Raw genomic sequence first — 57,671 nt, 5'->3', positions numbered from 1 at the left:
CGACTCGTCGGTTGGTATTCGCTCATGATTGCACGCAGCCGAACGGGGTGCCGACAATTGATGGATTTGTGCCACTCCGGCAATGCAATTGCGTCCGGGACGGAAAAGCGTGCCGGCCGATACCGCAGACAAAAGGCGAATGCCGTTGCGGGAACAATTCCCGCAACGGCATTCGGAGGTGGTGCTGGCCGGGCCTGTCAGGCGCCGCGGCGCTTCGCCTTGATCAGATCGAGGCGTTCCTGCAGCAGGACCTCGAGTTCTTCGACGGAGCGGCGTTCGAGCAGCATGTCCCAGTGCGTGCGCGGCGGCTTGACCTTCTTCGGCTCGGGTGCCGCGCCCTCGACGAGGGTGCCTTCCAGCCCGTTCTTGCACATCCAGGTGCCGGGGATCTCGGCTTCGTCGGCGAACGGAACATCGAACTCTTCGCCGTTGTCGCAGCGATAGCGCGCGATCCGCCGCGGCGCCAGATCGTGGTCACGGTCGGTTTCGTAGCTCACCGCGCCGAGCCGGCTGCCTCGCAGTACACGATCTGCCATGGTGGTGTCCTCTCTTGTGTGCTCCACCCGCTGGTGGGTCCGCCTTGCAGGCGGGCGCCCACGCGGGATCAACGTTCACCTCATGTCAACGTCGACGGGGCCGATTCCGTTCCCGCGGCCCGCCTCGAGGCCGGATACACCACATTACCGGCCGCCTCCACAGCGTCGGTAAAGTGTCCGGACATGACCGACCGCACCCGTCCGCCGGGCAGCTGCCTGTGGTGCGGACGCCCGGTCCCGGAGATCGGGACGGGCCGGCGCCGCCGGTACTGCCGGCAGTCGTGCCGGCAACGCGCGTACGAGCAACGCAACACCACCCGCGAGGCGGGGCTGCCCGAGGACGCGGTGGTACTCACCGCCGCCGAGGTGGAATCGCTGGCGGACCGCGCCTATCTGGTGCGCTGCGCCGCCGAAGATGTCGCCACTGCGGTCGCCGAGGGCGCCGACGTGGCGGAACTGGGCCGGTTGTGTACCGATCTGGTGTCCCTCGCCCGGGACGCCGAGCGGATCCGCTGACCGAACCCGCCCGGCCGGGCGTCAGGCGAAGAACCCGCCCATCGTGAACACCACCTGGCAGAACGCACCATTGGTGTAGTTGATCGAACCGAACAGCGCCGCCAGCACGGGGCCGGTGCCGGTGTTGACCGTCTTCGACAGTTGCGGCACCCCGCCGGCCTTGTCGTCGAGGGTCTCGATGCCGCCGCGGAAGGTCTCCATGTTGAGCCAGACGAATTTGAGGTCGGCGGCCGCAGGGGTGACGGGGATGGTCGGTGCCACGAAGATCTTGAGCTGCCCGATCTGCACGTCCGGGTTCACGTTGGGGCCCGGTTGCACCCAGCCGGTGGTCATGGCGTACGGCACGAGGCCGCCACCGCAGCCGGGTCCGAGGGTGGGGGCGGGCTGCATGAACGGCTGCGGAGTGTTGCGCGGCGGCGGCGCGAACAGCGCCGACCCCGTTCCGGCGCCCAGCATGTCGTCCACGGCGCGAAGGGCGTCCGGGTCGGGTGCGGCAGCGGCCCGCAGCTGGTCGAGGGGCAGGCCCGGCGGAGCGGGCTCGGCGGCGGCCTGCGCGGGCAGGGCGACGGCCAGTGCGGTGGCGAACAGGGCGCCGAGAATACGAACGGTCCGGCGACGCGGCATCTGAGGCTCCTTCGGGTCGGCTGTGAGAAGTCGTGCGGGAAGGCGGCGAGCAGCGTGATCCGCGGGCGACGGGGCCCGGGCACACGGTGAGGCGGGAGTGCGTGACGCGGACGTGCGCGGCAGCGGGAAACCTTCTGACGCGTACGGGGGTACCAAAACCTGAGGATAGGGATTCACCCCTCCGCTCCGGGGGATTTCGCTGATATCTCCGAGCATTCGGGACATTTACCCCACACCGGAAGATCAGGTGCGCCGCCGGCACGCTTCCGGGACATTTCGCGTAATTGTTGTGACAGGGTCGAGGAAATGTTCGGTAAAGAATTCCGCGCACATCCAAGATCGAATTTCGATATCCGATGTATTTCCGGCTACCTCTGACCGAATGCGGGCAATCCCGCGCCATTCTGGTCTAACTTGGGGGAGTGCTCCCGGTTACACCCGGGAACACGACACGGGGGCCGGTCTCGGCGAGAGAAGTTCGACGAGCATCGGCCCCGACGCGATGTCGGGGGCGCGCCGTTTACGCCAACATCGCTCTCGGAGGGGACATGTCGTTGCGACAGCGTCGTCTGCAGCTACCACCCGATGCTTTTCCGCTTTCGTCCGCACAACGCTCGATCTGGTTTGCGCAGCAACTCGCACCCGAGGTGCCGATCTGCATCGCCCAGTACGTCGATCTGCCCGGAGAACTCGACATCGACCGGGTACGGCAGGCCGGGTACGTCGCGGGCGGCGAGTTCCAGTCCGCCTGCCTCCGGGTCGTGGAGGTCGACGGCGAGCCGTACCAGTACGTCGACCCGGCCTTGGCAGCGAAACCGATCGAACTGGTCGATTTCCGTGCCGACCCGGACCCGCTCGACGCCGCGCACCGGTGGATGACGGCGGACTACTCCCGTCCGGTCGACCTCGCGCACGACCCGCTGATGAACATGACGCTGCTGCGGGTCGGCGATGCCCGCTATCTCTGGTACGGCCGGATCCATCACGTCGCACTCGACGGCTACGCGGCGATGACCATGGTCAACCGCATCGCCGCGCTCTACACCGCGGCCGTCGAAGGACGCGATCCCGAACCGTCGCGCGCCGCCGACCTGCGCACCCTCTACGACTGGGACCGCGACTACCGGGCTTCCTCCCGGTACGCCTCCGACCGGGACTACTGGATGGAGCGCGTCGCCGGCCTCGAGGACGGCTCGTCGCTGGCCACCCGCACCGGACCGCTCGCCCCGGTGTCGTTGCTGTCGAGCATCCCGTTGCCCGACGACCTGGTGACTGCCCTGACCGCCGTCGACGAGGACGCCGGATCGTCGTCCACCGCCGCGGTGGTCGCCGCGTTCGGGTGCTACCTGGCGCGGATGACCGGCACCGACGATGTGGTGGTGAACCTGCCGGTCTCCGCCCGCACCACCGCCTCGGCCCGCCGGTCGGGCGGCATGCTCGTCAACACCGCACCGCTGCACCTGCACATCGACCCGGACGACACCCGCACCGCGCTGGTGCGGCGCGTGCAGCTGGAACTGACCGGGGCGCTGCGGCACCAGCGGTGCAGCATCGAGGACATCCGCCGGGAATCCGGCACCACCGCCCCGCACGCCTACGCCGGTCCCACCATCAACGTGATGCTCTTCCGGCAGGAGATCCTGCTCGGCGACCTGCGCGGCGAATTCCACATCATGACGTCCGGACCGGTCGAGGACCTGCTCGTCAACATCTACCAAAGTGGCACCCCAGCTACGACTTTCATCGATTTCCGAGGTAATCCGCACCGGTACGACGACCCGGAGTTGCGCGCGCACCATCGCCGGTTCGTGGGACTGCTCACCGCATTCCTGCAGGCCGACGGCGACGCTCCCGTCGCCGGGATCGACCCGGAGACTGCAGCGATCGGTGTCCAGCGTGCGCGCGCCGCCGAGGCCGCCACCTATTGGCAGGCCGTCCTCGCCGACGCTCCCGACCACCTCGCCTTGCCGCGGCCCGCAGCCGCCGGCCCGGACTCCGCAACTGCAGATACGCCGGTTGCCGAGTTCGACACCGATCTGCCCGTCGCACCCGGCACCGCACAGTTGCTCCGGGACCACGCCGCCGACCCGGAGTCCGTGCTGGTCGCCGCGACGTCGGTGGTCACCTCGGTGCTCACCGGCAGCCGGGACACCCTCGTGGGCGCCCCGGCCGACACCGCCGTGTTGCCCTTGCGCAGCGACGTCGACCCCACCGTGCCGTTCGAGCAGTACCTGGACCGGATACGCGGGCTCGCCCGCGACGCCGCCACCCACGCCGACGTCGACCCCGCGGTGCTCACCGGCGCGGCCGTCCCCGTGGCCGTCGGCCTCACCGACTCGTCCGCAACACTCCCGCAGCCCGGCACCACCGCGCTGACGTTGCACCTCACCGCCGGCAACGACGGGGCGCACGTCCACGTCCGGTACCGGCCCGAGGCAGTGGACGAGGACACCGCCCGAGGGTTCGTCACCCGCCTGGCCCGCGTGCTCGATACCGCCGCCACCGCCCCCGCGACCCCGCTCGGTGCTCTTCCCGTCGTCGGCGACGACGAACTCGACGGCTTCCTGCCCGCACGTGGCCGGCCGGCGACCTCCCCGCAGACGCTGCCGGAGATCCTGACCGGCGTCGCGGCGATCGTGCCCGACTCGGTGGCGCTGACCTGCGGAGACCATGCACTGACCTACCGGGAACTCGACGAGTGGTCCAACCGGGTCGCGAGAATGCTCGTCGCGGCCGGCGCCGGCCCCGAGCGATACGTCGCGCTGGGAATCGGCCGATCCCTCGAATCCGTCGCCGCGATCTGGGCGGTCGCGAAATCCGGTGCGGCGTTCGTACCGATCGACCCTGCCTATCCCCGCGACCGGATCGAGTACATGCTCGGCGATTCCGGCTCCGTCCTCGGGTTGACGACACGGGCGCACCGCGACGCGCTGCCCGACGACGTGGACTGGCTCGTCCTCGACGACCCGGCGGTGCGCACCCGCATCGCGGGCACCGACGCGACCGCACTGACCGACATCGACCGCCGGGCGCCTCTGCGCACCGGCCATCCCGCCTACCTGATCTACACCTCCGGCTCCACCGGCCGCCCCAAAGGAGTCGTGGTCCCGCACCACGGCCTGGCAAATCTGTCGGTGACACTGCACTCGCGGCTCGCCCCCGAGCCCACGGCCCGCGTCTCGCACTTCTCGTCACCGAGCTTCGACGCCTCGATCTTCGAATACATGACCGCGTTCGCCATCGGCGCGACCCTGGTGGTGATCCCCGCCCACGTGTACGGCGGCGACGAACTGGCCCGGTTGCTGCGCGACGAGCGGATCACCCATGCCTTCTCCACGCCGGCCGCACTCGCCTCCGTCGACCCGGCCGGGATCGGCTGTCAGGCGATCACCGTCGCGGGCGAGGCCTGCCCTCCGGAACTGGCGGCCCGGTGGGCTCCCGGACGGCGCATGTTCAACGCCTACGGCCCCACCGAAACCACCATCGTCGTCAACGTCACCGACCCGCTCGTCCCCGGCGAACCGATCACCATCGGCACGCCCGTGTGCGGCGTCGACGAGGTGATCCTCGACGCGCGGCTACGCCCGGTCCCCACCGGGGTGACCGGCGAACTCTACGTCGGCGGACCCGGCGTGACCCGCGGTTACCACCGCAACCCGGGACTGACCGCAACCCGGTTCGTCGCCGACCCGCACGGACCCGCAGGCAGTCGCATGTACCGCACCGGCGACGTGGTGCGATGGCGGCCCACCCCCGACGGCGCCCCCACCGCCGAATACCTGGGGCGCTCCGATTTCCAGGTCAAGATCCGCGGGTTCCGCATCGAACTCGGCGAAATCGACACCGCCCTCACCGACCATCCCGACATCGCGTTCGCCGCCACCCTCGGCCGCACCGGTCCGTCCGGCGATACCGTCCTGGTGTCCTACGCGCTGCCCGAACCCGGCCGCACCGTGGACCACGACACGCTCCTCGAGCACCTGGCGCGCCGCCTGCCCGCCCACATGGTGCCGGCCGCGCTCGTCGAACTCGACGAGATCCCACTCACCGCGGTCGGCAAACTCGACCGCCGCGCCCTGCCGGAACCGGTGTTCGGGACCGCCGGCCCGGCCGGCACGGCACCGGCGACGGCCACCGAGGAGACCATCACACAGGTGTTCGCCGACCAACTCGGCGTATCCGGCATCGGCGTCCACGACAGCTTTTTCGACCTCGGCGGCAACTCGCTGATCGCCACCCGGGTGATCTCACGGCTCAACGACGCACTCGGCGCCGACCTGGGAGTGCGGACACTGTTCGAGGCGCCCACCGCGCACACCCTGGCCGCACAGATCGGCGAGGCCCCCACCGACCGCATCCCGCTGATCGCCGGGCCGCGCCCGGACCGGGTCCCGGTCTCGGCCGCGCAGCAGCGGCTGTGGTTCGTCAACCAACTCGACCCCGGCTCCGCGGCCTACAACATCCCGGTGGCATTGCACCTGGCAGGCCCGCTCGACACCGCGGCGCTCACCGCCGCCGTCACCGACCTGCTCGACCGGCACGAAACGCTGCGCACGGTCTTTCCCGCCACCCCCGACGGGCCGATCCAGCGGGTCGTGCCCACCGGCGACCTCGGGCCGGACCTGACCGCCGTCCCGATCGACGCCGCCGACCTCGACGCCGCCGTCGCCGAATTCACCACCGCCGGTTTCGATGTCACCACCGACCTGCCGGTGCGGGTCCGCCTGTTCACCACCGCCGACGACGAGCACGTACTGGCGGTGGTCGTGCACCACATCGCCGCGGACGGCGCGTCGATGGCGCCGCTGGCCCGTGATCTGGTCTCCGCCTACGCCGCCCGCATCCACGGCGCCGCACCGGCGTGGACACCGCTGCCCGTCCAGTACGCCGACTACACCCTGTGGTTCGACCGGCTGCTCGGCGACCCCGCCGATCCGCAGTCACGGGCCGCGACGCAACTCGACTACTGGCGCGACCGGCTCGCCGGTGCCCCGGACCTGACGGCCCTGCCCACCGACCGGCCCCGCCCACCGCGGCAATCCTTCCGCGGCGACACCGTCCGCTTCGACCTCGACCCGCAGCTGTACCGCGCGGTCGACACGCTGGCCCGCACCGCCGGAGCGACCCCGTTCATGGTCGTGCACGCCGCCCTCGCGGTGCTGGTGGCGCGCCTCTCGGGCAGCGACGACATCACCATCGGCACCCCGGTCTCCGGTCGCGGGGACCCCGCGCTCGACGACCTGGTGGGCATGTTCGTCAACACCGTCGCCCTGCGCAGCACCATCCGCGGCGATCGCGCATTCGGCGACCTGCTCACCGCCGTCCGCGACGACGACCTCGACGCGTTCGCGCACGCCGACCTGCCGTTTGACCGGCTCGCCGACACCCTCGCCGGCGCCCGCTCGGAGGCGTACTCACCTCTGGTGCAGGTGATGCTGGCCTTCCAGAACAACGAGACCGCGCACCTCGCGTTGCAGGACCTGACCATCGACATCGCCGAAATCGACACGGCCACCACAAAATACGATCTGCATCTGCTCCTGAGCGATGTTCCCGGCGACGACGGCACTCCCGTCACCCTCGCCGGAGCCCTGTCGTACGCGACCGATCTGTTCGACCATGACACCGCCGTCGCCTTCGGCGACAGCTTCGTGCGGTTGCTCGCCGCGCTCGTCGCCGCACCTGCCACCCCCGTCGGCGACGTCGATCTGCTCACCCCCGCCGAGCGCACTCGCATCCTGCACGACTGGAACGCCACCACCGCGCCGCGCAGCGACGCGACACTCGGCGACCTGTTCGCCGCACAGGCCGCCGCGACCCCGCACGCCCCGGCCGTCACGGCGGACGGCCACACCCTCGACTACGCCGACTTCGACGCGGCCGCCAACCGCCTCGCCCATGTGCTCCTCGACGCCGGCGCCGGACCCGAACAGGTGGTCGCGCTCGCCGTACCCCGCTCGCTGGACCTGCTCGTCGGCATGTACGCCATCGTCAAGACCGGTGCCGCCTACCTGCCGCTCGACCCCGAGCACCCGCCCGAGCGGCTGCGCTACGTCCTCGACACCGCGCACCCGGTGACGGTACTGACCCGCGAACGCGACCGCCTCACCCTGCCGCCCGGCACCCCCGTCCTGGACTTGGACACCCTCGACACCACGAGCGCACCCGCGACCGCACCCACGGTCGAGCACCGGCCCGGCCCGACCGGCGACACCCTCGCCTACGTGCTGTTCACCTCCGGTTCGACCGGCCGGCCCAAAGGTGTCGCGGTCGCGCACGACGCCATCGTCAACCGGCTGCGCTGGATGCAGCACACGTACCCGTTGACCGCCGCCGACACCGTCGTCCAGAAAACCCCCGCCACGTTCGACGTGTCGGTGTGGGAGTTCTTCTGGCCGCTGCAGGTCGGGGCGCATCTCGTCCTCGCCGAACCCGGTGGCCACCGCGACCCCGCCTACCTGCTGCAACTGATCGACGAACAACAGGTCACCGTCGCGCATTTCGTCCCGTCGATGCTCGAAGTGTTCGTCGACGCCGTCACCGCCGGACGCGGCCGGTCGCTGCGGCTGCTGTTCGCCTCCGGGGAAGCGCTGCCCGCGACCACCGCCGCCGCGACCCGCGAGGCGCTGCCCGGCGCCGCGCTGCACAACCTGTACGGGCCGACCGAAGCCGCCGTGGACGTCACCGCGTGGCCCACCGGCCCCGCCGACACCGGTGCGGTACCCATCGGCACCCCGGTGTGGAACACCCGCACCTACGTGCTCGACGCGCGCCTGCATCCCGTCCCCCCGGGAGCGGCCGGGGAACTGTATCTCGCCGGCATCCAGCTCGCCCGCGGTTACCTCGACCGTCCCGCACCCACCGCGGAACGGTTCGTGCCCGACCCGTACGGACCCGCCGGCAGCCGCATGTACCGCACCGGCGACCTCGCCACCTGGCGCCGCGACGGTGCCCTGATGTACCTGGGCCGCACCGACTTCCAGGTCAAGGTACGCGGCCTGCGCATCGAACTCGGCGAAGTCGAACAGGTGCTGCGCAGCCACCCCGATGTCGCGCAGGCCGTCGTGGTCGTCTACCGGCGCGAGGACGACCAACTCGCCGGATATGTCGTGCCGCGACCCGACCGCGCCGTCGACACCGCGGCCCTGACCGCGTTCGCCGCCGCCCGCCTGCCGGGCTACATGGTGCCCGCCGCGCTGACGGTGCTCGACCGGCTCCCCGTCGGCCCCAACGGCAAACTCGACCGCCGCGCGCTGCCCGAACCGGCACGCACCGGAGCCACCGCCCTGTACCGGCCCCCGCGCACCCCGCACGAAGAACTCGTCGCCGCGGCGTTCGCGGACCTGCTCGGCAGCCCGACCGTCGGCGCGGACGACAACTTCCTCGACCTGGGCGGCACCTCGCTGCTCGCGATGCGCCTGGCCGCCCGGCTCGCCGCGACCCTCGATACCGACGTCGGGATCCGGGACCTGTTCGACCATCCCACCGTCGCCGACCTCGCCGCGCACCTGAGCGCCCCCGACCGCGCCGCCGCCACCCGGCCCGCGCCGGTCGCCGGCCCCCGGCCCGACCCGATCCCGCTGTCCCCGGCGCAGCAGCGCATCTGGTTCATCAACCAGTTCGACACCAGCTCACCGGCCTACAACATCGCTGTCGCCCTCCGGTTGTCCGGGGACCTCGACCTCACCGCGCTGCGGCACGCCGTGAGTGACGTCGTCGCCCGGCACGAATCCCTGCGCACCCGTTACCCGTTCACCGACGCCGGTCCCGTGCAGGTGGTGGTGCCCGCCGCCGCGGCCCCACCCGAATTCGCGGTGGTGCCCCTCGACGGCACCCCCGACGCCGCGGACCCCGACGCGCAGATCGCCCGCATCGTGGGCGCCGGATTCGACGTGGCCACCGAAATCCCCACCCGCATCCGGGTACTGGCCGTCTCCGAAACCGAACACATCCTGGTGCTGGTCGTGCACCACGTCACCGCCGACGGGTTCTCGATGGGCCCCCTGGCCCGCGACATCATGACCGCGTACACCGCCCGCCGCGCCGGGCAGCCACCGCAGTGGGCCCCGCTGCCCGTGCACTACGCCGACTACACCCTGTGGCAGCACCGCATCCTCGGCGACGAGAACGACCCCACCTCGGTCGCCGCCCGGCAACTCCAGTTCTGGCGCACCACCCTCGACGACACCCCGGAACTGCTCGAACTGCCCCTGGACCGGCCACGCCCCGTGCAGCAGAGCCTGCGCGGCGCCCAGGTGCCGTTCACCGTCGACGCGGCCACCCACCGGCAGCTGGTGGCGGTGGCCCGCCGCCACGACGCCTCGGTGTTCATGGTCGTGCACGCCGCGCTCACGGTGCTGCTCGCGCGGCTCGCCGCCACCACCGACGTCGTCGTCGGCACCCCCGTCGCCGGACGTGGCCACCGCAACCTCGACGACCTCGTCGGGATGTTCGTCAACACCGTCGTGCTGCGCAGCCACGTCGACGAAACCGACACGTTCGCCGACCTGCTCGGCCATCTCCGGGACGCCGACCTCGCCGCCTTCGGGCACGCGGACGTCCCGTTCGAGCGCCTCGTCGAAGTCCTCGACCCGCCCCGGTCCACGGCGTATTCACCGCTGTTCCAGGTGCTGCTCGAGTTCCAGGACACCGAGCGGCCCGACGTCCGGTTGCCGGGGCTGACCGCCTCGGTGCTGGACCTGCAACCGGGACTGTCGCACTTCGACCTGCAGTTGTCGATCGCCGAAACCGCCGACGAGAACGGACCCGCCGGGATCCGCGCCGCGTTCACCTACGCCACCGACCTGTTCGACGAGACCACCGTGGCGTCGTTCGCCGACCGGTTCGTGCGGATCGTCGAGACCATCGGCACCACTCCCACCGTGCCGGTCGGCAACATCGACATCGTCACCGGACGTGAACTCGCCGCGCTGGCACCCGCCCGCGGCCTGCCGCCGGTCTCCCCCCAGTCGTGGCCGGAACTGCTGTCGTCGATCGCGGCCATCGTGCCGGACGCGGTCGCCCTGTCGTTCCGGGGCCGCGAGGTGACCTACGGCGAACTCGACGAGTGGTCCACGCGCGTCGCGCGGCTGCTCATCGACTCCGGCATCGGACCGGAATCGGTGGTGGCCCTCGGGTTGTCGCGTTCGGTCGAGTCGGCGGCCGTGGTGTGGGCGGTGACCAAGACCGGTGCGGCGTTCGTCCCCGTCGACCCCGCGTACCCACCCGACCGCATCGCCTACATGCTCGCGGACTGTTCCGCTGCCATCGGCATCACCACCACCGACCATGCCGCCGCGCTGCCCGACACGGTGCCGTGGCTGATCCTCGACGATCCGGGCGTGCGCCGCCGCATCGAGGAGACCTCCGATGCGCCCGTGACCGACCTCGACCGCACCGCGCCGCTGCATCTCGACCACCCGGCCTATCTGATCTACACCTCCGGATCGACCGGCCGGCCCAAGGGCGTGGTGGTCACCCACAGGGGCATGGCCAACCTGCACGCCGAGGTGCGCAGCCACTTCACGCTCACCCACACCGCCCGTGTCTCGCACCTGGCGTCCCCGAGCTTCGACGCCTCGATCTTCGAGTTCACCAAGGCGTTCTGCGCCGGCGCCACCTTGGTGATCGTGCCGCCGGACGTGTACGGCGGCGACGAACTGGCCCGGTTGCTGCGCGAGGAACGGGTCACCCACGCCTTCGTCACACCCACCGCCCTCGCCTCGCTCGACCCGGCGGGCCTGGACACCTTGCAGGTGCTCGTCGTCGCGGGGGAGGCGTGCCCCCCGGACCTCGTGACCCGGTGGGCGCCGGGCCGGCAGATGTTCAACGGGTACGGTCCGTCCGAAGCGACCATCGAAACCAGCGTCAGCGCGCCCCTGCAACCCGGGTACACCGTCACCGTCGGCGGCCCCGCCATCGGCTTCCACCAGGTGGTGCTCGACGACCGGCTGCGGCCCGTCCCGACCGGGGTGGCCGGCGAACTGTACATCGCGGGTGCCGGTGTGGCGCGCGGCTACCATCACCGCCCCGACCTGACCGCCGCCCGGTTCGTCGCCGACCCGTACGGCGCGCCGGGGGAGCGGATGTACCGCACCGGCGACATCGTGCGGTGGCGCTCCGACGGCACCGTCGAATATCTCGGCCGCTCCGACTTCCAGGTCAAGGTGCGCGGGTTCCGCATCGAACTCGGCGAGATCGACGCGGCACTGACCGCCCACCCCGAGGTGGTGTTCGCCCACACCCTCGGGCACACCGCACCGAGCGGCGACACCGTACTGGTGTCCTATGTGCTGCCCGAACCGGCCGCCGACCCGGACCCGCACACCCTGCGCACCCATCTCGCCGCGTCCCTCCCGGCGCACATGGTGCCCGCCACCGTCGTGGTGCTCGACGAGATTCCGCTGACCCCGGTCGGGAAGCTCGATCGGCGCGCCCTGCCCGTCCCCGACCTCGCCGCCACCGGCGGCGACTACCGGGCGCCCACCTCCGACGTCGAACGGGTCCTCGCCGGGATCGTCGCCGAGGTCCTCGGCCACCCGCGCGTCTCCGTCGACGACAACTTCTTCGATCTCGGCGGCAACTCGTTGATCGCGACGCGTGTCGTGGCCCGCATCAACACCGCGCTCGGTACCGACGCCGGGGTGCGCGCGCTGTTCGAGGCACCCACGGTGCGGGCGCTGGCGGTGCGTGTCCTCGACGACCACGGGGGCCACGGGCGGGTGCCGCTCACCGCCGGGCCGCGTCCGGAGCGCCTTCCGCTGTCCCCGGCGCAGCAACGGATGTGGTTCGTCAACCAGTTCGACACCGACTCCGCCGCGTACAACATTCCGCTCGCGATCCGGTTGACCGGCCGCCTGGATCTGCCCGCCCTGATCGCCGCCGTGGGCGACGTCCTGGACCGGCACGAGATCCTGCGCACCTGGTATCCGGAAGACGAGCACGGCCCCCATCAGGTGGTCACCGACACCGGCCGGGTTCTCGCCGACCCCACCCCGGTGCCGATCACCGCCGCCGATCTGCCCGGCGCGCTGCTCGAGTTCGTCTCCGCCGGCTTCGATGTCGCCTCGGCCGTGCCGGTGCGGGTGCGACTGCTGCGCGTACTCCCCGACGAGCCGGACACCGATTCCGGCACCGAACACCCCGGCACCGACCACTCCGACGTGCACGTCCTCGCCGTGGTGGTGCACCACATCGCCGCGGACGGGGCATCGATGGCGCCGCTGGCCCGTGACCTGATGGGGGCCTACCTGGACCGGACCCGCGGCTCCGCGCCGTCCGCCGCGCCGCTGACCGTGCAATACGCCGACTATGCGCTCTGGCAGCAGGCACTGCTCGGCGACCCCACCGACCCCGAGTCCCTGGCCACCACCCAACTCCGCTACTGGCGCGAGACCCTCGCCGACCTCCCCGAACTGCTGCCCCTGCCCACCGACCGGCCCCGACCGGCGCACCGCACCTTCCACGGCGACATCGTGCGGTTCACCCTCGACGCGGACCTGCACCGCCGGATCTCCGCGCTCGCCGCCGCCCACAGCGCCACCGTGTTCATGACCGTGCACGCCGCGCTCGCAGTGCTGCTGGCCCGGTTGTCGGGCACCGACGACATCGCCGTCGGCACCCCCGTCGCCGGCCGCGGACACCGCGCCCTCGACGACCTCGTCGGCATGTTCGTCGACACCGTGGTGCTGCGCACCCCCGTCTCCGGGGGACTGTCGTTCTCCGACCACCTCGACCGCACCCGGGAAATCGACCTGTCCGCGTTCGGGCACACCGAACTGCCCTTCGAAAAACTCGTCGACGCGCTCGCCCCCACCCGAGCCACCGACCATTCCCCCCTGTTCCAGGTGGTCCTCGAATTCCAGAACAACGAGCGCGCCCACCTCGACCTGCCCGAACTGACCGTCGACGCACTCGACACCGACCTGCCCGTCGCGAAATTCGACCTGCAACTGTCCCTGCAGGAAGAGCCGGACGCGTCGGGAATGTCCGGCGGATTCACCTACGCCACCGACCTGTTCGACGCCGACACCGTCGCCGACTTCGCGGACCGGTTCGTGCGGCTGCTCGACGCGGTCACCACCGACCCGCAACGACCCGTCGGCGACGTGGACCTGCTCGCCCCCGGCGAACATCCCCGCCGCGCCGACGCACTACGCGTCCCCGGCACCGACACCCTGCTCGACCTGTTCCGCCGCGGCGCCGACCGTGATCCCGACGCCGTCGCCGTCACCGCCGCGGACGGCGACCTCACCTACCGGGACCTCGACGCGCGGGTGCACCGGCTGGCGCGGCTGCTGCTCGGCCACGGCGCCGGGCCGGGCACCCTCGTCGCCGTCGCGCTGCCCCGCACCTCCGATCTCGTCGTCGCGCTCCTCGCGGTGCTCGACACCGGGGCCGGCTACCTGCCCGTCGACGTCACCTTCCCGGCCGAGCGGCTCGCCCACATCTACCGCGACGCGCAACCGGTGTGCACCGTCACCACGGGCGATCACGCCGGGTCGCTGCCGGACACGCCCGTACCGGCGATCCACCTCGACAGCCCGGAGGTGCACGCGGAACTCGCCGCGCTGCCCGGTACCGCCCTGACCGACGCCGACCGGCACGGCCCGCTGCATCCCGAATCGACCGCGTACGTCATCTACACCTCCGGCTCGACCGGCCGGCCCAAAGGCGTTGTCGTGCCGCACCGCACCGTCGTCACGCTGCTCGACGACACGCGGGAGATGTTCGGATTCGATCACCGCGACGTGTGGACGATGTTCCACTCCTACGCCTTCGACTTCTCGGTCTGGGAACTGTGGGGCGCCCTGGCCCACGGCGGCCGGCTCGTCGTGGTCGACTACCACACCGCCCGCGCGCCCCAGGACTTCCTGGAATTGCTTCGCCGCGAGCAGGTCACCGTCCTCAACCAGACCCCCACGGCGTTCTATCAGCTCATCGAAGCCGACCGCGCCGCCGGCGGTGCGCCCCTGCCGCTGCGCCGGGTGATCTTCGGTGGTGAGGCCCTCGACCTGGCGCAACTCGAACGGTGGTACCGCCGGTACGGCGACACCGCCCCGACGCTGGTGAACATGTACGGCATCACCGAAACCACCGTGCACGTCACCGCCCTGGCTCTGGACCGGCACCGCGCCGCCACCGCCACCGCCAGCCTCATCGGCGATCCGCTGCCCGCACTGCGGTTGCATCTGCTCGACGCCCGGCTGCACCCGGTGGCGCCCGGCGTGGCGGGAGAACTGTACGTGTCGGGGGAGCAGTTGAGCCACGGCTACCTCGGGCGTCCCGACCTGACAGCGTCCCGGTTCGTCGCCGACCCGTACGGTCCGCCCGGGGCGCGGCTGTACCGCACCGGCGACCGCGCCCGCCGTACCCGCGACGGTGACCTCGAGTACTTGGGGCGCAGCGACTTCCAGGTGCAACTGCGCGGGTTCCGCATCGAACTCGGCGAAATCGAAACGGTGCTGCTGCGCTGCCCCGGCGTCGCCCGCGCCATCGCGGTCGTGCACACCGACGACCGGTCCGGCACCGACCGGATCGTCGGCTACGTCGTCCCCGAAACCGGCACCGACCTCGACGTGACCGCCACCCTCGACCGCGCCGCGGCCGATCTGGCCGCCTACATGCTGCCCGCCACCCTCGTCGTCCTCGACTCGCTGCCGGTCACCGCCACCGGAAAACTCGACCGGCGGGCGCTGCCCGCGCCCGACTTCGCGGACCGCACCAGTTCCGGCCGCGCACCCACCGACGGCGTCGAACGGACCCTCGTCGATCTGTTCGCGCAGGTCCTCGGACTCGACACCGTCGGGGTGGACGATTCGTTCTTCGCCCTCGGCGGCGACTCGATCATGTCCATCCAACTGGTCTCCCGCGCCAAAGCTCTCGGCCTCGACCTCACGCCGCGCGCCGTGTTCGAGCACAAGAGCCCCGCCGGTCTCGCCGCGGTCGCCGGCACCACCGACGCCCCCGCGGTGCTCCCCGAACTGCCCGGCGGGGGAGTCGGCGCGCTGCCGCTACCCCCGATCGTGCACTGGATGCTCGACCGCGGCGGCCACTTCGACCGGTACTCCCAGGCGGTGCTGTTGCGCCTGCCCACCGGACTCGACGACGCCACCCTCACCGCGGTCGTCGACGCCGTGCTCGACCGGCACGACATGCTGCGGGCCCGCCTGGCCCCCGACCCGGCCTCACCCGCCGGATACGGCCTGCACGTCGACCCCCCCGGCACCGTCACCGCCGGCACCGTCGTCCACCGGGTCCCGGTGACCAGCGCCGCCGACACCGACGACTTCTTCGCCCTCGCCGCCACCGAACTCGACGCCGCCGCCGACCGTCTCGACCCGACCGCCGGGCACGTGCTGCAGATCGTGTGGTTCGACGCCACCAGCGGCGCCGGACGGCTGCTCATCGTCGTCCACCACCTCGCCGTCGACGGCGTGTCGTGGCGCATCCTCGTACCCGACCTCGCCGCCGCCTGGGGTGTCGCCGCCCACGACGACCCCGCCGGGCCGCTGCTGCCACCCCCGGCCGGGACTTCGGTGCGGCGCTGGGCGCACGCCCTCGTCGACGCCGCCCACGATCCGTCGCGCCGCGCCGAAGCCGACTACTGGCGCGACATGCTCACCGGCGACGACCCGCCGCTCGGCCACCGGCCGTTCGACCCGGCCCGCGACACCAACGACACCGTCACCAGCGTCGTCGCGGATCTGCCCACCGCCGTCACCGACGCGATGCTCACCACCGTGCCCGCCGCCTTTCACGGCAGCGTCGACCACGGTCTGCTCACCGCCGTCGCCCTCGCCGTGACCGGATGGCGACGCGAGCGCGGTGAGGACACCACCAGCGTGCTGCTCAACCTGGAAGGGCACGGCCGCGATACCGCCGCCGCCCCGGGCGCCGACCTGTCGGGCACCGTCGGCTGGTTCACCACCATCCACCCGCTGCGTCTGGACCTGTCCGGCATCGACCTCGACGACGCGCTGGCCGCCGGTCCCGCCGCCGGCCGCGCCGTCAAAACCGTCAAGGAACACCTCGCGGCCGTCCCCGACCACGGCATCGGCTACGGGCTGCTGCGCTACCTCGACGCCGACACCGGCCACCAGCTCGCCGCCCACCCTGCACCCCAGATCAGCTTCAACTACCTCGGACGTCCCACCGCCGGCACCGGCGGCGGCACCGACATCCCGTGGCTGCCCGTCGCCGGGTTCCCGCACGGCGGCACCCAGGACCCCGACATGCCGGCCGCCGCCGTCGTCGACATCAACGCCGTCACCGTCGACACGCCCGACGGACCGGTCCTGCGCGCGCACTGGTCCGCCCCCGCCGGTCTGCTCGACACCGCCGACCTCACCGAACTGAGCGACCGGTTCACCGCCGCGGCCACCGCGCTGACCCGGCACACCCGCAACCCGGACACCGGGGGACTGACCCCGTCCGACCTGCCGCTGGTGCGGCTGCCGCAGGACACCATCGAAGACCTCGAACAGCGCTACGGGCCTCTCGACACGGTGTGGCCCACCGCGCCGCTGCACACCGGGCTGCTGTTCCACGCGTTGCTCGCCGGGGACGACCCCGACGCCTACATCGTGCAACTCGTCCTCGACCTGCGCGGCCCCCTCGATCCCGCCCGGTGGCGGCGCGCCCTCGAGATGCTGCTCGACCGGCACCCCAACCTGCGGGCCGCGTTCACCACCGGCCCCGACGGCCACCTGCAGGTCGTCCCCACCCACGTCGACGTCCCGTTCACGGTCGTCGACACCACCGACGACCCCGATCCCGACGCCGCCGCGACGGAACTGCTCGACACCGACCGGCACACCCGCTTCGACACCACGCACCCACCGCTGCTGCGCGCCACCGTCATCCGCACCCACCCCGACCGGCACCTGGTCGCCCTGACCAACCATCACCTGCTGCTCGACGGCTGGTCCACCCCCGTCCTGATCCGCGAACTGCTGGTGCTCTACGCCACCGACGGCGACCCCGCCGTCCTGGACCGTCCGCACAGCTACGGCACGTACCTGCAGTGGCTTGCCGACCGTGACCCGGCCGCATCGATCGACGCCTACCGACATGCCCTCGACGGTCTCGACGAACCGACCCTGCTCGCCCCGCAGCACCGGTCCGCGCACGGCGCCGGCATCTCCGAAGACCTCGACATCGACCTCGACCCGACGCTGTCCGCGCGCCTCGACGAGATCGCCGTGGCACGCGGCGTCACCGTCAACACCCTCGTCCAGACCGCGTGGGGGCTCGTCCTCGGAGCGCTCACCGGCCGCACCGACGTGGTGTTCGGCGCCACCGTCTCCGGCCGCCCACCACAGGTCCCCGGCATCGAATCGATGGTGGGCCTGTTCATCAACACCGTGCCGGTCCGGGTCGCGGTCCGCCCCGGCGACACCGTCGGCGGGCTCGTCGACCGGGTCCGGTCGGAACAGACCGCGCTGCTCGACCACCACCACATCGACCTGAGCACCCTCGACCGGCACGTCGGTGCCGCCGCCCGCTTCGACACCCTCACCGTCTTCGAGTCGTATCCGGTCGAACGCGCCGGCCTCGACCGCGACACCGACATCGGCGGCATCCGGGTCGCCGACATCACCGGCCGCGACGCCGCGCACTACCCGCTCAGCGTCGTGGTGCACACCGACGACGCGGTACACCTGCGGATGAAGTACCTCCCGGAGGTGTTCGACCGCACCGAGGTCACCACCATCGCCGACCGCATCGCCCGCACCCTCGACGCGCTCGCCGGCGACCCGACCGCACCCGCCGCCGGCATCGACGTACTCACCACCACCGAACGGCGCACCCTCACCCCGGTCCACGGACCGGTCGGCGGTAGCGTCGCCACCCTGCCCGACCTGCTCACCGCCACGGCCGCCGCGCATCCCGACACCGTCGCGGTGCTCGACCCCGCCCCCGGCGGCACCGACCGCACCGTCACCTACCGCGACCTCGACGAGCGCTCCACCCGGCTGGCCCGGGTCCTGCTCGACGAGGGCATCGGGCCGGAAACCTTCGTCGCGCTCGGCATCGCCCGCTCCGTCGAATCCCTCGTCGCACTGTGGGCGATCACCAAGACCGGTGCGGCGTTCGTCCCGGCCGATCCCCGCTACCCGGCCGAGCGGATCGCGTTCATGCTCGACGACTGCGGTGCCACCGTCGGCCTGACCACCACCGCGCACGTCGCCGACCTGCCCGGCACGGTCCGCTGGCTCGTCCTCGACGACCCCGCCCTGACCGGGCCGCTCGCCGCCACCGATCCGGCACCGATCACCGACCGGGACCGCATCGTGCCGCTGCGCCTCGACCACGCCGCCTACGTGATCTACACCTCCGGTTCGACCGGCCGCCCCAAAGGGGTGCTCACCACCCACCGCAGTCTCGACAACTTCGCGCGCGAGCAGCAGGACCGGTTCCGCGCCGGACCCGGCGCCCGCGTCCTGCACTTCTCGTCCCCGAGTTTCGACGCGTCGATCTTCGAATACCTGCTCGCGTTCGGGTCCGGTGCCACCCTCGTCGTGATTCCTCCGCACGTGTACGGCGGCGCCGAACTCGGTCGCCTGCTCCGCGAGACCGGCGTGACCCACGGGTTCCTCACCCCGGCCGCGCTCGCGTCCCTCGACCCGGCCGACCTGACCGCGTTCGTCGACCTCGCCGTCGGCGGCGAAGCGTGGCCCCCCGAACTGCGCGACACCTGGGCGCCACACCGCCGCCTCGTCAACGGGTACGGCCCCACCGAGACAACGGTCATGGCCGCGATCAGCGACCCGCTCGGTCCCCACGACCCGCTCACCCTCGGCGGTCCGCTGCGCGGAGTGCACGCCGTGGTGCTCGATCCCGCGCTGCGCCCGGTCCCGCACGGCGTCGCGGGGGAGTTGTACCTGGCCGGATTCGGGCTCGCCCGCGGCTACCATGCCCGGCCGGCGCTGACCGCCTCCCGGTTCGTCGCCGACCCGTACGGCACGCCGGGGGAGCGCATGTACCGCACCGGAGACATTGTGCGGTGGACCGGCGATCCGGACGACGGTCCCGGTCTCGAATACCTCGGCCGCGCCGACTTCCAGGTCAAGATCCGCGGGTTCCGCGTCGAACTCGGCGAGATCGACGCCGCCCTGACCGCCCATCCTGCGGTGTCGTTCGCGGTGACCGTCGCACACACCGCACCGAGCGGCGACACCGTGCTCGTCGGGCACGTCCACCCCGCAGCCGGCAGCACCATCGACCCCGACGACATCAAAGACCATCTGGCACAGCTCCTTCCGGAGCACATGGTGCCGACCGCCGTCACCGTCCTCGACACGATCCCACTCACCCCGGTCGGCAAACTCGACCGCCGTGCCCTGCCCGTCCCGGACCTGACCGCCACCGGCGCCTACGAGCCACCCCACGGCGACCTGGAAACCGCCGTCGCCGACGACTTCGCCGACGTTCTCGGCCTCGAGCGCATCTCCGTGACCGACAACTTCTTCGACATCGGCGGCAACTCCCTGATCGCGACCCGCGCCGTGGCCCGCCTCGGCGACCGGCTCGGCCGCGACATCGCCGTCCGCACCCTGTTCGAAGCCCCCACCGTGCGGATGCTCGCCACCCGACTCGATACCGACACCGCCCCCGGCCGCGACACCGCCGGCCCGGCTCCGCGGCCCCGCCCCGACCACATCCCGCTGTCCCCGGCGCAGCAACGCCTCTGGTTCCTCAACCAGTTCGACCCCGGCAGCGCCTCCTACAACATCCCCCTCGCCATCCGGCTCAGCGGCCACCTGTCCCCGGCCGCGCTCGGGGCAGCGCTGCACGACGTCATCGCACGGCACGAGAGCCTGCGCACCGTCTACCCGGCCTCCGCCGCCGGGCCGCGGCAACGCATCCTCGACGCCGACGACGTCCCGCTGACCGTCGACGTGGTGCCGGCCGACGCCGACGGCGTGTACAGCGCCGTCGCCGACTTCCTCGCCACCGGATTCGACGTCACCGTCGACATCCCGTTCCGGGCCCGGGTGTTCGCCCTCGACCGCGACGAGCACCTCGCCGTGCTCGTGGTGCACCACATCGCCGCCGACGGTGCTTCCACCGTCCCGCTCGCCCGCGACCTGCTCGGCGCCTACCAGGCCCGCAGCCGCAACGAAGCCCCCACCTGGACACCGCTGCCCGTCCAATACCCCGACTACACGCTGTGGCAACTCGACCGGCTCGGCGACCCCACCGACCCGCAGTCCCTCGCCGCCGCGCAGGCCGAGTACTGGCGCACCACCCTCGACGGCCTGCCCGACGTGCTGACCCTGCCTACCGACCGGCCGCGGCCGGCCCAGCAGTCGTTCCGCGGCGACATCGTGCGGTTCCCGATCGATCCCGCGCTGCACAGCCGGCTCACCCGGCTGGCCTCCGCGCACGGCACCACCTTGTTCATGACCGTGCACACCGCTCTCGCCGTGCTGCTGGCCCGCCTGTCCGGCAGCGACGACATCGCCATCGGGTCCCCGATCGCCGGGCGCGGGCACCGCGCACTCGACGACCTGATCGGCATGTTCGTCAACACCGTCGTGCTGCGCACCCGGATCCCCGGCGCCGCACCGTTCACCACCCTGCTCGACAGCGTCACCCACGACGACCTCGACGCGTTCGCCCACACCGACCTGCCGTTCGAACGGGTCGTCGAGGCGGTCGAACCGGCCCGCTCGACCGCGCATTCCCCGCTCTTCCAGGTTTCGCTCGAATTCCACAACACCGAACGGCCCGCGCTCGAACTGCCGCACCTGACCGTCGAGGGAGTCCAGCTCGACCCGCAGTCGTGCAACTTCGACCTCGAACTGCTCCTCGGCGAATCCGCCGACCCGGCCGGCGGCATGGACGCCGCGTTCGTCTACGCCACCGACCTGTTCGATCAGGACACCGTCGCCCGATTCGCGGACCGCTTCGTCCGGCTCCTCGACGCCGTCACCACCGATCCCGGCGTCCCCGTCGGCGACCTGGACCTGCTCACCGACTCCGAACGGGCGGCGCTGGTGCCCGCCACCGGTCCGGCGGGCGAACCGACACGGTTGTGGCCGGACCTGCTCGACGACGCCGTCGCGGCGAACCCCACCGGGACCGCGCTCGTCGACGGCGACACCGTGTTGAGCTACCGGGATGTCGAGGCGCGCTCCGCTGCGCTGGCCCGGTTGCTGCTCGACCGGGGAGCTGCCCCGGACACGGTGGTCGCGCTCGCGTTGCCGCGTTCGGCAGAGGAGATCACCGCGGTGTGGGCCACCACCCGCACCGGCGCCGCGTTCGTCCCGGTCGACCCGACGTACCCGGCGGACCGCATCGCCTACATGCTCGACGACAGCGCCGCGACACTCGGTGTCACCGTCGCCGCCCACCTCGAACACCTGCCCCGCACGGTGCAGTGGCTCGTCCTCGACGACGACGAGATCCGCGACGACCTGGCGCACCGCAGTACCGGCCCGGTCACCGACGCGGACCGCGCCGCACCGCTGCGCCCCGACCATCCCGCTTACCTCATCTACACCTCCGGGTCGACGGGCCGGCCCAAGGGAGTGACCGTCACCCACCGCGGTCTCGGCAACCTCGCCGCGGACGAACGGCACCATTTGCGGGTCGCGCCGGACAGCCGCGTCTCGCACCTGGCCTCACCGAGCTTCGACGCGTCGATCTTCGAACAGATGATGGCGCTGTGCGCGGGCGCCACCCTGGTGCTCGTGCCCTCCGAGGTGTACGGCGGGGAAGACCTCGCCGCTGTGCTGCGGCACCACCGCGTCTCGCACGCGTTCGTCACGCCCACCACGCTGGCGTCCCTCGACCCCGCCCAGGTCCCGGACCTGCAGGTGCTGCTCGTCGCGGGGGAGGCGTGCCCACCGGAACTGGTGACGCGCTGGGCCGACGGGCATCGCATGATCGACGCGTACGGCCCCACCGAGGCGACGATCATGACCTCGCTCGGGGAGCCGCTGAATGCCGGCGACCACGTCACCATCGGCCGTCCCACCCGCGGCGCCACCGCCGCCGTCCTCGACGCCCGGCTCGGGCCCGTGCCGGTGGGGGTGGCCGGGGAACTCTACGTCGCCGGCGCAGGACTGGCCCGCGGCTACCACCACCGGCCCGGCCTGACCGCCACCCGGTTCGTCGCCGATCCGTACAGCGACCGTCCCGGCGCCCGCATGTACCGCACCGGCGACGTCGTGCGCTGGACCGGCGACCACCGGCTCGATTACGTGGGCCGTTCCGACTTCCAGATCAAGGTGCGCGGGTTCCGCATCGAACCGGGGGAGATCGACACCGTCCTGACCGCCCACGACGACCTCGACTTCGCCCACACCCTCGGCTACACCGCACCGTCCGGCGAAACCGTGCTGGTCAGCTACGTGCGGGCCACCACCGTCCCCGCACCCGACCCGTCCGCGCTCCGGGACTTCGCCGCCGCCCGCCTCCCGGCGCACATGGTGCCCACCACCGTGATCGCGCTCGACGAGATCCCCCTCACGCCCGCCGGCAAACTCGATCGGGGTGCGCTCCCGGTCCCGGAGTTCGCCGGCATCTCCGGAGCACACCGCGCCCCGGGGGACGAACTGGAACGCACCGTCGCGGACGTCTTCGCCGACCACCTCGGGCTCGACACGGTGTCGGTCGACGACAGCTTCTTCGCCCTCGGCGGCAGTTCACTGCTCGCGACCCGGCTGGTACCGGACCTGTCCCGCCGCCTGGACCGGCGGATCCCGCTACAGGTGCTCTTCGCCCATCCCACCGTCGCCGACCTCGCCGCCCATCTGCGCGCACCGGGGGAGCAGGACACCATCGACGACGCGCTGCGGATCCTGGTCCCGCTCCGCACCGGCACCGGACCGGCGCTGTTCTGCGTCCACCCGGCCGCGGGCCTGGCCTGGGCGTACACCGGGCTGACCGAACGGCTCGGCGGGCGCGGCGTCTACGGCCTGCAACTACCGGCGCTGAGCACGGGAGAGATCGTCGAATCGATCCCGGCGCTGGCCCGCCGCTACGCCGACGAGATCCGCCGCGCGCAGCCGGACGGTCCCTACCACCTGCTGGGCTGGTCTCTCGGCGGGGTCGTGGCGCATGCCGTCGCCGTCGAACTGCAACGCGGTGGAGCCCCCGTCGACACCCTCGCGCTGATCGACAGCCATCTCGGTGTTCCCGGCGGTTCGGCGCCGGTCGAGGTCAAGGACATGCTCCGCGATCTCGGGGTCGCCACCAACGGCGGGCCGGACCCCAGCTACGACGATGCACTGGACCTGCTCGAGGACACGTTCGGCGGTCCCACCGGACTGACACCGCGCCATCTCGAACGGTTGCACCTCGGGTCGGCCGCGGCCACCCGCGCGGTGCGGCGACATTCCCCGGACACCTTCCTCGGCGACGCGCTGTTCTTCACCGCCCTGCGGTCGTCGACCTCCGTGCCGGCGGTCACCGCGTGGCACGACCTCGTCGACGGGATGCTGCACCAGTACCGTCTCGACGTCGAACACCACGAGATGGTGGCGGCGCCTGCGGTGGACACCATCGCCGCGGTGCTCCGCGCCCGGCTCGAGGAGAGCGATTCGCACCTGCGGCGCGGGCGGCGGTACCCGCGCATCGGTACCGGATCGCGGCGGTGAACCGCGCCCGGGCGTCGGGCCGGTCGCCGTCAGGTCTGCGCGGTCGGTGCCGTCGGCGCTCCGGTCAGCGCGGCAGGAGCCCACGACGGCCACGCCACCTCGCCGACCGGGTCGCCGTCGACGAAACGCGCCGCGATGCGGGTGACGTCCGCGGCGGTGTTGTCGTAGACGGTCGAGTGGTCGGCCCGGTCGATCGCGTCCGCCACCAGCGGCCACACCCGCTCGAAACGGGAGCGGATCTTCTCTTCGGGGACCCGATGGCCCCCTTCGACGACGCGTTCGGCGACACGCGCGACGGACAGTTCGACGGGCACCAGCACCACGTGCAGCACCACCACATAGCCGGCGCGGTGCGCCCGGTCGATCAGGTCGAGTTTGGACGGGTGCGAGAACACCGTCTCGGCGATGAACGATTCACCCTGGTCGATGAGGGTGTCGCGGATGGTCGTGGCGATCTGCGCGGCCTCATAGGAGTGTTCCTCGGGGCTGTCCGGCCATCGCTGCTTGGCGATCACATCAGCATTGACGAACACGCTGCCGGGCAGCAGGGGAGCGAGACGCTGCTCGACGAACGTCGTTTTTCCGGATCCGTTGGGTCCGACGACGAGATCGAGTCGCCTCACAGAACGATCTGGGTGCCGTCAGGCAGATGCTTGACGACGCGGCCCTGGTCGTCGAGCACCACCGACGCGAGGCCCCGCGCGGCGCGATCGGTGACGTGGTGACCGGTCGCGAGGGATTCTTCGAGAGCTGCGGCAATCTCGGCGTTGAACACCACGCCTTCTTCGTCGGAGAGTTCGCGCAGCGGTACCCGCCCGGCGAGCGCGGCCTCGACGCGGCGCCGCGCGACCTGCCGCTGGTTGGACACCTCGCGGCCGACGCGCGCCCAGTGTTCGAGTTGCTGACGGGCCGAACGGTTTTCCCGTTCACCTTCGGATGCGGCCGCGTCGACGAGCTCCGACGAGAACCTGGTCACCTTGTCGACGACGTTCGTCATGACGTACTCCTTCGCGCGACGCGCCTTACCGTTCCTCCCAGTGTAGCAATCTGCTACACAGTTGGCCCGGGATCGTCCGACGCGGTGCCGACGAGGACGGCGAGCGCGTCCAGCAGGCGCTCGATCCCGAACTCCCACGCCGCACCGGGACTGTACGACGAGTTCAGCACCGCACCGGCTGCCGCGCCGACCCGCCGCGCGAGCGGGAAGTCGTCTCCGACATAGACCGTGAGACGCTCGCTCCACGCGGACCACACCTCGGCCATGTCCACCGCGCGGGGATCGGGCCGGCGGGCCCGCGCCGCGGCGCGGGTGAAGTCCGCGACGAAGGTCAGCGCCGCGTCGCGGTCCACGTCACCGAGGCCGGTGTGGTCGAAGGCGTGCAGATCGTGGTCGTACTTCGCAATCGTCCCCGGCCCCAACGACACCCGCTGGTCCGCGACATCGAGGAGCCAGTCGTGTTCGCCGTAGAGGGCCAGGTCGGCGTCGGCCACCTCACGCACCCGGGCCCGCCAGTGGCCGGTGGCGTACGGCGCGCGCGGTTGCCTGCCGTGCACGCAGTCGGCCATGAGGACCAGCAGGTCGTCGCGGGAGCCGACGTGCGTGTACAGCGCCATACCGGAGATGCCGAGTTCGGCGGCGAGGCGACGCACGGTGAGGTGCTCTAGTCCTTCGGTGTCGGCCAGAGCGATCGCGGCGTCGACGGCCTGCGAGGTGGTCACCTTCGCCCGGGGGCCCCGCGCGCCGCCTCGAGGGGCGGCGGGGTGGTCCCGCCACAGCAGATCGAGCAGTTCGCGCGCCATTGCAAATCTCTCCTCCGCGGGTCGGATACGAGCTACTCTATACACTGCACAAGGTTTTGGGGCTCCCTCTCTCCCCGAACACCACCTCGTCTCCGTCACCTGGAGGTTCCGTGAAAATCACCGACACCGCCCTGTCCCTGAACGTGGCCGACCCCGCGGCCTCCGCAGAATTCGCCACCACCCATTTCGGCTTCACCGAAGCGATGTCCGCCGACGGCTTCGTGTCCCTGACCCACCCCGACGCCGGCTTCAACGTCGTCTTCCTGCGCACCGGACTCGGCACCTTCAAGCCCGCCTCGATCGCAGGCCCGGCCGGCCAGGGCATGCTGATCGCCTTCGTCGTTGACGACCTCGACGACGAATACGCCCGCATCGCCGCCGCCGGCGCGACAGTGGTCACCGCGCCCGAGACCGAGCCGTGGGGGGAGCGGTTCTGCCAGTTCGCCGATCCCAACGGTCTCGTATGGCAACTCGTGCAGTGGGTCTGAGCGGGCCCGAGCGGCGCCACCAGGGCGCCGACACTCCACTATCGATTTCATTCATGTTCTGACATGCCAAAGATGAGTTGGCTTTATGTGACGGGAGTCCCTTCACTGAACACATGACCCCCAGCGCTCCCGCGATCTCCCAGATCGACCTCTTCGGGGACTCGATCCTCACCGACCCCTACCCGACGTTCACCGAACTGCGCGAACTCGGCTCGGTGGTGCACCTACCCGTCAACAACGTCTACGCGCTGACCCGCTACGACGCGATCCGTGCCGCGCTCGCCGACCCCGCCACCTTCTCCTCCCGCACCATCGGCTTCAACCCGATGGTCAACGAAGCACTCCAAGGCACATCGCTCGCCTCCGACCCACCGGTCCACACCGAGCTGCGTGCCGCCCTCACCGAGAACCTCACCCCACGCGCACTGCGCGGACTCAAGACCCGCATCGACACCAAGGCCGAGGCCCTCGTCGCCGACCTCGTCGCCCAGGGCACCTTCGAGGCGATCGACGCCCTCGCCCGGGCATTTCCCCTCGAGGTCGTCGCCGACCTGATCGGCTTCACCGGCGCCGCCCGCGACAACATGCTGCGCTGGGGACAAGCGGCCATGGAAGTGATCGGCCCCCTGAATCCCCGCACCCTGGAGAACTTCCCGATCGCCGGCGAACTGTACGCATGGTGCGCCGGAGTGCAGGCCGAAGACCTCGCCCCCGGGTCGGTCGGCCGCGGCGTCTTCGACGCCGAAGCCCGCGGCACCATCCCTCCCGGCACCGCCGGCCACATCATCCACCAGTACCTCGGCGCGGGCGTCGACACCACCATCACCGCCCTCGGCAACATCGTCGCCCTGTTCGCCGCCTTCCCCGACCAGTTCGACCTGGTCCGCCAGAACCCCAGCCTCGTACCCGCGGCATTCAACGAAGTGCTCCGCTTCTGGGCGCCCCTGCACGCCTGGGGCCGCGAGGTCACCCGCGACGTCGAGATCGACGGCGTCCTCGTCCCGGCCGGATCCCAGGTCGCCATCCTCTTCGGCGCAGGCAACCGCGACCCGCGGCACTACGACAACCCGGACGCCTTCCTGGTCGAACGCAACCCGGCCGACCATCTGTCCTTCGGCTACGGCTCGCACGGCTGCGCCGGACAAGGCCTGGCCCGTCTCGAAGCCCACGCCGTCATCGCGGCACTCGCAACGCACGCGCAGCGTCTGGACGCCGCCGAACCGGTGCGACTGCCCAGCAACATCACCCGCTCCATCGACGCACTCGACATCCTGAAGGTGGTCCCCGCATGAACATCATCCTCGACCGGCCCCGCTGCGAAGGCCACGGACTGTGCGAAGAAGCCGCACCCGCACTGATGCACCTCGACGACGACGGTGAACTGATCATCGACGTCGGCGAGCTTCCCGACGACAGCACCGAACTCGCCGCCGCCCGCGCCGCCGTCCGGGTCTGCCCCGTCGCCGCCCTGAAACTGGCCTGACCCGCCCGCACGAACGGACCCCACATGAACAGCACCCGCACCGACGCTGCCCGCCGCATCGTCGTCGTCGGCAACGGCATCGCCGGCCAGACCGCCTGCGACACCCTGCGTGCGGCAGGATTCGACGGCGAACTGACCATCGTGGGCGACGAGCCGCACCCCGCCTACTCCCGACCGGCGCTGTCGAAGGCGCTGCTCGTCGACGGCGGCTCCCACGAACTGGCGTCCCCCACCCACGGCGCGACCGAGATCCTGGGGGTGGCGGCGCTCGCCCTCGACACCCACACCCGGCGGGTCGGTTTCGACGACGGCTCGGAACTGTCCTACGACGGACTGGTGATCGCCTCCGGTGCGCGGGCCCGCCGACTGGGCGGCCCCGACAGCCCCGAGCTGACCCTGCGCACCGTCGAGGATGCCCTGGCACTGCGGGACCGGCTGGCGACGCGGCCGTCGGTCGCAGTCGTCGGGGCCGGCCCCCTGGGCATGGAAATCGCTTCGGCGGCCCTGTCGGCAGGGTGCGAGGTCACCCTCGTCGCCGACGGACCGCCGATGCGCGTCCATCTGGGGCCGTACCTGTCCGATGCGTTCACCACGGCCGCGGTCGCCCGGGGACTGAAACTGGTCGACGGGACCGCCGTGGGACTCGACGGCCCGCACACCGTGCTCCTCGACGACGGCGCGCGGGTCGAGGCGGAACTGGTCGTCACGGCGATCGGTGACATCCCCAACACGGAATGGCTGGCCGGCAGCGGCCTGTTGACCGGCGGCCGCCTCGTGGCGGATACGCGCGGGCGGGTAGCACCGGGCATCGTCGCCGCCGGAGACGTCGCGGCCATCCCGACGCGGTCGGGGGTGCGCCGGATCCCGCTGTGGAACAGTGCGATCGAACAGGCCAAGGTCGCGGCCGTGGCACTGCTGACCGGCGACGCGGCCCCGGAACTGGACCTCGAGCCGTACTTCTGGACCGAACAGTTCGGGTTGAATCTCAAGGCGGTCGGGCACCTGCCGGCAGCCGGGGAACCGGAATTTCTCACCGGAGACCGGCCCGAAGGCCCGGCGGTGATGCGCTGGACCCACGAGGACGGCCACGCGGTCGCGGTGGCGGTCAACCAGCGCATCCCGATTCCGAAACTGCGCCGCCTGGCGTCCACCACCGGGTGAGCCCGCCCGGTCGCCGGTGGCGCGACATCCTGCGGTCCCGCCGAGCGGATGCGTACCATCCGTGTGGATGAATCAGCTGCCGGACCATCCGAGCGACCCCGATCTGGGACGGCTCGCGTCGGTCAACCTCAACCTGCTGGTGCCGCTGCTCGCACTGCTCGAGGAGCAATCGGTCACCCGCGCCGCGGCGCGGGTGGGCATCACACAACCGGCGATGAGTCACGCGCTGGCCCGGATGCGTCGCCTCCTCGGGGACGAACTGGTCACGCGCCAGGGGAGCGGGCTGGTGCTGACTCCGCGGGGACGGGAGCTGATCGGGCCGCTGCGTGATGTGCTGCGCCGGACGTCGCGGGTGGTGGATTTCCCCGGCTTCGACCCGTCCCGCGACAGCCGCACCATCACGGTGGCGATGACCACCAGCACCGCGTTCGTGCTCGGGCCGCATCTGGCGCGCCTGATTGCCGAGCGCGCACCGAAGTCCACCCTGCGGATCCGCAACTTCGTCGAGCCGCAGCCGAGCGACTTCACCGACGAGGGCGTCGACGTGGTGCTGGTGTCGGAGGCGTTCTCCTCGCCGTATCCGCGGGAACGACTCTACGAGAACCGGTGGGTGGTCGTCGCCCACCCGGACACCGACCCGGACGCGTCCGCGCTCGACTTGCTCGCGTCGCTGCCGCACGTGACCTACGACGCCCGGAATCGGGTCGCTCCGTATGCGGCGATGGACGCGCACGGTCTGGATTACCGGATCGGGCAGCTGATCTCGGATTTTCTGCTCGTTCCGCATCTGGTCGCCAAGAGCGGCGGGGTCGCCGTGCACACCTACCTCGTGGCGATCGTCATGTCCGAGCGCACGCCTCTGCGAATCGAGGAGTTTCCGCTGCCGGTCGCACCGCTGGGCATCGACATGGTGTGGAACCCGCGGCTGGCGGACGCGGAGTTCATCGGCTGGTTGCGGCAGATTCTCGTCGAAGCGTCGACCTTCGGGTCGCCCGCGTGATCCCGGCTCCCCGCACGGGCCTCAGTGGTCCACGGTGAGCAGGTAGCACCAGGAATCGACGGTTTCGTCGAGGCAGATTTCTCGCGGCGTGACCCAACCGAGCGAGAAGTAGCGGCGCGAGAGGTACTCGAGTTGCCCGAACGCGAGTACGCAGCGGACCCGCCGGCGCTCCGGCGGGAAACGGTTCGCCTGGTTCAGTCCTTGGATCATCTCGCCGACCGAGTCTTCGAACCAGCGTTCGGTCTTCGCCGCCACCTCCGGCTCATGGGCGGCCTGGTACGAGGCGGTGATGTAGGGCTTGATCTCGTCCCACTGGGAGAACTTGCGATCGAGCCACTCCCTGATCAACTCGCGCGATCCCGACGCCACCACCGCGGTCAGCGTCGGCTTGTCCGCTGAGGTGAGGATCTGGTCGGCCTTGGTCAGCAACGCGATCATCACGTCCGCCTTCGACGAGAAGTGCAGGTAGAAGGTGGTGCGGGTGGAGCCGGCCGCGGTGGCGATGTCGTCGATCGTCGTGGCGCCGTATCCCTTCTCGGAGAACAGCTCGAGTGCCTTCGCGAGGAAGAGGTCGTAGGTCATCTGCTTCTGCGCCGCACGGAGTGACATGGAACCGAATCCTAGCGGCAGTACACCCACATACCAGCTCGTTCAGTAAAATATCTCTGCGGCCACTCACTTGACACAATGTAATGCGAAAGCTTACTGTGACTGCCACCACGTCGTGCTGACATGACGCTGACGAAAGGAAGTGCCGATGACTGGCACCCACACGGCCGAGAACGCCGTCGTCCACACCGTCCTCGGACCCGTACCCGCCGAGGACCTCGGAGTGGTCGCGGTCCACGAGGCACTGCTGTCGGTACTCCCCGGTGCCGAACACGCCTTCGACATCACCTTCGACCGCGCAGAAATCTTCGACACCCTCGCGGCGAAACTGACCGACTTCCGCGAGCACGGCGGCCGCACCATCGTCGACAGCACCGGCATGTTCCACGGCCGCGACGTCACCCTGTACGAAGCGCTGTCCCGCACCACCGGCGTGCACATCGTCGCGTCCACCGGCATGGGGCCGGAAAACCTGCTCGGCGGATACTTCCTGACCCCGCAGACCAACCCGCCCACCCCGTGGCCGGCCGAGAAGTTCGCCGACCTGTTCGCCGCGGAGATCACCGACGGCATGGTGGTACCCCGCATCGAACGCCGCGGCGCCGCCGGTCTGGTCACCACCGCCGCAGACCCCACCGGCATGACCGCCACCGAGGAAAGCCTGTTCCGCGGTGCCGCCCGCGCGGCCCGCACCACCGGGGTCGCCGTGTCCCTGCGCTACGGCAAAGACCCGCTCGCCGACCTCGACGTCGCCCTCGACGAGAACCTGCCGGCCGATCGCATCGTCGTCGGCGGTCTCGACCGCCGCGACGCCGTCGACGCCGGCGCACCCCTCGAGATCGCGCGACGCGGCGCGTACGTCGCCCTCGACCACGTCGGCACCGAAGACGACGCGCACCTCACCGACACCGCACGCGCCGAACTCGTCCGCGACCTTGTCGACGCCGGCTACGGCGACCGGATCCTGCTGTCGTGCAACGCCACCGGCGTCGCCAAAGGACATCCCGGCCGCGACGTGCCCTTCGGCCACGTGCTGTCGACGTTCGTGCCTCTGCTCGCCGCCCAGGGACTGCCCGGCGCCGACGTCCAGCGCATCCTCGTCGACAACCCGCGCGACCTGCTGTCGGTGCACCCCGCCGTGCACTGACCCCCGCCGAAACCACCGAATCTTTTCCCGAAGGGGAGTAGCTGTGTCGAGAGTCAACACCGTCCTGGGTCCCATCGCGACCGAGGAACTGGGCATCGTCGCCATCCACGAACACATCGGATACGGCATGCCCGGCTCCGAACTGGACACCAGGTGGTGGAAAACCCCCGAGGTCCGCTACGAGGAGACCGTCCCGAAACTCCGTAAGTTCCACGAGTACGGCGGCGGCACCTTCGTCGACGTCACCGGGATCTGCAACGGCCGCGACATCGACTACTACAAGTCGCTGTCCGCCAAGACCGGCGTCCACATCATCGCCTGCACCGGCTTCGTCGGCGGCGACACCGCCCTGCCGTTCTTCGAACGCGCCGACGTCGACTACCTCACCGCCCAGTTCGTCCACGAAATCACCGTGGGCATCGGCAACACCGGCAGCCGCGCCGGCGTCATCAAGGTCGGTGTCAGCCGAGGCGGCCGCATGACCGACCTCGACAAGCGCATCTACCGCGCCGCCGCCCGCGCCGCCCTCGACACCGGCGTCCCGATCCTCACCCACCTGGCCATCGACGCCGAAAACGCCATCGCCATCTTCAACGAAGAAGGCCTGCCGCTGCACCGGGTCCTGTTCGGCCACGCCGACGACGGCATCAACGCCGAAAAGACCCGCGACACGTGGATCGCCTCCCAGGGCGGCCGCGTCGGCTTCGACACCTTCGGCTACGAAACCGAACTCGAAGACCCGCCGTTCTGGGCCCGGCCCCGCAAAGAACGCCTCGACCACTTCCTCCGCTTCCTCCGCGCAGGGCACCTCGACCAGGCACTCGCCGGAGTCGACGCCAACTGCAGCCCACTCGGCTGGCCGGGCGTCAAAGGCCACACCGTCAACTACCTGTTCGAAGACCTCATTCCGGACCTGCGCGAGGCCGGTCTCGACGACGCCACCATCACCAAGCTCTTCGTCGAGAACCCGGCCGACTTCCTCACCATCCAGGCCTGACCCACCAATCTTCCCGGCGCACCGCCGCGCCCCACCAGAGAGACAAGACCATGCAGTCTGCAGACCTGAAGAACCTGACCATCGCCATCGTCGGCGCCGGATACGCCGGCGCCGCGTCCGCCAAGGCTCTGAGTCTGCTCGGCGCGGATGTCACCGTGTACGAACAGGCCACCGAAATCCGCGAGGTCGGCGCCGGCATCGGACTCCGCCCGTCCAGCATGCAGCGCTTCCGCGAGTGGGGAACCTTCGACGCCATCGCCGCAGTCAGCTCGCCCAGCGACTACTTCGAGATCCTCACCGCCACCGGTCAGCCGATCATGAAAGAAGACTGGCCGGGCATGGACGACTACGAGGTCAAGACCCACACCCACCTCATCCACCGCGGCGACTTCATCGACGCACTCGTGAGCGTGCTGCCCGACGGCATGGTCAAACTCGGCCACAAACTCGAGACCGTCGAAGACCGCGGCGACAAGACCGTCCTGACCTTCACCAACGGCACCGTCGTCGAAGCCGACCTGGTCGTGGGCGCCGACGGCATCAAATCCGTCGTCCGCAAGCAACTGTTCAGCGACCAGCAGCCCGTCTTCTCCGGTGAGCACGCCTACCGCGCCGTCATCTCCGCCGACGCCACCCACGGCCTCGCCACCGACGACAACCTGCGCATGTACATCGGCAAAGGCACCAAGGTGTACTTCCTGCCGCTGCGTCACCGCAACGACGTGTCCTTCGACGTCACCGCGCTGTGCCCCGACAGCACCTGGTCGCCCGAAGCCACCCGCGAAGATCTCCTCGCCACCCTCGAGGGCTTCGACGAACGCATTGTGCAGATCGCCCGCGAGATCGACATGAACACCGTCAACCTCCGCGCCGTCTACGACATCGACCCCGTCGACACCTGGCACTCCGACTCCGCCGTCCTCGTCGGCGACGCCGCCCACTCGATGCTGCACCACCAGGGACAGGGCGCGAACTCCGCGATCCTCGACGCCGGCGCCCTCGCCGACGCCCTGCGCGACGCCGACACCGTCGCCGCAGCACTCGCCGACTTCCAGGCCACCCGCAAGCCCGTCACCGACGAACTGCAGCGCATCTCCCGCCAGGGCTGGACCGAAGACGAAGTCAACGACGTCTTCCCGGGCCAGAAGCCCGCCTCGCAGCAGCCCGCCGCCCACTAGAGGAGAACGCGCCATGCCGCTCCACCCCCGAATCGCCGACTTCCTCGCCGACCTGCCGGCACCGCCCGACGGACCGCTCGACCCGCAGATCCTGCGCGCCGTCGAAGAATCCCAGGTCCCGCCCCTCGCCGACCGTCTGCCTCTGCACCGGGTCGAGGACACCGTCGCCACCACGCCGGTGGGGGACGTGCCCGTCCGGATCTACACCCCGGTCGAGACCGACAGCTATGGACTGCTCGTGTACTTCCACGGCGGTGCCTTCTTCCTCGGCAGCCTCGACACCCACGACCACGTAGCCCGGAACCTGGCGAAAGCCACCGGCCTGAAGGTCGTCTCCGTCGGGTACCGCCGCGCACCCGAAGCGGCGTTCCCCGCCGGACTCGACGACTGCCTCGCCGCCGTGCGCTGGGCCGCCGACCACGGTGACACCCTCGGGTGGGACGGCACCACGCTCGCTCTCGCCGGGGACAGCTCCGGCGGAACCTTCGTCGCCGCCGTCGCCGCCCTCGCACACGACGACGGGTTCGACCGCATCACCCACCAGATCCTGTACTACCCGTCGCTCGACCTCGACTTCGACACCGAGCGTTACCCGTCGCTGCGCGACAACGCGGAGGGATACGGCGTGGAAACCGCCGGGCTGAAGGGCTTCAACTCCTTCTACCTCGACAGCGGCGCCGACCCCGCCGACCCCCGCGTCTCGCCGATCAAACGCGACGACCTCACCGGACTACCCCCGGCACTGATCGTCACCGCCGAATACGACCCCATGCGCGACGAGGGCGAACTGTACGGCGCTCGACTCACCGACGCCGGGGTACCGGCCACGGTCCGCCGCTACGCCGGCGCCAACCACGGGTTCGTGCAGAACTTCTCGTGGATCCCCGAGTTCGCCGGGGTCTTCGAGGAGACCGCCGAGTTCCTGCACAGCGACCTTTCCACCCGACAGGAACAGTGACATGGCGAGCGAGGTGAAGATCCACCCCATCGTCTCGCCGTGGGGACGGTTCGGTCTGTACACGTTCTTCATCGACGCCCCCGAACCCGCGATCGTCGACACCGGCATCGCATCGTCACCCGCCGAAGGCATGGCACCGGCACTCGAAGCCCTCGGCCGCCGCATCGAAGACATTCGATGGATACTGCTCACCCACGGGCACATCGACCACATCGGCGGCGCGCACGCCCTGTGGGAGGCCACGGGCCGCAAGGCGAAGGTCGTCATCCACGAAGCCGACGCCCCACTGCTGCGTTCCCGGCAAGCCCACGTCGACGACTATCTCGGCGCGCGCGGCACCTACCTCGGCGATCCCGAGGGTGCCGCCAAGGTCGCGGCGGCGACCCAGGCCGTCATCTCCGGCGAGATGGAACCCACCGTCCTGGTCCGCGGTGGGGAAACCCTCTCGCTCGGCGGAGACGTCACCGTCTCGGTGCACTCCATCCCCGGACACACCCCGGGCTCGGTGGCGTACGTCCTCGACGGCCAGGACGACGTCTTCGTCGGCGACGCCGTGCAGGTCCACGGTGCCGCCAACGGATTCCCCGGTTACTCGGACCCCGAGGCGTACCGGACGAGCCTGCGCTACCTCCGCGAACAGATCCGGCCCCGGCACCTGTACCTCGGCCATCCCTACCGACGCGCCGACGGCGTGGCGTACGGCGTCGAACTCGACCGTGATCAAGCCGCCGAAGCACTGCGCGAAAGCACCGACATCGAAAGCAGCGTCCACCACGCCGCGCACCGGTGCCTGTGTCAGGGACTGGGGGAGACCGACTCGGTGTACTCACCGTTCGCGTCCGTCGCCGACGAACTCGGCTACGACGGCGACCCCACCCTCGAGCCGTCCCCGTTCTTCACGACGCTGCACGGCTACCGCACGCAGTTCACCCAGAAACCCTGACAGAGAAGAGGAGTCGTAGCCTCATGGCCGAATTCGAAACGTTCGACGCAGGTGGCCGCACCATCCACATCCGCAAGGATCTGCGGGTCCCGATGCGCGACGGCATCGAGTTGGCCGCCGACGCCTATCAGGGCGTCGACGACAAGCCCCGCCCGGCGCTCGTCGCGCTCAGCCCCTACGGCAAGGAACTGCAGGCTCTCGCCCTCACCACTCCGCCGCAGCGCCGCCCCAGCCCCATGTGGGACGGCTGCATCGAAGCCGGCGACATCGCCCGGGTCGTCGCCGAAGACTACGTCCACGTCATCGGCGACCTCCGCGGCTCGGGTCACTCCGGGGGAGAGCACATCGGCAACTACAACGCCGGCGGGGTTTCCCTCGGACAAGACGCCTACGACTTCATCGAGTGGGTCGCCGCCCAGCCGTGGTGCGACGGCAACGTCGGCATGATCGGCATCTCCTACTTCGGCTCGATGCAGGTCCTCGCCGCGGCGGAACGGCCCCCGCACCTCAAGGCGATCTTCGTCAGCGGCGGACACTACGACTTCTACGAGACCACCTACCACGGCGGAATCATGTGGTTCATGCCGCGCGCCGCCCGCGAAGGCCGCGGTGGCGACTCCGGGTGGGCATTCACCGACGGCGTCAAATCCCGGATGCTCGAGACGTACTCTCCGGAGGAAATCGCCGAGCGCGTCGCGCAGCGCCTGAAAGACCCCGACGTCGCCGCATGGCCGAACCTGGTCCACGTGCTCAACTACCCCAAGCACCACGAAGCCTGGTTCGACATCGTCATGAACGAACTCGACGGACCGTGGTACGAGGAACGCAACCCCATCACGCTCGCTCCGAACATCGACATCCCCGTCTACCTGCAGATCGATCAGGGGCGCGGGTGGACGATGGACGGCACGATCGAACTCTTCGACGCACTGCGCGGGCCGAAGAAACTCGACATCGGTCCGTACCCGCCCATGCAGTCGCGGCCCTTCATCGAAGAGCACGACAAGATGTTCCGGTGGTACGACTACTGGATCAAGGGCATCGACAACGGGATCATGGACGAACCCGCGGTGCAGGTCTTCGTCGAGGGCTCCCGCGAACGGGTCACCGGTGACCAATGGCCCCCGAAGGATGTCGAGTACCGGTCGCTGTATCTGCGTCCGCGCGGGAAGCTGTCCACCGAACCGGAACCGATGGGCGTGCAGTACGCCGCGCCGGACGGTTTCTACCAGGCGCCGCTCACGGTCACCGACAAGGTCGAGATCCTGAAGTGGGAAACCCCGGTCTTCGAGGAACCCACGGAGATGATCGGCACCGGTGCGGCGCACATCTTCGCCGAACTCGATCAGCCGGATTCGAATTTCATTCTGAGACTGTGGGATTACGCTCCCAACGGCAAGCGCCAGTTGATCACGACCGGGTACCTGAAAGCGTCGCACCGCGAACTGGACGAGGAGCGCACCACCCAGGGCAACCCGTACCATCCGCACACGCGGGCGGTGCCGGTCGAGCCCGGCGCGATCGAGGAGTACGTGCTGCGTCTGTACCCGTTCGCGAATACGTTCCTGCCGGGACACAAGCTGACGGTGGAACTGTCGAACGGGGAACCGCTCGCCGACGAGCACAATGCGCTGCTCCCGCCTGACGCCTTCCACCTTCCGGTCGGCCGCCCGGTGACCCACAAGATCTACCGGGATGCCGCGCACCACTCCCGACTCGTGCTGCCGTTCACGGCACGCACGGCAGGGGAGTAGGAGCGGGGAGGAACCGCTGCGGCCGGGTGCTGCGAGGAAGACCCCTCGAAGCACCCGGCCGCATCCCCCCGACGGGCCAACTCACGATCAACGATTCAACGGGCTGTAGAAGACCAAGCCGTTGCCTTTGTTGTCGTACACCACCGCACGCCGCTCGTGCGCGTCGTCGTACGGACCTTGCACGATGCCGCCGCCGGCTTCTTCGGTGGCTTTCGCGGCGGCATCCACATCATCGGTCTTGATGCCCACGACGACCTGTCCGTGGATCGGATGATCGACCGATGTCGCGAGCGCGACCGTGACCGCGCCACCGTCGAGCGCGGCAAAATGCGTGCCGTCCCGGAACTTCAGTCGCATTCCCAGGCCCTCGCTGTAGAACTTGATCGACTCGTCGAGGTTGTCGGTCGACAGGACGATCATCTTCACTTCGTGGCTCACGGCTTCTCCTCGGATGAAAGTTGCCCAACCTTACGGCTGTCGACCTCGGCCCGACGAGGGTCGATTGTCACTCGTCGGGCCGATAACTTCCCCATTCCACAGCTCGTCACGTGACGTGTGGACGCGAGCGGCGACGGACCCCGGCACCTGACCGAAGATCGTCCTGGTGCATTTTCCGGAGCGGGCGCCGGAGACGATGAAATACAGCAAGCCGGAGGGTGGACATAAAACGTCACTGTGACGTTTTGATGTCCACGGGCAGGATGGGAGCGGGGAGGGTCGCCGGGGCTCGAGTGCCGGTGTATTCGAATCGGACAGCCGAGGCGGGAGCCGGAGATCGGATCGCCGGCCACCAGGCGTCGAGGACGATTCGGCCCGACGATCGGCGCCGGTGGGCGGAAGACCGGAAGCGACCAGCGCGCGCCGAGGCGCGATGCGAAAAGCTGCGACGACGTCGCATCAGCTGCGTAGCGATACGCAACGTCTCCGGCGGGCTCAGGGATTACACACTGCCGTTTCCGCAGGTCACCGTTTCGCCGATAATCTACATTATGTCAAGTAACGCGGATCAGGCCCGCCCCCGGAGGGAGTGGAACGCCCGCCGAGCAACCCATGCCGTTTCCGGCACACCCGACTCCGGCGCGTCACGTGATGCGCCGACGAGTGGCGCGGTTAACCCTTCGGCCCGCTCGGCACATGAATCCCGAGACGCTCGAGCGGCCGGCCCGTGGATCTCGCGGGATTCGTGGACCATCGGCATCGGCGGTCGATATCCCGGATGACGCTGCGCACGCGAACGCCGCGTGCGAGAACACTGCGATCTCCGCACAAGCCCTTCCGGCACCAACCGTGGAGACGGCGGACGACCGCAGCGCGCCGACCCCGCGCGCCTCGGCCGCACCATGTGGGCCCGCGAACGTACCCCGTCCCCCGGGGTCGGGAAACCGAGGATGCGCCTCATCTGCCCTATCCAATTTTGATGGATAATCACCGTTATCCATGAATACTACTGCTGCACAACAGTTTCGGTGTTCGGAATGTGCGACCCGCAATCCCGCGATCCTGACGGCACCGCCTGCACCGGACACGCGACCGTCGACCTCGGCACCTCCTCCTCGGTGGATCCGGTCGACGCTCCCCGGCCGGCCAGGGCACGATCGGCACGCTGCACTCCCCTGACCCGGCCGGCACAGCGCCCTGTCCCCCATCCTCCGAGCAGCATCCGATGAGTTTGCCCGCCGCGCCCGGTCTACCTCTGCGTATCCATCCGAGACGACACGGGAGAACAGTGTGTCCCAGCTTTTGCGCGTACAGAACTTCACCGTTTCGAGCGACGGAATCGCCGCAGGAGAAGATCAGACCCTCGAGAACCCCTTCGGTCTCGACCACAGCGAAATGTTCGAGTGGGCCGGGGCCACCGCGAGCTGGCCCAACCGCGCCGATCCCGGCGGCACCCGCGGCATCGACGACTACTTCACCCGCGACTTCTCCCACAACATCGGTGCGGAGATCATGGGCCGCAACAAATTCGCTCCCAAGCTCGGACAGTGGCCCGACCCCGAATGGCGGGGCTGGTGGGGCGACGAACCACCGTTCCACACCCCGGTGTTCGTCCTGACGCACCACACCCGCCCCTCCCTCGCACTTTCCGACACCACCTTCCACTTCGTCGGGGGCGAACCATCCGACGTCCTCGCCCGAGCGCGCGAGGCCGCGGGCGGCAAGGATGTCCGACTCGGCGGCGGGGTCACCACGATCCGGCAATTCCTCGACGCCGACCTGATCGACACCCTGCACATCGCAGTGGCGCCGCTCGAATTCGGGTCCGGCCTGCACCTCTGGGAGTCACCGGACGAATTGCACGACAGATTCCATCACGACGTCGTTCCCAGCCCGAGCGGCGTCACCCATCACCTGTTCTGGCGTAAGTAACCCGGCACAATCGCATCCCCTGCTCACCCGGACGCCGACGCGGGTGAGCCGTTGTGGTGTCTGCCGAGCGCTGCCGTCGCACCTCGGATGTGGGTACTGTGCACCCAGATCGACGCGTGCAATCCCGATCGTCGGAAGGCTCACGATGTCTGCTGCCGTGTGGTTGACCCCCGGCGAGTTGGCTGCTCGGTCGGGTGTGGCGGTCTCGGCGCTGCACTACTACGAGTCGCGGGGGCTCATCGACAGTCGCCGGACGACCGGAAATCAGCGCCGGTACCGGCGCGACACCCTGCGGCGGGTGGCGTTCATCCGGATCGCGCAGGGCGTCGGGGTGTCGCTCGACGACATCAAAGCCGCCTTGGATTCGTTGCCGGACAGCCGGGTGCCGACCACCGAGGATTGGGCACGGATGTCCGCGTTGTGGCACGACGAGTTGACCCGCCGTATCGACGCGTTGACCGAACTCCGGGACGATTTCGCAGGGTGTATCGGGTGTGGATGCCTGAGTCTGAAGATCTGTCCGCTGGCCAACCCGGGCGATGTGCTTGCCAAGGAAGGTCCGGGCCCGCGGCGGTTGCCCGTCCGCGGCGACTGACACATCGCCCGCACGTCGGAGACGGAACGACCGGGACCCCTGCCTCGCGTCGGTGTCGGCGAACCGCACACTCCGGCCTCACGCTGTGTCGGTGCAGCACCCGTCGGTCTCCTCCCCCTAGGTTCGATCCATGGGGAGTCGAGACAGGAGTCGAACACACGAAGCAGGAGCGACAGTGCCGAGGTGGTGGCCCGTTGCGGCGGTGATTCTTGCCGGCGCCGCGTTTCTCGCCCACGACCGGCTGCTGGGGTTCACCGACTACTACGGCTTGTTCGGCAACGGCGTCGACGCGCTGGTGTACCGGCACGGCGGCCTGACCGCGCGCAGCCCCGAACCGCTGTACTCCTTCTTCTTGTTCGACTCGTTGCCGTTCACGTACCCGCCGTTTGCTGCGCTGATGTTCGTGCCGCTGTCGCTGCTCTCCGCGGCGGGCACCACCATCGCGGTGAACCTGGTCAATCTGGTGCTGTTGTACCTGGTGGTCCGGCTGAGCTGGCGCGCGCTCGGTTACGAGGATTCGGTGCGGATGCGGGTCGTCAGCGCGGGATCGGCGGTGGCGCTCACCTGGATCGAGCCGGTGCGGATGACCCTGTGGCTAGGTCAGATCAACCTGGTGTTGCTCGTCTTGGTGCTCTGGGATCTGTCCCGTCCGGAGCAAAGCCGCCTGCGTGGGATCGGCGTCGGCCTGGCCGCAGGCCTGAAACTGACGCCGGCGTTCTTCATCGCCTATCTCGTGGTGGTGCGACAGTGGCGTGCCGCCATGGTCGCGACCGTGACCTTTGCCGTGACGATCGTGGCGGGTTTCGTGGTGATCTTCACCGACGCGTGGCAATTCTGGACTTCGGCGATCATCCGCTCCGACCGCATCGGGCTGATTTCCTCACCGGCGAACCAATCGGTGCGGGGCATCCTCGCGCGGGCGCTCCACACGCAGGAACCTCCGATGTGGCTGTGGTTGCTGTGCGCCGCCGTAGTGGCCGGCGTCGGGCTGTGGGCCGCGCAGCTCGCCCACCGGCACGGCCGCCATCTGCTGAGCCTGACGGTGTGTGGGTTGACCGCGCCGATGGTCTCACCGTTCTCGTGGGGTCATCACTGGGTGTGGGTGGTGCCGCTGCTGGTGGTGTCCCTGGACCAGGCGGTGCGGTGGGGCCGATGGTGGGCTTATCTGCTTCCCATTGCTGCGGCGGTGCCGTTGTCCGCGTGGTACCGCTCCTACCCGGACGGTGTCGTCGCGATCGGCATCTTCATGACCCCCGGTGAGCCACTGGTGCGCACCCTTCTCCAATCCGCGTACCCCATCGTGTTCGCGGTGCTGATCGTCGTCGTCCTGATCGCCTACGGTCGCGCGCCGACACGCGCTGCCGTGCCCGAAGAAGAACAGGTGCCGACCGCAGATCGGAGCCCGACGATGGTGATGGCACCGGTGGTCATCACCTCACCCGTCGTCGAAGAAGGAAAGACCGCGTCCGGGAGTTTCGGTGAGGGAAGCAAGGATTCCCCCGCTCCGAGAGTGTGAGGCACTCGTATTCGCTTCGATCACGCCCTAGCGGAGCCGACACGCTGAGCGCAGTTCACCGTGCGGACGGAGGTGCGCGGCTAGCATTGCCGAACGACGCGGTATCGGGCGGTCCGACACAAGGGATGCAGCGATGATTCGTAATGCTCTGGCACGAACCGTTCTCGTCCTTGCGACCGTGTCTGCGACCGGTCTCGCGGCGCCGGCACTCGTCGACGCGACGCCCGCTGAACCCGTTCCGGCAGTGGCAATTGCCCGGGGGATCGGTTATTCCGTTCAGGTCGACGGGCTGTCGATCACCTACACGGCCACCGATGTGCCGCGTGTGCCGCTCGTCGGGTCGCTCACGTTGCCGGGCTCGTGCACCACCGCGGTGGTCGACGCGGTTCGGGCCGCGCCGGTCGTCGGACCGGTACTGCTCGACTACCTCGTCGGTAACCCCGACATCGATGTTCTCGCCTTGCTCCGGGAACTCGGCGATGCCGACGCGATCACCGCGATACAGCCCCTGCAAGGCGCCAACCGCGACAACGTGGTGTCCGGAACGTTCCAGGACATCCCGCGAGGTGTTTATGCGGTCGTCAGCATCTGCAACCTGAACTCCGACCTGCTCGGCGCGGCCGGCGCGCTGGTCCTCGGCCCGGCATGGAGCTCGGGCTCCAGCGATGGGGGCGGATCGTCGATCGGTTCCAGCACCGGATCCTGAGGGGTGGGCTCATCGCCCGGTCCGTCACGTCACTCCCTCCTGTCACACTGGAATCGCACATGCGTACGACAGGGTGACCGAAGGAGGACGTGGGAATGACGAGCCGGGACGATCCTGGTCTGATCGAGTGGGTCTCGTCGTATCTGGAAACGCTGCAGACCGCGAAGCGGTCTCCGCACACCCTGAAGGCGTACCGCCTGGACCTGCATGCGGTGTGCACACACCTCGGTGAGCTGCGGGAACAACCGCCCGCGGACCTGACAGTCGGCGACATCTCGATCCGCGCGATGCGCTCGGCGTTCGCATCGTTCGCCGCCGAGCGGCAGCCGGCCTCGGTGCGGCGCGCGTGGTCGGTGTGGAACAACTTCTGCAATTTCCTGGTCTCCGAGGGGGTGTCGGAGGGCAACCCGATGGCCTCGATCACCCAGCCGAAGAAACCTCAGCACACACCGAAGTCCTTCTCCCCCAGTGCGATTCACCAACTCGTCGAGACCGTCACCGTCGAGGCGCAGCGCCCGGCGGAATCGTCGCGGGAGTGGCCGCAACGCGACCTCGCGCTGATCGCGACGTTGCTGCTCACCGGCATCCGCTCGGACGAGTTGATCCGCCTCGACGTGGGCAGCATTCTCGGCGGAGCGGGCACGCCGGTGCTGCGGGTGCTGGGTAAGGGCGCGATCGAACGGGAGATTCCGCTCGAGGACAGCTGGACGGCCATCGTCTCGAGTTATCTCGAGGAACGGTACGCGCGGTTCCCGGCGCCGCGACGGCAGGTGCGCGGCGAGCGCGACGATCCGGCCGTGTGGGAGCGCTACCCGGGAACCGATCCGTTGTTCGTGGGCAGCGACGGACAGCGCATCACCCGCGGCACCCTGCAGTACCGGGTGCGTCGTCTCTACCGGCGCGCCGGCATCGAGTCCGAACGTAAACGCGGAGCGCTCGCGCACGCGCTGCGGCACACGTTCGCGACGAGCCTGGCCGACAGCGGGGCCACCATGGTCGAGTTGCAGCAGTTGCTCGGACATCGGTCCTTGCAGACCGTGCAGATCTACACGTCGGCGACCGGCGACGCGGTGCGGCACGCCGCGCAGCACAACCCGGTGTACGGACTGCTCGGCGACTCGGCACCCGGCCCGCACTGACCGCCCGGCGCACCTGCATCCGGCGCGATCCCCCTGTGCTGCGGCGTGTCAACTGCGAGACTGGATGCAGTCCCACCCGCGTCGGCGGGCTGCCGTGGGGGTACCCAGGGGTGGTCGTGCCGACAACAGTGAAGGAGCATGCATGAGTGTCCAGTCGGGTGAGTCTCGTCATCGTGTCGTCGTCATCGGGTCCGGGTTCGGTGGATTGTTCGGTACCCAAGCCCTGAAGAATGCTGACGTCGACGTCACGTTGATCGGGCGTACCACCCATCATCTGTTCCAGCCGCTGCTCTATCAGGTGGCCACGGGCATTCTGTCGGTGGGCGACATCGCACCGGCGACGCGGATGATCCTGCGGAAGCAGAAGAACGCGCGGGTTCTGCTCGGTGACGTCGAAACGATCGACCTCGAGAACAAGACGGTGACCTCGCAACTCCTCGAGCGGCGCACCGTCACCCCGTTCGACAGCCTTATCGTGGCGGCGGGTGCCGGCCAGTCGTACTTCGGTAACGATCATTTCGCCGAGTTCGCACCCGGGATGAAGACGATCGACGATGCGCTGGAGTTGCGGGGCCGCATTCTCGGCGCATTCGAGCAGGCCGAACTGTCCGACGACCCCGAGGAGCGGGCACGGCTGCTCACGTTCGTGGTGGTCGGTGCGGGACCGACCGGAGTCGAACTCGCCGGGCAGATCGCAGAACTGTCGCGGCGCACGCTCCGGGAGGCCTTTCGCCACATCGACTCCACGGAAGCGCGGGTCGTCCTGCTCGACGGGGCACCGGACGTCCTTCCGGTCTACGGTGGCAAACTCAGCCGCAAGACCCGCCAGACTCTCGAAGGCCTGGGCGTGCAGATCCAGCTCAACGCGATGGTGACCGGCGTGGATGCCGACGGGTTGACCGTCAAGGAGAAGGACGGCACCGAACGGCGCATCGAGTCGCAGTGCAAGGTGTGGTCGGCAGGTGTCGCGGCCAGCCCACTGGGCAAGCAACTCGCTGAGCAGTCCGGAGCGGGCATCGACCGAGCGGGCCGGGTGGAGGTGCTGCCGGATCTCTCGTTGCCGGGATACCCGAACGTGTTCGTCATCGGCGACATGATGTCGCTCGACAAGCTGCCCGGTCTCGCGCAGGTCGCGATGCAGGGCGGCAAGTATGCGGCGAAGCAGATCACCGCCTCGGTCGAAGAGGGGCAGGATCCCGCGCAGCGTGCGCCCTTCCGGTACTTCGACAAGGGCAGCATGGCGACGATCTCACGGTTCAGTGCGGTCGCGAAGGTCGGCAAACTCGAGATCACCGGGTTCCTCGGATGGATCGCGTGGCTGTTCGTGCACCTGCTGTACCTGGTGGGATTCTCGTCGAAGGTGTCGACCTTGCTGTCGTGGGCACAGGCGTTCTTCTCGACCGGGCGCAACCAGATGGCGGCAACCGAGCAGCAGGTGTTCGGTCGGCTCGCGATCCAGCGGTTGCGGACCGAGGAGGATGCAGCCGAGGCACGCGAGGCTGTCGCGCGACGCGAAGCGGGATAACCCTCCGGGCGTCACACGCGTTGTTGTCTACGGGGTGACGAGTCCGCTCCGGTAGGCGATGACCACCAGTTGTGCGCGGTCACGGGCGCCGAGTTTCGCCATGGCATGACTGACGTGGGTGCGGGCGGTGGCCGGGCTGAGAAACAGGGCGGCACCGATCTCCTGGTTGCTCAGGCCCTCCCCGACCAGCGCGAGAACCTCGCGCTCGCGTTCGGTGAGGACGGAGAGCCGATCTTCCCCGGCCCTGTCCGCCGCCTGCCGGGTGGTGAACCGGCCGATGAGGCGGCGGGTGATGCGCGGCGCCAGCAGTGCATCACCCGCCGCGATCACGCGGATGGCATGCAGGAGTTCGGCCAGACCGGCGTCCTTGAGCAGGAAACCGCTGGCACCGGCCTGTAAACCCTCGAACACGTAGGCGTCGGTGTCGTAGGTCGTCAGGATGAGGATGCGTACATTTCCCAGCCCGGCAGTGGTGATCTCCCGGGTGGCTTCGATGCCGTCCAGGTTCGGCATGCGGATGTCCATGAGGACGACGTCCGGCCGCAGCGCGTAGGCCTTCGCTACCGCGTCTGTGCCGGTGGTCGCTTCCCCGACCACCGTGATGTCGTCCTCGGTGTCGAGGAGGAGCCGGAACCCGGACCGCACCAACTGCTCGTCGTCGGCGAGCAGCACCTTGATTGTGCCGCCGGGCGTCGCTTCCTCTCCGGTCATGTAGCCGCCGTTTCGGTCGACGTCAGCGGAAGCCACGCGGTGACGGCGAATCCGCCGTCCGGCCGGGGACCCGCGTCGAGGTGCCCTCCCAGAAGACGGCAGCGTTCCCGCATCCCGGCGAGGCCGTACCCGCGTCTGCTCTCCTGCTGCGCCGGACGGTCACTCCCCCGGCTCGGGGCCGACAACGGCGAGACCGCGGGTGTCGCCGAGAGTGCTCGGCCTTCGTCGACGACGCCCACTTCCACAGCGTCTGCGCCGTAGGTGACGGTGATCGTCACGCGGGTCGCTCCGACGTGACGGATCACGTTCGTGATCGATTCCTGCACGATCCGGTACACGGCGGTACCGACCGCAGCGGGTACCGGCTGTTGAGGCGGCGGCGCATCCACGGTCAGATCGAGGCCCGCGTCGCGCGCCAGGTCGGCAAGGTCCTGGATCTGCGCCGGGCCCGGGTTCGGGGCCCGCCCGTCGGTGTCTCCCCCGACGCCGGCAGTTCTGTCGTCTCCGACGTTGTCGTCTCCGACGTTGTCGTCCCGGAGTACGTCGAGGATTGCGCGCATCTCCGCCAGTGCCCGCGCGCTGGTCTGCTCGATGACCTCGAGGGTTTCGCGGGCGCGCTCGGGTCGTTTGTCGAATACATGTGCGGTGACACCGGATTGGACGTTGATGACGGCGATGGCGTGCGCCACGGTGTCGTGTACCTCGCGTGCGATCCGGAGCCGTTCCGCGTCGACCCGGGCACGGGCTTCCTCGTCACGGGTGCGTTCGGCCACCGCGGCGCGTTCGAGTGCCTGCGCCGCGATCTGATTCCTCGCCCGCACGCTCTCACCGAGAGCGGCGCTCATGACCGACGCGCCGATGCGGAAGTAGACCCAGCCGATGGCGGCGGGTGGCTCGATGTCGGACGCGGCGATGAGCCATGCCGCGGACAGGACCACGATGCCCACGGCGGCCAGCCGGAGCGTGCGGTGCCCGTCGCCGTGCGCGGTGAGCGTGTAGAGGGCGACGAACAGGGCGAGCCACCCGGGCCCGTCCGGGAAGTCGAGGCCGTAGTACACGACGCTGCTGAGCGCGGTGACGGCAAACACGGCGACCGGTCGGTCGCGGCGTACGACGAGGGCCGCGCCGGGGACGATCAACAGGAGGTAGCCGAGGTTCCCGAGGTCGGACAGGGGACGCAGCACGACTTCGGGCTGCCCGCTGTTGCGCACCACAGTGCCCTGAACCTGCATGACGGTGACGAACAGCGCCAACAGCAGGTTCTGAACGCGGGTAGGCAGGCGGAACGACGCAGCGCGATCCTGCATGCAGTGATCATAGGTTTCCCGCGCCCGCAGCACCCGAGGTCTGCGGCTCGATCACCTACGTTCGCGGTTGCGGATCGATGCGCTCGGCGTACACCCGATGCCGTAGTCGCCGACGCCCGTCGGCCGATGACCTGCCGTCCCCGTGGCACGACGATCGAAGGTGCCCCATCTCGACGGATACCCGTCCGACCGAAAGGATCGTCATGTCTGTCTTCGAGGTCTCTGTTGCCCCGCTTCCGGATCCCACCTCCATCGTTGCCGCCGGTTACGAACTCGGTGTCGGCCGGGCGGTACCCACGACCGCGGCCGTGCTCGCGCTGATCGGCGTGGTCGCCGGCGCAGTGGCCCTGAGGCGTTCCCGCCGCTCCGGCACGCACCTCGGCCTGTCGTGGATCGTCGTGGCGTTGGCGACGGGAGCGATCGGGGTGATTGTCGGTGGGATGCACGGCGCGAATGCCGCCGGTGGTCCCAATACCGGCAACGGGGCCGTCGGCGCATTGTTCGCCGTGGTGCTGGGAGTGATCGCCGTCGTGCTGGGCGGTCTGAGTCTGGCCCGCTACCGCCGCACCGAGCGTGCCGCCCCGGTGCTGTCCGGCTCGTGACCTCGCTTCACGCCGACCTGAGCGCTCTCGAAGGACCCGCCCGCGAATTCTCACGACGTGGTGAGATCGCGGCGGCGGAACAGCATCACACCACCCGCGCAGAGAGCCAGGGCAATCAACGAGAGCGCGACCAGCGGACCGGCCGTGACCGACGCGGCCGGGACCGCCGGCACATGCGTGAACGGCGACACGTCCCGGACGGCGTCGGGCACCCCGAGGAGCGGACCGAACAATCCGACGACGAGGCAGAAAGCGAGCAGTGCCCAGGACAGCCCGGCCGACCAGGCGGGCAGTCCCCCGATGAACAGCACCACCGCGGCGGCGACCACCAGGACCGCGGGTACGAAGACCAGTGCCGCCCCGGTCAGCGCCGCGACCTGTCCGGGCACATCCCCGACGATCACGCCGTGGGCCAGCCCCATCGCCGCTCCGGTGAGTGCTTGCAGCGTCGCGATTCCTGCGGCGACGAGACCCACGTGTGCGAGCATCCACCGGGGCCGGGAGAGCGCGGTGGCGAGGACCGGTTCGAGCCGGCCGGCCGTTTCCTCGCTGCGCATCCGCAGCAGCGCCTGGACGGCGTAGCCCGCGACCGCGATTGCCATCAGCGCGAAGATCGCCGCGAAGTAGGCGTCGATCAGATCGGTGACACCGCCGCCCAGGTCGGTGAGCACATCACCACCCTGCTCGCCGTCGCCGAGGAAGTCGTCGATCTGATCGGCGATCGCGCCGTACACCAGCGACAGGACGACGATCCCGAAGGCCCACCAGAACCAGATCGTGCGCTGCATCCGCCACGCCGATCCGAGCGCTGTGGGTAGTGCCCGTGACGCGCGGGGCGGTCCGGGTCGGGTCGGTACCAGCCCGGACCCGAGGTCGCGGCGTCCGGTGAGCGCGACGGCGACGACACAGAGCACCAGCGAGAACACCATCGGCAGCGCCAACACCCACCAGTCGTCGCTGTCGTACGGCCGCATCTGCTCGGCCCAGCCGATCGGCGACAACCACGTGGGCCATCCGCTTTCCACGCGGGTGCCGTCACCGGTAACCGTTCCGGTCATGTCGCCCACCGCGCGCAGCAGGAACGCCACACCCAGGGCGGCACCGGCCAGCCCGTTGGCGGTGCGGGCGCTGTCGGTGACCTGCGCGGTGACTGCGGCGACCGCGGCGAAGGCGATACCGGCGGCCGCGACGCTCGCGCCGAGCGCTGCCGACCCGCCCGCCGGTAGGCCCTGCAGTGTCAGCACGGCCGCACTGAGAACACCGAGCGTGAGGTTGGCGCCCACGGCGACGAGCAGGGCGGCGGCGAGCAGCGCCCGGCGTCCGACGACCGCTGCTCCGATGAGCTCGGCCGCGCCGGTCTCCTCGTTCTGGCGGGTGTGCCGCACCACCAGCAGCGTGGTCATCAGCGCGGCGGCCAGCGCCAGCGGCATGACGGTCTGGCTGGCGACTACAGCGCCCGTGCTGTAGCCGGACACCAGTCCGTTGGTGGCGAGCGCGACCGGGGACGCCGCGGACGCGGCTGCGAAACCCCGCAATTCGGCGACGGTGGGATACAGCCCCGCCACGCTGGCTGCGGAGAACGCGAGGATCGCGGTGAGGGCGAGCAGCCACACCGGCAACCGGATGCGGTCGCGGCGCAACGCGAGTCGGACGAGCCGCCCGGTACCGGCGAATCGTTCGGCCCCGGTCGTGGACGTCGGGGCCGCGGCGGCTGCCGTCGTCATCGCGGAGACGTTCCTGGTTCGGCTCGCCGGTGCCGCTCGCTCTCGCGGACCCGTTCGTCGCCGTAGTGCCGTAGGAACAGTTCCTCGAGAGTGGGTGGAGTGGACGTCAGCGAGGTGATCCCGAAGGTCAGCAGGTGGCGCAGCACCGCGTCGAGTGCGGTGGTGTCGACCTCGCAGCGGGTGTGCACACCGTCGATGCGGACATCGTGTACTCCGTCCAGTTCGGTCAGCCCGGTGACGGGACGGCCGGTTTCGGCGGTGATCGACGTGCGGGTGAGGTGCCGTAACTGGGTGAGAGTGCCGGTCTCGACGGTGCGGCCCTCCCGGATGATGCTGACCCGATCGCAGACCGCTTCGACCTCTGCGAGCAGGTGGCTCGACAGCAGCACCGTCTTCCCGGCCGCGGACATCTCACCGAGGCAGTCCTGGAACACCGATTCCATCAGTGGGTCCAGTCCGGAGGTGGGTTCGTCGAGGATGTAGAACTCGACGTCCGACGCGAACGCGGCGACGAGCGCGACTTTCTGCCGGTTGCCTTTGGAGTAGGTGCGGGCTTTCTTCGTCGGGTCGAGTTCGAAGCGGTCGAGAAGGTCCGCGCGGCGGGCCTCGTCCAGTCCGCCGCGCAACCCGGCGAGTAGATCGATCGCCTCGCCGCCGGTGAGGGTGGGCCACAGGTTCACATCGCCGGGCACATAGGCGAGGCGCCGGTGCAACGACACCGAGTCACGCCACGGATCGCCGCCGAGCAACCGGACCTGTCCCGAATCGGCGCGCAACAGCCCGAGCAGCACGCGGATGGCCGTTGACTTACCGGAGCCGTTGGGGCCGAGAAATCCGTGGATTTCGCCCGCTTCGACGGTCAGGTCGAGGCCGTCGAGGGCCCGCGTCGGACCGAACGTCTTGACCAAGTGCTCGACCGCGACCACCGTCATGGGGGCATGGTACGCCCGACCTCCGGGGGTCTGCCCGAGAAGAACAATCGGGACCGCGTGCAGATCCCTGAGCCGACCTGGCAGGTCAGTGGTGCGCCGAGTTCGAAAAGGGCCTGATCTCAACGGTATTGCGAAACCGAGGGGTCGGCGCGCCCGCAGGAGAGGACACAGCACGGTTTCGGAAGTGCGTCGGGTCGGTCTCGACGTCCGGACGTGTTAACGGAGGTCGGCGTCCCTGCGACATCTCCAACGTCGGGCAGTTTCCCCGCGGTCACACCGTCGTCGACGGCTACTGCGATGGCGGAGCCGGTTCCGTCTCCCTTCCAGCAGAACGCAGTTCCCGGAACGACCACCAAGATTGGACCGGTGACCGGGCCGACCACGTCGTCGACGCAGTACGGTGTCGGCGGTACGGACCTGGGCATTGCCCGCAGCCTTCCCAACGGCAGCCAGGCCGTCGTCCTGGGTGACACCTTCGACCAGGCCGGCGTCGGTGGCCCCGGGTGGCGGTCTCCGGTGATGCTCTTCACGAACGAGAAGTCCCCGGCGGACTACGCCAATGGACTGACGTTCCATGGGGCCGTCGGCGGCTCGTACGCCCGCCAGTTGTGGCCGTACACCCACGACAGGTACCCGTGGACCAATGGCGGGTTCGCCACGGTCCTGCCTTCGGACCTCCTCGTCATCGGCTCCCGCATCTACCTGTTCGTGACGATCTGCCGGTCCCTCTCCGAGGTCCTCTGGACGGAGATCCAGTATTCCGACGACAACGGCCAGAGCTGGCATCACGCGGGCCCCGCCGGACAACGCGACTGGCATCACGAGGGCGCTTTCCAGATGGGTATCACCTGGGAGATGGGGACCGACGGCTGGGTCTACATCATGGGCAACAAGTGGCTGGTGGACGGCGGATCGAACGTTCATCTGTACCGCTGCCGTCCCAACGAGGTGGCGGACCGCTCCAAGTGGTCCGGCTGGGGATGGAACGGGACGGACTGGGGATGGAACCGGGCATGCTCGGACATCTTCCCGGCGGGGACGAAGGTCCGGGAGATGAATCTCCGCTCGGTCCAAGGCCAGTGGCTGCTCACCTACACCCAGACCGCACCGGACATCCGCGTCAACGTGAAGGGCCTTCGCAACGGGCCGACATCCCATATCGGGGATGCTCCGACCACGACCGTGGTCCGTCACGTGGACCACGACCAGGAGCACCTGGACCGGAACAACACTCTCGCCCAGTGCTACGGCGGGTACGTCCTCGCCGGTTCCACGCTCGACGAGCTCTATGTTCTGGTCTCCCAGTGGGATACCCGCGACGGCTGGCCGTACCAGGTCAATCTCTACCGGCACACGGTCCACGCCGATATCCCGCGTCCCGCACCGGTACCGACGCTGGATCAGGTCGTGGACGAGAACTACCTGCTGTCACGGTCCGTCCTGGCCAAGGTGGGCGGGAACGTTGCGGACCTCCCCACCACTCCGGCGGTGGAGACACTCGACGCGGCGAGACAGACCAACACGGCGTTGCGGCGTGTCGCCAGCGTCGTGGGCGCCGGCACGGCAGGAATCTGACCTGACCCCCATCTCCCGCCGCGGGAACGCCATGAACCGCGGTCATCTCCGCGGCCGGCGGCCGGCGGCGGGAGGTGGGGTCTCCCTTGTGCTGAGGGGTGCGTCGTTCCGATGGAAGCATCACGCCTGGACCGCTACAGCAGTCGGTGTGTCGGAGTTCGGCGAACGGTGCTCAGCCCGAGGCCGCGAGACCGATTGCCACGCTGGGCAGGACGAGCCACCAGGACCCGGCGGTTGTGGGCTGCTCCTGCCCCGCCGTTTCGTCTCCGGGGATGTTCCGCGCCCGTCTCCCGTCGCGTGGTGTCAGCGGATTCCGTTCGGTGCGCCGGACGACGGGAACGGGGTTGTCGCGATCCACACGGACTCCTTCGGTGACGTCGAAACCGGACCCGGCTTCTGCGGCGAGTGGAATGTTCTCGAAATGTCAGGAAGCGATCAACCGGCGGAAGGCGCTGCGATGGAACACGATCGGTTCCACCTCTGCGTCGGTAAGCATTTCGTTGATGCGCAGCACGACGATGTCGTGATCACCGGCCGGAATCTCCTGTTCGACGGTCACGTCCATGCGCACGCTCGTGCCTGCCACGAACAGGGCACCGCCATCACGGATCTCGGTCTCGATACCGGCGAACCGGTCACCGTTCTTCGCGGCGAGCACCTTCGCCGCACCGTCGTGCTCCTCACTCAGCACGCTGATACCCAGGTGCGGCAGAGCCGACAGTCGCGGCCACGTACCCGAGGTACGTTGCACGCAGAACGCAACGAGCGGAGGGTCGAGCGACACCGGCACGAACGTGCTCGCAGCCATCCCCACCCGCTCGCCGTGCACCTCGGCGCAGATCGCGACCACCCCGGAAGGGATGTGCGCGAAGGCGTGCCGCAGGGCGGTGCTGTCGAACGTGCTCATGACGCCCCGGTTCGGATGGCCACGGGCAGGGCCGGCGTCCAATGCTCCGCGTGCCGGCCGTCGGTGATGTAGCCGGCGTCGACAAGGTACCGGCCCGGCGACGGGGTCCCGGCGTCGCGAGTGCGAGAGTACGGCTCGGGGTTACCCGTGACGACGGCGATCGTCATACGGCCACCTTTCGGATCTGCGCTGTCGGTTCCCGCGGTCGGCACGGGCATCCGCCATCCTTCGCTCCCCCGAACCGCGCGGAAACCCTTTCGCTCTGCTCGAGCAAAAGAGGGGCGCATGCCCGGCGGAGTGGCCTCGTCGCCGATCGGAAGCCTCGGGCGGATTCGGGCTCTCGGCGCCCACCGACGATTGGCGTGACGTCCGGCCGCTGCAGATCCGCCGCCCCACCGGTGCCCGGACCACCGGGCATGGTCCCGCCGATCGTCGGTCACATGCGAATACGGTTGGGGTCACGCCGATCCGGCTATCTTCGACACTATTGCTTCCCGCACCCGGTGGTGACCAGCAGAGTCGAAGGGACGGCAGCACATGAGGGTTCTGGTTCTCGGGGGTACGACATTCATCGGCCGGCGCATCGTGGAAAGACTCCACGAGCGCGGCGATCGGGTGCTGGTTGTCCACCGCGGACACCACGAGCCGTCCCCCTGGGTGGCGGTCGATCACCTACGGGTCGATCGGCTCGCACTGGGCGATCACGCCGACGATGTTTGCCGGTTCGATCCGGACGCCGTAGTCGACACCTATGCGCTGACCGCCGACCACGTCGATGCCGTCCTGCCGGCGATACCGGAGGTGCCGACGGTCGTGCTGTCCAGCGTGGACGTGTACCAGGCGTTCACGGGTCTCACCTCGGGGCGTTGCGAATCCGCGGTGCCTCTGACCGAGGACTCCGAAGTGCGCCGGGAGCGCTATCCCTACCGCGGGGCCCGGAGGCCGGGGATCCCGGACGCCTACGACAAGCTCGATGTCGAGGAGCGGTGGCTCCCGCGAGGCGCCGTGGTGTTGCGTCTTCCCATGGTCTACGGACCGCACGATCCGCAGCGCCGGGAGGACCCGGTGCTGCGCCGGATCCGCGCCGGACGGCAGCACATCCCGGTCGGTGCCGGAAATCTGCTGTGGACCCGCGTCCATGTCGATGATGTCGCCACCGGCGTACTGGCCGCTCTGGACACGCGGGCCGCCGACGGCATGGCGGTGAATCTGGGCGAGCCTGCCACGGTGCCGGTGATCGCATGGGTGGAACAGATCATCGCGGCAGCCGGCTCCGCGCTGGAGCCGGTACGGGTACCGGAGTCGGTACTGCCCGGCGAACTGGCGCTGATGGGAGCACCCGCGCAGCATGTGCTCGTCTCCGTCAGCCGGGCGGAGAACCTTCTCGGCTGGTCTCCCGGCGACCCGCAGCAACGGGTAGCCGAATCGGTGCGGTGGCACCTCGACAATCCACCGGCGAGCACGTGGTCCGCCGAGGACTCACGGGTGGACGAGGATGCGCTCGGCTCCGTCTGACCCGACGACGGCACTCACGACGGCCGCAGGTGCTCGATCGTGAAGCCGTGCTGCTCGACGAGCCGTCGCGCGACCAAGGAACGATGACAGGCTTCGGGATCACCTTCGACGCAGAACAATGCGGCTGGTCCCGTGCTCGGCAGCACCGACACGACCGCCTCGAGATCGGCCGGATCGAGGATCTCGGCGGTGTAGCGGCTGACGTACCCGGCGGCGAGTTCGCGGCGGGTGCGTTTGCCGACACCCTGGCGGGCGTCCTCGGCGTACTGAAGCTCACGCAACTCGGTGGTCGGTGCCAGTTCGAGGTGATGGCGGTATGCGATCCCGCTCGCGGCGAGTGAGGTCTGTAGTCGCTGCGAGTTCGCCCAGGCGTAGTCGGGCCCGCGAACCCCTCGACGCTGACGCACGTCGAGCAGCATCCTCACCTCTGCTCGACGCAGTCGTTCCAGGAACGTCGTCACGTCGAAGCCGTAGACGCCGATCGTCCACAGATCGGGCACCGGCACTCACCCCTCTCGGTTGCTGCCCGCGCCGCCGTGCCCCACGCGGGCAGCGGAACGGCGTCCCGTCAGGCGACAGCGGTACCTTCGAGTTCGATCATCTGGCCGGGTATCGCCAGTCGCACCACGCCGAGCATCGTGGTGGTCGGTGCTGCCCGAGCGGCCGCAAGCCGTGAGGCGAGCGCGCCGTAGTGCTGGAAAAGCAGGTCGACGTCGGTGGTGTACACGTTCAGCCGGACGAGGTCGGCGAGCGACATGCCCGCTTCGGCAAGCACACCCTCGAGATTGTTCAGACTCAACGCGACCTGTGCCGCCATGTCTCCCTCGTGCTGAGGAGCGCCGTCGGCGTTCATTGCCGTCTGTCCGGAGCAGTACAGCGTCCTGGTGTGCCCGCTGACCACCTCACCCTGATTGAACCCCATCTCCACCGACCACGTCACCGGGTTGAGGACCGTTCGTTCGATCGTCACTTCGACTCCATTCGGATCCTGCGGGGCGCATCCCCCGACCGCGACACCGCCGATGCGGCGTCGCGTCATGGAGCCTTCCGCTGAATCACGACACCTTGTGTCAGGTATTCGGTAACGTCCCGATGCGTGCGGGCCGACCGACTGGTGTCTCTGGTGCTGTTGCTGCGTCAGCGCGGCCGGCTGACGGCGGACGTCCTCGCCGAGGAACTCGAGGTTTCGGTCCGTACCGTCCTGCGCGACATCGAGGCGCTCTCCACGGCGGGTGTCCCCGTGTACTCCGAACGGGGCCGGCACGGCGGGTTCTCGTTGCTCCCCGGGTTCAGGACCCAGCTGACCGGGCTGAACCACGACGAAGCTCTGTCTCTGCTCGCTGCCGGTTCCGGTCCGGGCGGGCAGATTTTCGGACTCGGCACGGCTCGTGCGTCGGCGGTGCGGAAAATCGTCGATGCACTCCCCGAAAGCCACCGGATCGCCGCGAGCAATGCCGCCCGACGATTGCTCGTCGACCCCGAGACCGACCTGCTCTCCCGCCGCACGGCCCGCGACGAGGTTGCGGGCCCGATCCTGGTCGCGGTCCGGAATGCGGTCCTCGGCGGACGGAAGCTGCGCCTTCACTACTCCTCCGCGGGCCGGGCACCGCAGTGGCGCACGGTGGACCCGATCGGTCTGGTCACGGTGCGGGACAAGGCCTACCTGCTGGCCACCGAGTTCGGCTCCGACAGGACGCTGCGGATATCGCGGATCCTCGCCGCGCACGAGATGCCCGCAGCGGCGGAGCGTCCGGATCGGGTCGACCTGGCACGCATCTGGGCGCAACGCTGCGCCCGGTTCCTGTCCGAGGACCACATCGCCGTCGATGTGCGGGTCGACCCGGTGCGACGAGACGACCTGCTGGACATGGCGGAAGCCGTCCACACCGAGGAACCCGACGCCGACGGCCGGTTGCGCCTCGACGTCACGTTTCAAGATCTCCGGCACGCGGAGTGGGCGCTGTGGCAACTCGGCACCCAGGCCGAGGCACTCGCACCGCCGGAGCTCCGCGCCTCCCTGCGCAGCCGGGCGCAGAGGGTCGCGGATCGCTACGGAGAGCCCGTGTGACTCGGTCCTGGTGTCGCGTGCGGTTCGGCGGCGGTCAGCCGCCCAGATGCGCGGCGTCGGTGATGTTCGCGAGTCGCACCTGACCCTGCGCGACGAGGCGGTCCTGCTCGTCGGTGATGATCACCTTCCAGAGTTGCTGGGTGCGACCGCGATGCACGGGGGTGCCGACCGCGGTGAGAACACCCTCGCGGGTGGCACGGAGGAAGTCGGTGTTGTTGTTGACTCCGACGACGGTGCCGCGGTCGGCGAACCACGCGGAGCCACCCACGCTCGCGAGTGTCTCGATCACCGCGCAGTACACGCCACCGTGCACGATTCCGAACGGCTGGTGCTGGTTCGGGGTCACCGTCCAGCGCGCCCCCACCCGGTCGGGGCCGATCTCGAGGAATTCGAGGCCGAGGGCGGTGCCGAACCCGTTGGCGTTGAGCGCTGTGGCGGCGGCCGGGTCGTGCAGCGAGGTGGGGTCGAGCCGGGGCTGATCGGTCATGCGGTCTCTCCGTTGCATGCGGGGCCGCGTCCGGTGGATCCGGGCGCCGGTGGCCACCGAACGATGGTAGGGCATCGCGGTTTTCGGTCACGTCGCGTGTTTCGGTTGCGCGGCGCGTTCGCCGTACCCATCCCTGGACCGGGGCCACGGGATACGCACGACGGCGGGCCCCACGAGTGCTCGTGGGG

General features: G+C 69.7%; 40 protein-coding genes. 23 read left to right on the top strand and 17 right to left on the bottom strand.

The window, feature by feature from the left end; translation table 11 throughout:
- Positions 1–197: 197 nt before the first annotated feature.
- Entirely contained in the window at positions 198–536 is a 339-nt protein-coding gene (locus tag ACFWBU_RS10820; RefSeq protein ID WP_169622300.1) for an RNA polymerase-binding protein RbpA, read from the bottom strand.
- Positions 537–719: 183 nt separating this feature from the next.
- On the opposite strand from ACFWBU_RS10820, the gene ACFWBU_RS10815 reads away from it, so the two are divergent.
- Positions 720–1,052 carry a hypothetical protein gene (locus tag ACFWBU_RS10815; RefSeq protein WP_378528234.1) on the top strand — a complete coding sequence of 111 codons (333 nt, stop codon included), beginning with the start codon at positions 720–722 and terminating at the stop codon, positions 1,050–1,052.
- A gap of 21 nt (positions 1,053–1,073) precedes the next feature.
- Here the strand turns inward: ACFWBU_RS10815 and ACFWBU_RS10810 are convergent, their stop codons facing one another.
- The gene (locus ACFWBU_RS10810; protein WP_378528233.1) at positions 1,074–1,676 is read right to left on the bottom strand and encodes a hypothetical protein; all 603 of its coding nucleotides are present in this window, start codon (positions 1,674–1,676) and stop codon (positions 1,074–1,076) included.
- A 548-nt stretch (positions 1,677–2,224) separates the two neighbouring features.
- Between ACFWBU_RS10810 and ACFWBU_RS10805 the strand changes: the two genes are divergently transcribed.
- Positions 2,225–24,286, top strand: coding sequence for a non-ribosomal peptide synthase/polyketide synthase (locus tag ACFWBU_RS10805; RefSeq protein ID WP_378528232.1), 22,062 nt, complete (start codon positions 2,225–2,227; stop codon positions 24,284–24,286).
- Between the two features lie 29 nt (positions 24,287–24,315).
- On the opposite strand, the gene ACFWBU_RS10800 is transcribed toward ACFWBU_RS10805, so the two are convergent.
- Genes ACFWBU_RS10800 through ACFWBU_RS10790 form a run of 3 tightly spaced genes read right to left on the bottom strand, consistent with a single transcriptional unit; the run spans position 24,316 to position 26,086 of the window.
- On the bottom strand, positions 24,316–24,909 hold the full coding sequence (locus tag ACFWBU_RS10800) for a zeta toxin family protein (RefSeq protein ID WP_378528231.1): 594 nt from the start codon (positions 24,907–24,909) through the stop codon (positions 24,316–24,318).
- Positions 24,906–25,283, bottom strand: coding sequence for a hypothetical protein (locus ACFWBU_RS10795; protein ID WP_169653141.1), 378 nt, complete (start codon positions 25,281–25,283; stop codon positions 24,906–24,908). The genes ACFWBU_RS10800 and ACFWBU_RS10795 overlap by 4 nt, the downstream gene beginning before the upstream one ends.
- A gap of 53 nt (positions 25,284–25,336) precedes the next feature.
- Positions 25,337–26,086 (bottom strand): TetR/AcrR family transcriptional regulator, encoded by a 750-nt coding sequence (locus tag ACFWBU_RS10790; RefSeq protein ID WP_378528230.1) that lies wholly within the window; start codon positions 26,084–26,086, stop codon positions 25,337–25,339.
- Positions 26,087–26,196: 110 nt separating this feature from the next.
- On the opposite strand from ACFWBU_RS10790, the gene ACFWBU_RS10785 reads away from it, so the two are divergent.
- The 5 genes from ACFWBU_RS10785 to ACFWBU_RS10765 all read left to right on the top strand — a co-directional run bounded on the left by ACFWBU_RS10785 (position 26,197) and on the right by ACFWBU_RS10765 (position 30,218).
- The gene (locus ACFWBU_RS10785; protein ID WP_169653143.1) at positions 26,197–26,574 is read left to right on the top strand and encodes a VOC family protein; all 378 of its coding nucleotides are present in this window, start codon (positions 26,197–26,199) and stop codon (positions 26,572–26,574) included.
- Positions 26,575–26,687: 113 nt separating this feature from the next.
- Positions 26,688–27,866 carry a cytochrome P450 gene (locus tag ACFWBU_RS10780; protein WP_378528229.1) on the top strand — a complete coding sequence of 393 codons (1,179 nt, stop codon included), beginning with the start codon at positions 26,688–26,690 and terminating at the stop codon, positions 27,864–27,866.
- Positions 27,863–28,057: a ferredoxin gene (locus tag ACFWBU_RS10775; protein ID WP_072698150.1), complete on the top strand. Its 195-nt coding sequence runs from the start codon at positions 27,863–27,865 to the stop codon at positions 28,055–28,057. Before ACFWBU_RS10780 ends, ACFWBU_RS10775 begins: the two co-directional genes overlap by 4 nt.
- A 24-nt stretch (positions 28,058–28,081) precedes the next feature.
- Positions 28,082–29,218 (top strand): NAD(P)/FAD-dependent oxidoreductase, encoded by a 1,137-nt coding sequence (locus tag ACFWBU_RS10770; RefSeq protein ID WP_378528228.1) that lies wholly within the window; start codon positions 28,082–28,084, stop codon positions 29,216–29,218.
- A gap of 67 nt (positions 29,219–29,285) precedes the next feature.
- On the top strand, positions 29,286–30,218 hold the full coding sequence (locus tag ACFWBU_RS10765) for a LysR family transcriptional regulator (protein ID WP_378528227.1): 933 nt from the start codon (positions 29,286–29,288) through the stop codon (positions 30,216–30,218).
- Between the two features lie 21 nt (positions 30,219–30,239).
- On the opposite strand, the gene ACFWBU_RS10760 is transcribed toward ACFWBU_RS10765, so the two are convergent.
- Positions 30,240–30,827: a TetR/AcrR family transcriptional regulator gene (locus ACFWBU_RS10760; protein ID WP_378528226.1), complete on the bottom strand. Its 588-nt coding sequence runs from the start codon at positions 30,825–30,827 to the stop codon at positions 30,240–30,242.
- Positions 30,828–30,975: 148 nt separating this feature from the next.
- On the opposite strand from ACFWBU_RS10760, the gene ACFWBU_RS10755 reads away from it, so the two are divergent.
- From ACFWBU_RS10755 to ACFWBU_RS10730, 6 genes are read left to right on the top strand one after another with little or no spacing between them, the layout of a single operon-like run.
- The gene (locus ACFWBU_RS10755) at positions 30,976–31,974 is read left to right on the top strand and encodes a phosphotriesterase (RefSeq protein ID WP_378528225.1); all 999 of its coding nucleotides are present in this window, start codon (positions 30,976–30,978) and stop codon (positions 31,972–31,974) included.
- 43 nt (positions 31,975–32,017) lie between these two features.
- Positions 32,018–32,971: a phosphotriesterase gene (locus tag ACFWBU_RS10750; protein ID WP_296551095.1), complete on the top strand. Its 954-nt coding sequence runs from the start codon at positions 32,018–32,020 to the stop codon at positions 32,969–32,971.
- Between the two features lie 50 nt (positions 32,972–33,021).
- Complete coding sequence (locus ACFWBU_RS10745) at positions 33,022–34,149, top strand: NAD(P)/FAD-dependent oxidoreductase (RefSeq protein ID WP_296551094.1); 1,128 nt, start codon at positions 33,022–33,024, stop codon at positions 34,147–34,149.
- 13 nt (positions 34,150–34,162) lie between these two features.
- The gene (locus ACFWBU_RS10740; protein ID WP_296551093.1) at positions 34,163–35,107 is read left to right on the top strand and encodes an alpha/beta hydrolase; all 945 of its coding nucleotides are present in this window, start codon (positions 34,163–34,165) and stop codon (positions 35,105–35,107) included.
- A 1-nt stretch (position 35,108) separates the two neighbouring features.
- Positions 35,109–36,050, top strand: coding sequence for an MBL fold metallo-hydrolase (locus ACFWBU_RS10735; protein ID WP_296551092.1), 942 nt, complete (start codon positions 35,109–35,111; stop codon positions 36,048–36,050).
- Between the two features lie 23 nt (positions 36,051–36,073).
- Positions 36,074–37,804, top strand: a complete 1,731-nt coding sequence (locus tag ACFWBU_RS10730; RefSeq protein WP_296551091.1) for a CocE/NonD family hydrolase — start codon at positions 36,074–36,076, stop codon at positions 37,802–37,804.
- An 87-nt stretch (positions 37,805–37,891) separates the two neighbouring features.
- On the opposite strand, the gene ACFWBU_RS10725 is transcribed toward ACFWBU_RS10730, so the two are convergent.
- Positions 37,892–38,224, bottom strand: coding sequence for a VOC family protein (locus ACFWBU_RS10725; RefSeq protein WP_169622382.1), 333 nt, complete (start codon positions 38,222–38,224; stop codon positions 37,892–37,894).
- Positions 38,225–39,532: 1,308 nt separating this feature from the next.
- On the opposite strand from ACFWBU_RS10725, the gene ACFWBU_RS10720 reads away from it, so the two are divergent.
- The 6 genes from ACFWBU_RS10720 to ACFWBU_RS10695 all read left to right on the top strand — a co-directional run bounded on the left by ACFWBU_RS10720 (position 39,533) and on the right by ACFWBU_RS10695 (position 45,655).
- Positions 39,533–40,174: a dihydrofolate reductase family protein gene (locus tag ACFWBU_RS10720; RefSeq protein ID WP_378528224.1), complete on the top strand. Its 642-nt coding sequence runs from the start codon at positions 39,533–39,535 to the stop codon at positions 40,172–40,174.
- A 145-nt stretch (positions 40,175–40,319) separates the two neighbouring features.
- Positions 40,320–40,769, top strand: a complete 450-nt coding sequence (soxR, locus tag ACFWBU_RS10715) for a redox-sensitive transcriptional activator SoxR (RefSeq protein ID WP_378528223.1) — start codon at positions 40,320–40,322, stop codon at positions 40,767–40,769.
- A gap of 175 nt (positions 40,770–40,944) precedes the next feature.
- Complete coding sequence (locus ACFWBU_RS10710; RefSeq protein WP_378528222.1) at positions 40,945–42,285, top strand: glycosyltransferase 87 family protein; 1,341 nt, start codon at positions 40,945–40,947, stop codon at positions 42,283–42,285.
- Positions 42,286–42,418: 133 nt separating this feature from the next.
- Entirely contained in the window at positions 42,419–42,991 is a 573-nt protein-coding gene (locus ACFWBU_RS10705) for a hypothetical protein (protein ID WP_169653146.1), read from the top strand.
- Positions 42,992–43,086: 95 nt separating this feature from the next.
- Entirely contained in the window at positions 43,087–44,130 is a 1,044-nt protein-coding gene (locus ACFWBU_RS10700; protein WP_378528221.1) for a tyrosine-type recombinase/integrase, read from the top strand.
- Between the two features lie 142 nt (positions 44,131–44,272).
- The gene (locus ACFWBU_RS10695) at positions 44,273–45,655 is read left to right on the top strand and encodes an NAD(P)/FAD-dependent oxidoreductase (RefSeq protein WP_296549269.1); all 1,383 of its coding nucleotides are present in this window, start codon (positions 44,273–44,275) and stop codon (positions 45,653–45,655) included.
- A gap of 27 nt (positions 45,656–45,682) precedes the next feature.
- On the opposite strand, the gene ACFWBU_RS10690 is transcribed toward ACFWBU_RS10695, so the two are convergent.
- Positions 45,683–46,366 (bottom strand): response regulator, encoded by a 684-nt coding sequence (locus tag ACFWBU_RS10690; RefSeq protein WP_378528220.1) that lies wholly within the window; start codon positions 46,364–46,366, stop codon positions 45,683–45,685.
- The gene (locus tag ACFWBU_RS10685; RefSeq protein WP_378528219.1) at positions 46,363–47,673 is read right to left on the bottom strand and encodes a sensor histidine kinase; all 1,311 of its coding nucleotides are present in this window, start codon (positions 47,671–47,673) and stop codon (positions 46,363–46,365) included. The genes ACFWBU_RS10690 and ACFWBU_RS10685 overlap by 4 nt, the downstream gene beginning before the upstream one ends.
- Positions 47,674–47,876: 203 nt before the next feature.
- On the opposite strand from ACFWBU_RS10685, the gene ACFWBU_RS10680 reads away from it, so the two are divergent.
- Positions 47,877–48,275, top strand: a complete 399-nt coding sequence (locus tag ACFWBU_RS10680) for a DUF6223 family protein (RefSeq protein WP_378528218.1) — start codon at positions 47,877–47,879, stop codon at positions 48,273–48,275.
- Positions 48,276–48,325: 50 nt separating this feature from the next.
- Here ACFWBU_RS10680 and ACFWBU_RS10675 read toward each other — a convergent pair whose 3' ends face one another.
- A complete protein-coding gene (locus tag ACFWBU_RS10675) occupies positions 48,326–49,999 on the bottom strand; it encodes an ABC transporter permease (protein ID WP_378528217.1) in 1,674 nt (557 codons plus the stop codon).
- On the bottom strand, positions 49,996–50,931 hold the full coding sequence (locus tag ACFWBU_RS10670) for an ABC transporter ATP-binding protein (protein ID WP_169622318.1): 936 nt from the start codon (positions 50,929–50,931) through the stop codon (positions 49,996–49,998). Before ACFWBU_RS10670 ends, ACFWBU_RS10675 begins: the two co-directional genes overlap by 4 nt.
- Positions 50,932–51,297: 366 nt before the next feature.
- Between ACFWBU_RS10670 and ACFWBU_RS10665 the strand changes: the two genes are divergently transcribed.
- Positions 51,298–52,506 (top strand): DUF4185 domain-containing protein, encoded by a 1,209-nt coding sequence (locus ACFWBU_RS10665; RefSeq protein WP_378528216.1) that lies wholly within the window; start codon positions 51,298–51,300, stop codon positions 52,504–52,506.
- 172 nt (positions 52,507–52,678) lie between these two features.
- Here the strand turns inward: ACFWBU_RS10665 and ACFWBU_RS10660 are convergent, their stop codons facing one another.
- The 3 genes from ACFWBU_RS10660 to ACFWBU_RS10650 all read right to left on the bottom strand — a co-directional run bounded on the left by ACFWBU_RS10660 (position 52,679) and on the right by ACFWBU_RS10650 (position 53,631).
- Complete coding sequence (locus ACFWBU_RS10660) at positions 52,679–52,864, bottom strand: hypothetical protein (RefSeq protein ID WP_296549275.1); 186 nt, start codon at positions 52,862–52,864, stop codon at positions 52,679–52,681.
- Positions 52,865–52,930: 66 nt separating this feature from the next.
- Complete coding sequence (locus tag ACFWBU_RS10655) at positions 52,931–53,413, bottom strand: flavin reductase family protein (RefSeq protein ID WP_296549276.1); 483 nt, start codon at positions 53,411–53,413, stop codon at positions 52,931–52,933.
- Positions 53,410–53,631: a hypothetical protein gene (locus ACFWBU_RS10650; protein ID WP_296549277.1), complete on the bottom strand. Its 222-nt coding sequence runs from the start codon at positions 53,629–53,631 to the stop codon at positions 53,410–53,412. The genes ACFWBU_RS10655 and ACFWBU_RS10650 overlap by 4 nt, the downstream gene beginning before the upstream one ends.
- Before the next feature lie 319 nt (positions 53,632–53,950).
- Here ACFWBU_RS10650 and ACFWBU_RS10645 point away from each other — a divergent pair, with 319 nt between their 5' ends.
- Positions 53,951–54,928, top strand: coding sequence for an NAD-dependent epimerase/dehydratase family protein (locus tag ACFWBU_RS10645; protein ID WP_378528215.1), 978 nt, complete (start codon positions 53,951–53,953; stop codon positions 54,926–54,928).
- A 14-nt stretch (positions 54,929–54,942) separates the two neighbouring features.
- Here the strand turns inward: ACFWBU_RS10645 and ACFWBU_RS10640 are convergent, their stop codons facing one another.
- Both ACFWBU_RS10640 and ACFWBU_RS10635 read right to left on the bottom strand, forming a co-directional pair.
- The gene (locus ACFWBU_RS10640; protein WP_378528214.1) at positions 54,943–55,428 is read right to left on the bottom strand and encodes a DUF488 family protein; all 486 of its coding nucleotides are present in this window, start codon (positions 55,426–55,428) and stop codon (positions 54,943–54,945) included.
- Positions 55,429–55,496: 68 nt separating this feature from the next.
- Positions 55,497–55,892 (bottom strand): RidA family protein, encoded by a 396-nt coding sequence (locus ACFWBU_RS10635; protein ID WP_378528262.1) that lies wholly within the window; start codon positions 55,890–55,892, stop codon positions 55,497–55,499.
- A 132-nt stretch (positions 55,893–56,024) separates the two neighbouring features.
- Between ACFWBU_RS10635 and ACFWBU_RS10630 the strand changes: the two genes are divergently transcribed.
- Positions 56,025–56,996, top strand: a complete 972-nt coding sequence (locus ACFWBU_RS10630; RefSeq protein WP_378528213.1) for a helix-turn-helix transcriptional regulator — start codon at positions 56,025–56,027, stop codon at positions 56,994–56,996.
- A gap of 34 nt (positions 56,997–57,030) precedes the next feature.
- Here ACFWBU_RS10630 and ACFWBU_RS10625 read toward each other — a convergent pair whose 3' ends face one another.
- Complete coding sequence (locus tag ACFWBU_RS10625; protein ID WP_169622324.1) at positions 57,031–57,483, bottom strand: PaaI family thioesterase; 453 nt, start codon at positions 57,481–57,483, stop codon at positions 57,031–57,033.
- Positions 57,484–57,671: the final 188 nt, after the last annotated feature.

Origin of the sequence: Rhodococcus sp. NPDC060084 (genome assembly GCF_042730335.1) — a bacterium.
In the GTDB taxonomy this organism is placed as follows: Bacteria; Actinomycetota; Actinomycetes; order Mycobacteriales; family Mycobacteriaceae; genus Rhodococcus.
The sequence above is the reverse complement of the archived record's forward strand: the minus strand, read 5'-3'. Positions and strand labels throughout refer to the sequence as shown.

Coding starts and splice junctions, on each gene's coding strand:
- ACFWBU_RS10700 (WP_378528221.1), top strand. CDS start 43,087: ATGACGAGCCGGGACGATCCTGGTCTGATCGAGTGGGTCTCGTCGTAT.
- ACFWBU_RS10645 (WP_378528215.1), top strand. CDS start 53,951: ATGAGGGTTCTGGTTCTCGGGGGTACGACATTCATCGGCCGGCGCATC.
- ACFWBU_RS10770 (WP_378528228.1), top strand. CDS start 28,082: ATGAACAGCACCCGCACCGACGCTGCCCGCCGCATCGTCGTCGTCGGC.
- ACFWBU_RS10775 (WP_072698150.1), top strand. CDS start 27,863: ATGAACATCATCCTCGACCGGCCCCGCTGCGAAGGCCACGGACTGTGC.
- ACFWBU_RS10795 (WP_169653141.1), bottom strand. CDS start 25,283: ATGACGAACGTCGTCGACAAGGTGACCAGGTTCTCGTCGGAGCTCGTC.
- ACFWBU_RS10625 (WP_169622324.1), bottom strand. CDS start 57,483: ATGACCGATCAGCCCCGGCTCGACCCCACCTCGCTGCACGACCCGGCC.
- ACFWBU_RS10725 (WP_169622382.1), bottom strand. CDS start 38,224: ATGATCGTCCTGTCGACCGACAACCTCGACGAGTCGATCAAGTTCTAC.
- ACFWBU_RS10810 (WP_378528233.1), bottom strand. CDS start 1,676: ATGCCGCGTCGCCGGACCGTTCGTATTCTCGGCGCCCTGTTCGCCACC.
- ACFWBU_RS10740 (WP_296551093.1), top strand. CDS start 34,163: ATGCCGCTCCACCCCCGAATCGCCGACTTCCTCGCCGACCTGCCGGCA.
- ACFWBU_RS10790 (WP_378528230.1), bottom strand. CDS start 26,086: ATGGCGCGCGAACTGCTCGATCTGCTGTGGCGGGACCACCCCGCCGCC.
- ACFWBU_RS10805 (WP_378528232.1), top strand. CDS start 2,225: ATGTCGTTGCGACAGCGTCGTCTGCAGCTACCACCCGATGCTTTTCCG.
- ACFWBU_RS10760 (WP_378528226.1), bottom strand. CDS start 30,827: ATGTCACTCCGTGCGGCGCAGAAGCAGATGACCTACGACCTCTTCCTC.
- soxR (WP_378528223.1), top strand. CDS start 40,320: ATGTCTGCTGCCGTGTGGTTGACCCCCGGCGAGTTGGCTGCTCGGTCG.
- ACFWBU_RS10735 (WP_296551092.1), top strand. CDS start 35,109: ATGGCGAGCGAGGTGAAGATCCACCCCATCGTCTCGCCGTGGGGACGG.
- ACFWBU_RS10820 (WP_169622300.1), bottom strand. CDS start 536: ATGGCAGATCGTGTACTGCGAGGCAGCCGGCTCGGCGCGGTGAGCTAC.
- ACFWBU_RS10755 (WP_378528225.1), top strand. CDS start 30,976: ATGACTGGCACCCACACGGCCGAGAACGCCGTCGTCCACACCGTCCTC.
- ACFWBU_RS10670 (WP_169622318.1), bottom strand. CDS start 50,931: ATGACGGTGGTCGCGGTCGAGCACTTGGTCAAGACGTTCGGTCCGACG.
- ACFWBU_RS10690 (WP_378528220.1), bottom strand. CDS start 46,366: ATGACCGGAGAGGAAGCGACGCCCGGCGGCACAATCAAGGTGCTGCTC.
- ACFWBU_RS10655 (WP_296549276.1), bottom strand. CDS start 53,413: ATGAGCACGTTCGACAGCACCGCCCTGCGGCACGCCTTCGCGCACATC.
- ACFWBU_RS10730 (WP_296551091.1), top strand. CDS start 36,074: ATGGCCGAATTCGAAACGTTCGACGCAGGTGGCCGCACCATCCACATC.
- ACFWBU_RS10675 (WP_378528217.1), bottom strand. CDS start 49,999: ATGACGACGGCAGCCGCCGCGGCCCCGACGTCCACGACCGGGGCCGAA.
- ACFWBU_RS10705 (WP_169653146.1), top strand. CDS start 42,419: ATGATTCGTAATGCTCTGGCACGAACCGTTCTCGTCCTTGCGACCGTG.
- ACFWBU_RS10650 (WP_296549277.1), bottom strand. CDS start 53,631: ATGCCCGTGCCGACCGCGGGAACCGACAGCGCAGATCCGAAAGGTGGC.
- ACFWBU_RS10780 (WP_378528229.1), top strand. CDS start 26,688: ATGACCCCCAGCGCTCCCGCGATCTCCCAGATCGACCTCTTCGGGGAC.
- ACFWBU_RS10680 (WP_378528218.1), top strand. CDS start 47,877: ATGTCTGTCTTCGAGGTCTCTGTTGCCCCGCTTCCGGATCCCACCTCC.
- ACFWBU_RS10685 (WP_378528219.1), bottom strand. CDS start 47,673: ATGCAGGATCGCGCTGCGTCGTTCCGCCTGCCTACCCGCGTTCAGAAC.
- ACFWBU_RS10695 (WP_296549269.1), top strand. CDS start 44,273: ATGAGTGTCCAGTCGGGTGAGTCTCGTCATCGTGTCGTCGTCATCGGG.
- ACFWBU_RS10815 (WP_378528234.1), top strand. CDS start 720: ATGACCGACCGCACCCGTCCGCCGGGCAGCTGCCTGTGGTGCGGACGC.
- ACFWBU_RS10765 (WP_378528227.1), top strand. CDS start 29,286: ATGAATCAGCTGCCGGACCATCCGAGCGACCCCGATCTGGGACGGCTC.
- ACFWBU_RS10745 (WP_296551094.1), top strand. CDS start 33,022: ATGCAGTCTGCAGACCTGAAGAACCTGACCATCGCCATCGTCGGCGCC.